Annotated in this window: 44 protein-coding genes, 1 tRNA gene and 6 pseudogenes; 39 read left to right on the forward strand and 12 right to left on the reverse strand. The window is 66.8% G+C overall.

What is annotated here, in order from left to right; genetic code table 11:
- The 7 genes and pseudogenes from C1N81_RS44850 to C1N81_RS44880 all read left to right on the forward strand — a co-directional run.
- A pseudogene (locus tag C1N81_RS44850) lies at positions 1-325 on the forward strand (hypothetical protein); the annotation flags it as partial.
- A 1096-nt stretch (positions 326-1421) separates the two neighbouring features.
- A complete protein-coding gene (locus C1N81_RS44855) occupies positions 1422-1619 on the forward strand; it encodes a hypothetical protein (RefSeq protein ID WP_394426182.1) in 198 nt (65 codons plus the stop codon).
- A gap of 34 nt (positions 1620-1653) precedes the next feature.
- Positions 1654-1935 carry a hypothetical protein gene (locus C1N81_RS44860; protein ID WP_394426183.1) on the forward strand — a complete coding sequence of 94 codons (282 nt, stop codon included), beginning with the start codon at positions 1654-1656 and terminating at the stop codon, positions 1933-1935.
- A 660-nt stretch (positions 1936-2595) separates the two neighbouring features.
- Positions 2596-2847 (forward strand): hypothetical protein, encoded by a 252-nt coding sequence (locus C1N81_RS44865; protein WP_394426185.1) that lies wholly within the window; start codon positions 2596-2598, stop codon positions 2845-2847.
- 827 nt (positions 2848-3674) lie between these two features.
- Positions 3675-4588, forward strand: a pseudogene (locus C1N81_RS44870) (IS5 family transposase); the annotation flags it as partial.
- A 135-nt stretch (positions 4589-4723) separates the two neighbouring features.
- On the forward strand, positions 4724-4957 hold the full coding sequence (locus C1N81_RS44875; protein WP_394438702.1) for a hypothetical protein: 234 nt from the start codon (positions 4724-4726) through the stop codon (positions 4955-4957).
- Positions 4957-5539: pseudogene (locus C1N81_RS44880) on the forward strand (hypothetical protein); the annotation flags it as partial. The gene C1N81_RS44875 and the pseudogene C1N81_RS44880, both read left to right, overlap by 1 nt.
- 663 nt (positions 5540-6202) lie before the next feature.
- Here C1N81_RS44880 and C1N81_RS44885 read toward each other — a convergent pair.
- From C1N81_RS44885 to C1N81_RS44895, 3 genes and pseudogenes are all read right to left on the reverse strand, one after another.
- The gene (locus C1N81_RS44885) at positions 6203-6607 is read right to left on the reverse strand and encodes a hypothetical protein (RefSeq protein WP_394437740.1); all 405 of its coding nucleotides are present in this window, start codon (positions 6605-6607) and stop codon (positions 6203-6205) included.
- Between the two features lie 188 nt (positions 6608-6795).
- On the reverse strand, positions 6796-6948 hold the full coding sequence (locus C1N81_RS44890) for a nucleic acid/nucleotide deaminase domain-containing protein (protein ID WP_394426242.1): 153 nt from the start codon (positions 6946-6948) through the stop codon (positions 6796-6798).
- Positions 6949-7538: 590 nt separating this feature from the next.
- Positions 7539-8488: pseudogene (locus tag C1N81_RS44895) on the reverse strand (IS3 family transposase); the annotation flags it as partial.
- Positions 8489-8711: 223 nt separating this feature from the next.
- Between C1N81_RS44895 and C1N81_RS44900 the strand changes: the two are divergent.
- The 7 genes from C1N81_RS44900 (at position 8712) to C1N81_RS44930 (ending at position 12987) form a co-directional block, all read left to right on the forward strand.
- Complete coding sequence (locus tag C1N81_RS44900; RefSeq protein ID WP_394426187.1) at positions 8712-9212, forward strand: hypothetical protein; 501 nt, start codon at positions 8712-8714, stop codon at positions 9210-9212.
- Positions 9213-9316: 104 nt separating this feature from the next.
- The gene (locus C1N81_RS44905; RefSeq protein ID WP_394426188.1) at positions 9317-9787 is read left to right on the forward strand and encodes a hypothetical protein; all 471 of its coding nucleotides are present in this window, start codon (positions 9317-9319) and stop codon (positions 9785-9787) included.
- A gap of 46 nt (positions 9788-9833) precedes the next feature.
- Complete coding sequence (locus C1N81_RS44910; protein WP_394426190.1) at positions 9834-10175, forward strand: hypothetical protein; 342 nt, start codon at positions 9834-9836, stop codon at positions 10173-10175.
- A 542-nt stretch (positions 10176-10717) separates the two neighbouring features.
- On the forward strand, positions 10718-10933 hold the full coding sequence (locus tag C1N81_RS44915) for a hypothetical protein (RefSeq protein WP_394426192.1): 216 nt from the start codon (positions 10718-10720) through the stop codon (positions 10931-10933).
- Positions 10934-11099: 166 nt separating this feature from the next.
- Positions 11100-11807 (forward strand): hypothetical protein, encoded by a 708-nt coding sequence (locus C1N81_RS44920; protein WP_394426193.1) that lies wholly within the window; start codon positions 11100-11102, stop codon positions 11805-11807.
- A 95-nt stretch (positions 11808-11902) separates the two neighbouring features.
- Positions 11903-12484 (forward strand): hypothetical protein, encoded by a 582-nt coding sequence (locus C1N81_RS44925; protein ID WP_394426195.1) that lies wholly within the window; start codon positions 11903-11905, stop codon positions 12482-12484.
- Positions 12481-12987, forward strand: coding sequence for a hypothetical protein (locus C1N81_RS44930; RefSeq protein WP_394426197.1), 507 nt, complete (start codon positions 12481-12483; stop codon positions 12985-12987). Before C1N81_RS44925 ends, C1N81_RS44930 begins: the two co-directional genes overlap by 4 nt.
- A gap of 190 nt (positions 12988-13177) precedes the next feature.
- On the opposite strand, the gene C1N81_RS44935 is transcribed toward C1N81_RS44930, so the two are convergent.
- Positions 13178-14109, reverse strand: a protein-coding gene (locus C1N81_RS44935; protein WP_394426200.1) for an IS5 family transposase whose coding sequence is annotated in 2 segments (ribosomal slippage) — positions 13178-13759 and positions 13762-14109 — 930 coding nt in all. Because the reading frame shifts where the segments join, the coding sequence is not laid out codon by codon here.
- 136 nt (positions 14110-14245) lie between these two features.
- Here C1N81_RS44935 and C1N81_RS44940 point away from each other — a divergent pair.
- On the forward strand, positions 14246-15406 hold the full coding sequence (locus tag C1N81_RS44940; RefSeq protein ID WP_394426203.1) for an IS4 family transposase: 1161 nt from the start codon (positions 14246-14248) through the stop codon (positions 15404-15406).
- 224 nt (positions 15407-15630) lie between these two features.
- On the opposite strand, the gene C1N81_RS44945 is transcribed toward C1N81_RS44940, so the two are convergent.
- The gene (locus tag C1N81_RS44945) at positions 15631-16914 is read right to left on the reverse strand and encodes a tetratricopeptide repeat protein (RefSeq protein WP_394438653.1); all 1284 of its coding nucleotides are present in this window, start codon (positions 16912-16914) and stop codon (positions 15631-15633) included.
- 381 nt (positions 16915-17295) lie between these two features.
- Here C1N81_RS44945 and C1N81_RS44950 point away from each other — a divergent pair.
- Both C1N81_RS44950 and C1N81_RS44955 read left to right on the forward strand, forming a co-directional pair.
- Positions 17296-17369, forward strand: a tRNA-Ala gene (locus tag C1N81_RS44950).
- A 483-nt stretch (positions 17370-17852) separates the two neighbouring features.
- A complete protein-coding gene (locus C1N81_RS44955) occupies positions 17853-18269 on the forward strand; it encodes a hypothetical protein (RefSeq protein ID WP_394426205.1) in 417 nt (138 codons plus the stop codon).
- 855 nt (positions 18270-19124) lie between these two features.
- Here the strand turns inward: C1N81_RS44955 and C1N81_RS44960 are convergent.
- The gene (locus C1N81_RS44960; protein WP_394438655.1) at positions 19125-21533 is read right to left on the reverse strand and encodes a PA14 domain-containing protein; all 2409 of its coding nucleotides are present in this window, start codon (positions 21531-21533) and stop codon (positions 19125-19127) included.
- A gap of 326 nt (positions 21534-21859) precedes the next feature.
- On the opposite strand from C1N81_RS44960, the gene C1N81_RS44965 reads away from it, so the two are divergent.
- From C1N81_RS44965 to C1N81_RS44975, 3 genes are all read left to right on the forward strand, one after another.
- Complete coding sequence (locus tag C1N81_RS44965; RefSeq protein ID WP_394426245.1) at positions 21860-21949, forward strand: helix-turn-helix domain-containing protein; 90 nt, start codon at positions 21860-21862, stop codon at positions 21947-21949.
- A gap of 39 nt (positions 21950-21988) precedes the next feature.
- Positions 21989-22797 (forward strand): IS5 family transposase gene (locus C1N81_RS44970; protein ID WP_394438657.1). Its coding sequence is split into 2 segments (ribosomal slippage): positions 21989-22343 and positions 22343-22797, totalling 810 coding nucleotides; the frame shifts between segments, so codons are not numbered across the junction.
- An 87-nt stretch (positions 22798-22884) separates the two neighbouring features.
- Positions 22885-23481 carry a hypothetical protein gene (locus C1N81_RS44975; RefSeq protein WP_394438658.1) on the forward strand — a complete coding sequence of 199 codons (597 nt, stop codon included), beginning with the start codon at positions 22885-22887 and terminating at the stop codon, positions 23479-23481.
- Between the two features lie 88 nt (positions 23482-23569).
- Here C1N81_RS44975 and C1N81_RS44980 read toward each other — a convergent pair whose 3' ends face one another.
- Both C1N81_RS44980 and C1N81_RS44985 read right to left on the reverse strand, forming a co-directional pair.
- The gene (locus C1N81_RS44980; protein ID WP_394437755.1) at positions 23570-24340 is read right to left on the reverse strand and encodes a transposase; all 771 of its coding nucleotides are present in this window, start codon (positions 24338-24340) and stop codon (positions 23570-23572) included.
- 34 nt (positions 24341-24374) lie between these two features.
- A complete protein-coding gene (locus tag C1N81_RS44985) occupies positions 24375-24788 on the reverse strand; it encodes a hypothetical protein (protein WP_394438659.1) in 414 nt (137 codons plus the stop codon).
- Positions 24789-25121: 333 nt separating this feature from the next.
- Between C1N81_RS44985 and C1N81_RS44990 the strand changes: the two genes are divergently transcribed.
- Positions 25122-25994, forward strand: coding sequence for an IS5 family transposase (locus C1N81_RS44990; RefSeq protein ID WP_394438661.1), 873 nt, complete (start codon positions 25122-25124; stop codon positions 25992-25994).
- Positions 25995-26119: 125 nt separating this feature from the next.
- Here C1N81_RS44990 and C1N81_RS44995 read toward each other — a convergent pair.
- A pseudogene (locus C1N81_RS44995) lies at positions 26120-26532 on the reverse strand (transposase); the annotation flags it as partial.
- 940 nt (positions 26533-27472) lie between these two features.
- Here C1N81_RS44995 and C1N81_RS45000 point away from each other — a divergent pair.
- From C1N81_RS45000 to C1N81_RS45055, 12 genes are all read left to right on the forward strand, one after another.
- The gene (locus C1N81_RS45000; RefSeq protein WP_394438662.1) at positions 27473-27661 is read left to right on the forward strand and encodes a hypothetical protein; all 189 of its coding nucleotides are present in this window, start codon (positions 27473-27475) and stop codon (positions 27659-27661) included.
- Between the two features lie 19 nt (positions 27662-27680).
- Positions 27681-27878: a hypothetical protein gene (locus C1N81_RS45005; protein ID WP_394438664.1), complete on the forward strand. Its 198-nt coding sequence runs from the start codon at positions 27681-27683 to the stop codon at positions 27876-27878.
- Between the two features lie 299 nt (positions 27879-28177).
- Positions 28178-29923, forward strand: a complete 1746-nt coding sequence (locus C1N81_RS45010) for an alpha/beta fold hydrolase (RefSeq protein ID WP_394438665.1) — start codon at positions 28178-28180, stop codon at positions 29921-29923.
- Positions 29920-30504, forward strand: a complete 585-nt coding sequence (locus C1N81_RS45015; RefSeq protein ID WP_394438666.1) for a hypothetical protein — start codon at positions 29920-29922, stop codon at positions 30502-30504. The genes C1N81_RS45010 and C1N81_RS45015 overlap by 4 nt, the downstream gene beginning before the upstream one ends.
- 116 nt (positions 30505-30620) lie before the next feature.
- Positions 30621-31382, forward strand: a complete 762-nt coding sequence (locus C1N81_RS45020) for a class I SAM-dependent DNA methyltransferase (protein ID WP_394438668.1) — start codon at positions 30621-30623, stop codon at positions 31380-31382.
- Between the two features lie 38 nt (positions 31383-31420).
- Positions 31421-31600: a hypothetical protein gene (locus C1N81_RS45025; protein ID WP_394438670.1), complete on the forward strand. Its 180-nt coding sequence runs from the start codon at positions 31421-31423 to the stop codon at positions 31598-31600.
- Positions 31597-33321: an ABC transporter ATP-binding protein gene (locus C1N81_RS45030; RefSeq protein ID WP_394438672.1), complete on the forward strand. Its 1725-nt coding sequence runs from the start codon at positions 31597-31599 to the stop codon at positions 33319-33321. The genes C1N81_RS45025 and C1N81_RS45030 overlap by 4 nt, the downstream gene beginning before the upstream one ends.
- Positions 33318-34775 carry a phytoene desaturase family protein gene (locus tag C1N81_RS45035; RefSeq protein ID WP_394438674.1) on the forward strand — a complete coding sequence of 486 codons (1458 nt, stop codon included), beginning with the start codon at positions 33318-33320 and terminating at the stop codon, positions 34773-34775. Before C1N81_RS45030 ends, C1N81_RS45035 begins: the two co-directional genes overlap by 4 nt.
- Positions 34775-35212, forward strand: coding sequence for a hypothetical protein (locus tag C1N81_RS45040; RefSeq protein WP_394438676.1), 438 nt, complete (start codon positions 34775-34777; stop codon positions 35210-35212). The genes C1N81_RS45035 and C1N81_RS45040 overlap by 1 nt, the downstream gene beginning before the upstream one ends.
- A gap of 126 nt (positions 35213-35338) precedes the next feature.
- Entirely contained in the window at positions 35339-36163 is an 825-nt protein-coding gene (locus C1N81_RS45045; protein WP_394438698.1) for a M23 family metallopeptidase, read from the forward strand.
- A 264-nt stretch (positions 36164-36427) separates the two neighbouring features.
- Entirely contained in the window at positions 36428-36958 is a 531-nt protein-coding gene (locus C1N81_RS45050) for a DUF721 domain-containing protein (RefSeq protein ID WP_394438678.1), read from the forward strand.
- A gap of 202 nt (positions 36959-37160) precedes the next feature.
- Positions 37161-37370: a hypothetical protein gene (locus C1N81_RS45055; protein ID WP_394438680.1), complete on the forward strand. Its 210-nt coding sequence runs from the start codon at positions 37161-37163 to the stop codon at positions 37368-37370.
- Between the two features lie 659 nt (positions 37371-38029).
- On the opposite strand, the gene C1N81_RS45060 is transcribed toward C1N81_RS45055, so the two are convergent.
- The 3 genes from C1N81_RS45060 to C1N81_RS45070 all read right to left on the reverse strand — a co-directional run bounded on the left by C1N81_RS45060 (position 38030) and on the right by C1N81_RS45070 (position 40983).
- The gene (locus C1N81_RS45060) at positions 38030-38347 is read right to left on the reverse strand and encodes a hypothetical protein (RefSeq protein WP_394438682.1); all 318 of its coding nucleotides are present in this window, start codon (positions 38345-38347) and stop codon (positions 38030-38032) included.
- 443 nt (positions 38348-38790) lie between these two features.
- Positions 38791-40317, reverse strand: coding sequence for a trypsin-like serine protease (locus C1N81_RS45065; protein ID WP_394438685.1), 1527 nt, complete (start codon positions 40315-40317; stop codon positions 38791-38793).
- 111 nt (positions 40318-40428) lie between these two features.
- Positions 40429-40983 (reverse strand): hypothetical protein, encoded by a 555-nt coding sequence (locus C1N81_RS45070; RefSeq protein WP_394438687.1) that lies wholly within the window; start codon positions 40981-40983, stop codon positions 40429-40431.
- Between the two features lie 339 nt (positions 40984-41322).
- On the opposite strand from C1N81_RS45070, the gene C1N81_RS45075 reads away from it, so the two are divergent.
- The 6 genes and pseudogenes from C1N81_RS45075 to C1N81_RS45100 all read left to right on the forward strand — a co-directional run bounded on the left by C1N81_RS45075 (position 41323) and on the right by C1N81_RS45100 (position 50684).
- Complete coding sequence (locus C1N81_RS45075) at positions 41323-44769, forward strand: ALF repeat-containing protein (protein WP_394438690.1); 3447 nt, start codon at positions 41323-41325, stop codon at positions 44767-44769.
- A 1339-nt stretch (positions 44770-46108) separates the two neighbouring features.
- Positions 46109-47371, forward strand: a complete 1263-nt coding sequence (locus tag C1N81_RS45080) for an AAA family ATPase (protein WP_394438692.1) — start codon at positions 46109-46111, stop codon at positions 47369-47371.
- A gap of 34 nt (positions 47372-47405) precedes the next feature.
- Positions 47406-47606: pseudogene (locus tag C1N81_RS45085) on the forward strand (hypothetical protein); the annotation flags it as partial.
- A gap of 363 nt (positions 47607-47969) precedes the next feature.
- Positions 47970-49265 carry a Mu transposase C-terminal domain-containing protein gene (locus C1N81_RS45090; RefSeq protein WP_394438700.1) on the forward strand — a complete coding sequence of 432 codons (1296 nt, stop codon included), beginning with the start codon at positions 47970-47972 and terminating at the stop codon, positions 49263-49265.
- The gene (locus C1N81_RS45095; RefSeq protein WP_394438694.1) at positions 49262-50032 is read left to right on the forward strand and encodes an AAA family ATPase; all 771 of its coding nucleotides are present in this window, start codon (positions 49262-49264) and stop codon (positions 50030-50032) included. Before C1N81_RS45090 ends, C1N81_RS45095 begins: the two co-directional genes overlap by 4 nt.
- Before the next feature lie 169 nt (positions 50033-50201).
- Entirely contained in the window at positions 50202-50684 is a 483-nt protein-coding gene (locus C1N81_RS45100; protein WP_394438696.1) for a hypothetical protein, read from the forward strand.
- The last annotated feature ends 187 nt before the right edge of the window (positions 50685-50871 follow it).

The following is a 50871-nucleotide window of genomic DNA, read 5'->3' on the forward strand; positions in this document are numbered from 1 at the left end:
CGACCCCACCAACCGCATCGACCCGAACGGGCTGTCTTTCTTCGACGCTGTCGGCAAGGGATTCGACATCTACGACATAGGCAGCATGGCGAAGGACATTGACGAGGGTAATTACAAGGACGCCCTGGCCACGGGAGTGGGTATGGCCGCTGGCGCCGCCGCCGAGGCTGGGTGCGGCGCAGTAGCCGCCGCGGTGAGCGCACCGACTGCGGGAGTGGGTGGACTCGCGGTTGGTGCCACCTGCTTCGGGGCCGGGTACGCAGCAGGTGAGCTTGGCGAAAAGCAGCGACTAGCGTCCTCAACTAAAGAGGGGGTCGCGCACTGAGAGAGGAGACCGGAAAGATGGATGAGCTCGTCTTTTTGGCTAAGGGAGCAGGGGAAGGAACCCCTAGCTTCTGGATCATCGCGATCATCCTGATCGTAATCGTCGGGGTGGCTTTTTTGTGGAGTAAGGCCCGCAAGAGGTAACGGTCATGTACGCGCGGCGACTCTCTCCATGTGCATCAGAGAAAAACGAGTGAGCGGACAATCGTCACGTTAGTGCCACCGGTACGTGGGCGTCCTACTCTTGAAATGCGTAGGGCGCCCACGCGTATTTACTGGCCCGGGGCCTCGGCCGAAGCAAGGCAGTATCAGCCTACCGTCGTCCAGGGCAGCGTCATCGGCTTGGTCGACGCGAGCGGCAAGCGCACCGCGACCTACAGCTACGGCCCCTATGGCGAAGTCCGCACCACCACCGGCACCAACCAGCCCTACCGCTACACACCGGCACCTACCTCGACCCGCCGGGCCTGTACAAGATGGGAGCCCGCTACTACGACCCCTAACTCGGCCGCTTCACCCAGCCCGACCCCTCCGGCAAAGAAAGCAACCTCTACGCCTATGCCGCCGGCGACCCCGCCAATCGCAGCGACCAGAGCGTTCTTCTTTCTTTCGATATAGGCATAGAGGGGTGTTACTGACTTTGCATCGGGGGCGGAGTAAGTATCAACGAGGACGAAAGTCTGCACCCGTACGTGCAGTTCGGTGCAGGTACTCCCGGCGCCGGCGCCGGCGCCGATGCCAGCTTGGCGTCTGGTTCCGCCGACAGCGGTTGGACTGGTGAGGTTGCTTGTGGCGATGGCCCAGCAGAACTTTCCGTAGCCACCGACCGATCTGAGGGGGTCGGAACGGGAGGGAGCTCGGGCAAATGCTTCGCATCGGCGAAGTACACGTGGTGAAATTTAGACGGAGGGTGCGATGACGTCACTACTGCTGCTTGCAAACGACCGCCCAGACGGACCGTCATGGTCGCCTTTCCTGGCAATTGGAATGGTTGTCCTGTTTGGTCTCGGCGCCCTTTTTCTCTACTTGAGAAGTCGCCGGCGCAAGTAGATTCCGCTTGATAGAGGCGGAAATGCAAAAGCAGAGGAGTCGGCTGTATGCATATTCTGGTTGGGATCATCGTCGCGATGATGGGTGCTGCCATTGCGGTTTTCGGTCCACGATTCGGCCGGGAAGTCGGTTCACGGTCAGGGCGCCGATTTGAGGCATCGAACTCGATTGCATTTCGAGTTGTGGGTGTAGCGATGCTGATTTTGGGAATCGTGTATGCGGCTGGGGTGGCCAAGCTCGGCTAGGTAGGACATCTGTTTTGGGCGCCTTGTCTGCAGAATGGACGAGGCGCCCAAAAAGGAGGTCGGTGGCGCGTTCGATGCCGAGGCAATCCTGGGGGTTGGTGAAAACGCCGCGAAGGGCGACTGGGGCGGTGCCGCCGCGACTGCCGCGGGCGCTGTCGCAGGTGCTATCACCGATGCCACCTGTGTGTCGGCAGCTGCAGCGGTGAGCCTGCCGACGGCTGGCGTGGGCGGAGCGTTGGTCGGTGCCGGTTGCGGGTTTGCGGGCGAATTTGTCGGAAGCCAGGTGGAGGACGCGGATTCCGAATCCTGGTCGTAATCGAACCACCTAATTGTGGCGTGCTCCCGTCAGGCGGGAGCACGCCACAAGGTCAATCTGAAGGAGGGAATTCGCATGTTGTTCGCTGCTGATGGCCGCGGGAGTTGGATCCCGGGCGGGACCGCCGGATCCGTGGTCGCGATCCTCATATTTGTCGGAATCGTGGCAATGTTCGGCTTCGGAATCTGGAACAAAAGAAGGAAGGGGTGAGTCGTGATCGCAGGTATTATCGTGATCGCATTCGGCCTGGCTGTAGCGGCACTGAGTCGTCTCACGTCCTGTACCTATGCCCACTCGAAGGGCGGGCGTACGGCCCTCTGGATTGCTTGTGTAGTGGGCTTCACGCGCCTTTAACGTGGCCTCTTCCAAACTCTGCCGGAGCGCCTTATGTGTGCGGTGGGCTGACAGCACAAAAAATCCCCTGAGAGACGGGTTTTCGACTAAATGAATCGGAATCATTCCTGTCGTAACCGACGGGTTTTATGGGCGGATAAGTGTGGGCGGCGATGATCAGCCACGTCCAACGGTCGGCGGATGCGGAGTCGCGTAGGCGGCCGGGTCCAACAGAACCCTGCTGTCCGCGAGGCGCGAAGAGGAGTGAGCACGTTTCCCGCCCTTTCCAGTACTCCGCCGCGGTCGAACCGCGGCGGAGTACCGGCCTTGGGCTGCATCGTGGCGCTCCTGACGCCGTTCGTCATCGTCCTGGTCATCGCCGGGGTACTGGTGGTCCTGAGCCGCGGTCAGGACAGCGCCAACGCACGCCACAAGGACGAGGCGTTACGGGAGACGGCCGAACTGGCGGACTCTTACGAGAGGGACGTCCTGAGCCCGGCAGCACGAGGGCACCCTCTTCGCCCACACGTCCTCGGGCCGGTCGCTGACGACCGTCGTCAAATTCGCCGCGACCTATGAGAGCACGACCTCTTCGGCACCAAGAACACCTTCGCCCACCGCTGCTACTCGTTTCGCTTCGAGAAGATGCTCAGAGCGGTGTCCATAGGAAGGTTCTCCCTCTCCAGGAGTGCAACCGGATGTGGCAGCCGCCAGAGCAGGCGTTCACCGTCAGGCCCGAGGCTTCGGCTCCTTTAGGGTGGTCGTCTGGTCCGACGAGCGCGACCGATGGACCATGACTGAGCGTGTCGCTCTACTTGATGGTGGTACGTAGGTATTTCCTGGTCCCGGCGTGTCGAGAGGGCCTTAGACGTCGTTTCTTTTGCTGTTCTCGGGTCGAGTCGTGCAGGGATACTGCTGTGGTGCTGTTGACGTGAATCGCTGAAGAGGCAGACGAGCCTCTGGCACTGGAGCCGACTGACCGGCGCGCGGAGTGGGAGACCAACACCTGGTCGCTGGGTGCGGATGAACAGGACAGGAGTTCGTTGTCCGTCGGTGAGGTGGTGGTTGCCTTCGAGCGGACTGCTGCTGCCGTCCGAGAACGCATTCGCGATCTGGGATTGTCCGGCGTGGCGACGTTCTACGTGTGGTCATGACGAACAGGCCAGCAGCCGCACCGCCATGCACCGCACCCTGCTGAAGATCAGACGACTACTCGAAGCGCAGAGCGTTGCCATCTCGCAGACCGCCACCCCGCCGACCGTCCTGGCAGGCCTTCAAGCCAGAGTCACTGCCCGAAGCAACGACTGCAGCTGCAAGATCAAGACTGCAGGTTATTGATCGCAGCCCCTTGGGCGCTGTTCTCGGATCTCATGACCTGGCGGGGCTGTTGTGGTCAGGCTGGAGGCATGGGTCGTGGGGATTTAACGAACGCGGAGGGGGAACGGCTGGAGTCGCCTCCGGGCGGGATGCGTGGAGGCCGGTGGAGTGATCACCGTCGGTGATCAACGGGGTGCTCTACCGGGTGCGAACCGGTGTGCAGTGGCGGGACCTTCCGAGCGGTTCGGGCCCTGGGAGACCGTCTATAAGCGGCATCGCCGCTGGTCAGCGGATGGCACCTGGAAGATGCTGCTGTCGAAGATCCAGGCTGCCGAGGATGCAGCGGGCCGGGTCGACTGGGACGTGTCGGTGGACTCCACCGCGGTGCGGCCCATCAGCATGCCGCCGGGCCCGCCACGCGCCGCCGCCCGCGCTCCCGTAAAGAGGGGCCGCGCAGGGACGAACCAGGTCGATCCGGCGCTGCGGAGACTGGCCGTCCGGCTGGAGGAGGTGGTCGCCTCGGCGAGTGCCTGGGACGCTCCCCCGCGGCGGACTGACCACCAAAATCCATCTGTCCGCGGACGGACACTGCCAGCTCCTCGCGCTCCTGCTGACTCCGGGCCACTACGGTGACGGCCCCCAACTCAAGCCCGTGCTGCGGCAGATAGCCGTACCCCGTCTTGGCGTCGGACGACCACGCTCCCGGCCTGATCATGTCCTGGCCGATAAGGCTTACACGGCTCGCAGCAACCGCCGCTACCTGCGACGACGCGGGATCGCCCACACCATCCCGAACGGCGTGACCAGCGCAGACACCGTCTCAACCGGGGCTCCCGGGGCGGCCGGCCGGCTTCGACGGCGAGCACTACAAGAAGCGCAGCAACACCGTCGAGCGTGCCATCAACCGCCTGAAAGGCTTCCGCGCTGTCGCCACCCGCTACGAGAAGCGGCCTACATCTACCTCGGCACCGTCACCCTCGCAGCACTCATGGTCTGGCTCCGCACGACGCTCGGGCCGGTGCGCCGTGTGCGAACTGGACCGCGTCATCGCTCACCCGCCCACCACCGCAGTGGTGACGGACGACCAGCCGGTCCTCGAAGCCGTGCCGCGCGGTTCTGCGGCGACTGCGGTGCCCACATGATGGTGATCGGCCCGGTCCTCGAGGACGGGCTGTGCAAGCACTGCCGCGAGCGGACACAGTCCCGCGCCGTGATACCGGCCCCCGCCCCGGCATCGGCCGCCGACACGTCGCCCCCGACCTGCTCGGGCGGCAGCGCCCAGGACCCGTGCGGGCGCCTGGCCCTGCCCGAGCGCTACGTGTGCGCCCGCCACCGAGCCCAGGGACTTCTCGCCGAAAAGGCGGTCGCCTGATGCCCGCACGCAACCTGGAGCTCGGAAGTTCGGGGCCCGCGGCATCAAGGGCCATCAGGCCGTCGCCCGCCAGCTCGATGCTCTGGCCGGTTTCACGCCACACCCATCAGCCAGCGCCGCGGGCTGCTAACCCGCCTGCACTACCTCACCCGCTCCGAGCGGGCCGCACCGCCGCCCGGGCCGCCAGCCTCACCGCGACCGACCGACCGACCGACCGCACCGTCCAGGCCTGGCTGGATGGACGCCGTACTGCGTCGAAGGCGAACCTGGCACGGATCGAGGAGGCCTACCATCAGGTGCGACGGCAGAACGCGGCCCGGCCACCTGGCCGCCCGCCTCATACGCTGCGGCCGCGGCACCCGCGGGGAGATACACCCACTCAATCAGTCCCAGGTCCTCCGTCCCCCAGCAGCGCGTCATCGAACACCGCACCCTCAACGTCCGGCACCGGGACGGCCTCGTGCAGGCCTGGGCCGACGATGACGACCAGGTCCTGGATGCCGCCTGGATCGACCACGTCGTCGACCTTGGCTCTCGCAGTGGGGCCAGTACGAGCACGTCACCAACATCGGTTTCGCCGCGTGCCGAGTCCCGCGCTGTTCAGGGGCCTGCGCCCGTAAGGCAGGCGACCTCGCCCTCATACGAAAGGCGGTGTTGTCCGGGATGGTCTCGGCGGCGATGGCCAGGTTCTCGGCCTTGGCTCCGGCCAGGCGACGGGCGGCGCCGACACCGTGGCGTTCGGCCCAACGCTCGATGAGCTCCTGGCGCTCGGCGGCCGCCGGGTCCGATAGCGCTGGGGCGTCCGCCGGGGAACGGCGACCGTCGGCGGGCGCCGGCAGGGGCTCGGGCAATTACCCTCCCCGGATCGACCTTGGGTGGGTAGGCGGGCTTGCGTATGCGGCGGTGCGAGGTGGGATGCGTGACCCCGCAGGTGTACATCTGCTTGCGTTGCTGACTGGGTCGTCCGTGGTGGCCTGGCGCTGCCCATCGGTGAAGTCCGCGTGCAGCCTTGACCAAAGCTGCCTGGAGCGGGATGCAGATCTTGCGGGGCTGTTGCCGACTGTTCGTGCGGTCGGCGGTCCAGGCGGTGAGCCCGGCGGCGGCCGAGCCGACAACAGGTCCTGCGAATGTGGCGATTCCCCTGGTTCACGTGATCTCCCCAGTAGCAGTCGAAGGATGAGCGGATCACGCAGGTTGACGCATAGTCGACAGATCCCGACCGCGCCCTCCCGGACGGGGGAGGTTCTACATGTTCTTCTCACCGCGCTCTACGCGAATTGTGTATGGATCAATATCGTCACTTGCGTCCGTAGCGATAAATCCGGCAGAATTCAAGATTGCCAGGATTGCTCGATTCATTTCTGCAGCAATTACCTGACGATGGCGGATCTCGCGCATCCGTAGGTGCATGTCCCCTCTTTTTATGCTCTCCATGAAATCTCCCCCCGGGGGTGGGGCGGGCCTCCACGTGACGAAGACTCCACCCCCATCACCCATCTGGTCCACCATGACCTGTGCGCCGGGGATGGCATCTTTATTCGGGATTCGCGTCGCCGTGAGGCCGGCAAGCCTAAGCTCGCGGATTGCGACGTCGGCAATACTATTCCACTCAGTGATACTCTGTTCGTCAGCCTTGAGCTCTTCACACATGAGCTACGCCTTTCACTGCATGAGTTTCTCAGTAGCATGAGGGGGGGAGTACCTCCCTAACTCCACCCCTTCATGAGAAATCTATCCTTCCATAAATGGTCTGCTCATATCTTCCAGCGTAAGCCGCATCTCTATGTTCAGCTCTTTATGCGATCCGTAACCAACTGGCCAGTGAACGGGTGTTCTCGTCACGAGCTTACTCTCCAGTTCAGAGGCGCAAGCGGGCATGGTTGTCGCTCTGTGTATAGCTCCTCAATCTGTTTGGCTGAGAAGACTTTCTTTTCGAGTTTGTCGATGATTCCGATCTCAGAGTGAACGCCGGAATCTCGCTGACAGCGTATACGAAGTCACCGTGAACGGGGTCGTTCCAACCCGGAACCCTGGCTACGGCAACGTTTTTTTGGCGGTGTAGCCAGGTCTGGATCCTATCCGGACTTTGAGGGCCATGTGCGATATATCATTGCTGTTGTATGCGATCATGCCGATGCGTGAGTACTCTGGAACGGGGGTCCCTATGATCCCTCGAGCCGAGAAGCTCGACAACCTCGACTTTTTGCAGTCTTTAAAGAATCGCTTGACCAGCTTGCGAGCAATTCCTGCAATTGCCGACTCAGGCAGTCGGGCAGCTCGCAGGGTCTTGAAAGCAACGGCGAGGCCGACACCAACCTTGAGGGATGCATCCGCAGCCTTGACGGCATCGGCCAGCGCCTTGAGCGCTGATGTGGCAATGAATCATCCTGCGATCCACGCGCACCCAGTCCAACTTCCGCCCTTGACTCCGGGTGTGATCTTTTTGCGCAGTCGATGAAGTCACCCAGTAGAATATCGACTGGGTCAATACTCTCGTTGAACTCCTCCATCGAGATAGTATCGGTGACTTTTTTTAGGCTGCGGGTCAGTCTTTTGGTTATCGAGGAAGATCAAATCGTCCCCCTGCTGAGCTGCAGGCTTTAGCAAAAGCCCTGCTGGTGTACTGGGCTCCGTGGTCGGTGTGCATGATCGATCCGGCGAGACTGCCGCGGGTGCGGACGGCGGCGGCCAGGGCGTCGGTCACGAGGTCCGTGCGCATGTGGTCGGCGATCGCCCAGCCGGCCAGACGGCGCGAGGCGAGGTCGATGGCGGTGGCCAGGTAGCAGAACTTCCCGCTGTCGAGGGGCAGGTAGGTGATGTCACCGACGTACTTCGTGTTCGGCGTGATGGCGGTGAAGTCGCGGCGGATCAGGTCTGGGGCCTTGGCTGCGGCCGGATCGGGGACGGTGGTGCGGTGCCGGCGGCGCAACCTGACCCCTTCGATCCCGGACTCTCGCATGATGCGGGCGACCCGCTTGTGGTTGACCGCCTCACCGCTGGTCTCGCGGAGCTCGGCGGTGATCCGCGGGACTCCGTAGGCGCCGTCCGATTCCCGGTGCACCGCCCGTAGCCGGGCCGCCAGTCGGGCATCGGCCGCCTGCCGGGCGGCCCGGTCTGCGGCTGTCCGGCGCCAGTAGTAGAAGCTCGAGCGGCTGCCGCCGAGGACGCGGCAGAGCCGCTTCACGCCGTAGCGGCGCTGCAGGTCGGCGACGCACTGGAAGCGGTTCACCAGCGCGTCTTTCCGGCGAAATATTTGGCCGCCTTCCGCAGGATCTCGCGTTCCTCCTCCAGCTCGCGGATCTTCTTCCGCAGAGCCGCGTTCTCCGCCTCCAGCGGCTCCGGCGGCTGGGCCGTCTCCGCCGTCCGGCGTCCTCGCGGACGGCTTGCTCCGGCAGCCCTCACCCAGTTCCGCAGGGTCTCCGGATTGATGCCCAGATCGGCGGCGACCGACCTGATCGTCGCCTCCGGCCGCGACTCGTAGAGCGCGACCGCGTCCGCCTTGAACTCCGGCGGGTAGTTCTTCATGACCACGAGATGTCCGTTCTCAGATCCTCAGGATCCAGTGTCTCGTGTGTCCAGCATCAAGGGTCAAGGCCCGCCTCCTGCTGGAGCAAGTTCGGCCCGCCGCTGACCCAGGGCAAAAGCGCCACGACCCGTGAGAGATGGCAGCAGGTGCACGACCTCCTCGACCAGGGCGTCGGCCTGCTCGCGTGCGCCCGCCGGTTGGGCGTGTCGCTCAACACCGTCAAGCGCTGTGCCCGCCACAGCGAGCCGGACCGCATGGTCCGCGCCCCCGTATACCGGGCCTGTCTGGTCGACCCCTACCGCGATCATCTGCGCAGACGTCGCACCGAGGACCCGGCCGTCCCCGTCACTCACCTGCTGGCGGAGATCCGGGAACAGGGTTACACCGGCAGCGTCCAATCTCCTGGTCCGCTACATCAACCAAGGGCGCGTCGAGGCCGACCATGCCGCCCTGCCGCCCCGCAAGGTTACCGGCCTGCTCACCTGCCACCTCGCCCACCTCTCCGGTGGCCAGCGCGCTCTGCGTGACCAGCTCACCGGCGCCTGCCCGGAGATGACCGTGCTGGCAGACCAGATCCGCACCTCCGCCGAGCTACTGGTTCCTGACGAGGACAACGCCGGGAAGCTGACGGCCTGTATCAACTGCACTCGCGCTGCTGACCTGCCCTTTCTGCACTCCTTCGCCAACGGCCAGATCTTCGCTTGTATGAGCCGAGAGCCGCACCCGTAAGTGATTGACAGGGTTCAGACAGTGATGACACGGTGCTCCCGCGTCTCACAGAGGCGCTCCATCCAACAACTCCCCGCTGACCACGGGGAACAAAGGGGGAACACATGCCTGTCACCGTCCCGATCAAGGCAGCACTGATTGCTACTGCGGCCATGTCAGTCCTGCTCGTTCCAGCAGTCGGCCCGGCGTCCGCCGCGTCGCAGGGGCCTGCGGATGGGGCCGTCGCGGCGGTAGCCACCAGCTTTGACGCCAAGTGCAGAAGCCACAGCCGTACCTACGTCCTGAAGAAGTACTATCGAGGCCCCAAGGTGATCACGCTCCGCTGCGGCACGAGCACATGGGGCTGGAAGCACATCAAGGCTCGGCACGGCTGGAACAGCACGATGGACCGCAAGATAAACGCGGCCATATGGTCCGGCGACGCCAACGGCCGCGGCGGCTACTCCACGTACCTCAACCAGTGCCCGCGCGTGGAGAAGTTCCGCACCATCATCGGCACCCCGGCCGGGACCAACGACCTTCTGACCGCCTACAAGGTCAACCAGACGGTCGCCGCCAGCGCGCCTCGCTGCTAGAAACAGGTGAGGGGACGCGGGACGAGATAGGAAGGGTGTTTCGACCATGGCAGAACAAACACCAGCCGAAAAAGCACTGAGCAGTTCATACGTGACTGCTGACGGGGTGCGGTTCGATGTCGAACAGCTGTCGGTCGAGCAGCATGCGGACCGTAGCGCGACACTGGCCTACCAGCTCGGCGTGAAACGCCATGGCCACCCGGATGAACACTGGGTTCTCGCTCTGCCCTGGGACGACAAGTCCTGGGCCGATGTGCTCACCTCGCCCGCGCCCCCTCCCGACCGACTGCACCAGCTCGTGCATCTGGTCCATGCTCACCTCGAAGAGTGGTGGGATACGAAGGGGCACAACCGGAAGTCGGCAAAGCTGGGCCGCCAAGTCGCCTGACCGGAAACGCGACGGGTATGCCGAACTCGAGCCATGGTAAGCCGCTTGGCCGGGAGGCCACGCGGTGCCTGGCTGTCACACGCCATGGCGGGAAGTCATTGGGAACGTCGCCCTGTTCTGCCGGTACTGCAGGTTCTCCCCGCAGACTTACTACACCTGATACCGCCGCTATCAGCCCGAAGGCGTCGAGGGCCTGCGCACCCGCTTGAGGGCGTGGAAGACACCTTCCGCACACCCTTCGCGTTCTTGTGGACGTACTGCCTTCCCTGCACACGGAAAGAGAGATCGGCCCGGGCGGCGGGCTCTGGGAATATCTCCATGCCTTCTTTTCCGCCGTGATGAGGCTACCGTCCGGCGCGGAAACACGAGAGAACGGGCTGAATGCCCCTTACCCGCCCCTGTGGCGGCTTTCGCCACAGGCGGAGAACGCATGGAGAGGGCACCGTGCGGCAGACCTCGCCCGGCAACAGCCGGCGTACGAAACGAGCCCCTACCTCTGCATCGGGGCGGCGGTCGTCCACGCCGGCGCAGGCATGCGGAGAATGCTTCTCTTCCCCCTGAGCGGCGACGATGTGAAGAGCAACTCCTCGCGGCAAGAGCTTCCCTCCGCCGACAAACCGGTGCTCGGAGCCGGGGAGGACAAGCGCCGGCCGCTTCCGCGCACGTCCGCCGGTCCGGGCGCCGCGCCGACCCGCCCGGACGCCCCCGTCACGGCGGAGGGAACGGGAGACCACCGGCGCGGCAGGCAGCAGCCGTGACGGCAGGAACGTGCTGCCGCGGCAACGGCCGTCCGGACCGGCGTACGACGGCACCGGATCGTCCGCAGATGGTGGCCCTGTACCGGCATTGCCTGAGAAACTGGGCTATTGGTGACTGCCGATGGTGTATGCCGCGGAGGTGGTCTACGGGGGACGGAGGATCCAGGTGAGCAACTGGCACCAGCCCAAGGAAGCATGGCCCCGCCATTCCAAATCCTGGTGGCGCGAAACCCTGGAGTTCGCTCGCTCCTCTGGCTGGCATCTGAAGCCTTACGACGGCCATGCCTGGGGCCGGATCGTGTGCGACCCCGCCCTCGAGGAGCCGTGCGCCTTCCTCGTTCTCAGCACGGGCAACGGCGGCGAGGATGCAGCGCGCGATGCGCGCAAGAAGATCGAGCGGTGCCCCCACCTCGCGGCCGAGGCCGACGGACAGATAGTCGCCCGGGCTGTCGTCCTGCTCACGCAGGCGGACCGACTGATGGACGCCGCCGATGCCTGCCTGACGTCCGCGGACCGGCAGATGGAAGCTGCTGAGCTGCTGGAATGTGCGGATACCGCGGCGGCTGAGGCCGAAGAGCTCCTCGGCCGCGCCATCCACGCCCAGGAACAGTCCGACGCTCTGCTCATCACGGCCTATGAGGTGCTGCCGTCCGGGAGCGACCTGGGCTGCCCGCCCTCGGTCGGCGAGGTCGAGATGCTGGTGATTGAAGCCGGACACCGGTCCGACGAAGCAGGACACATGGTCGACGGCCTGCCCCGCCAGGAACCGGCCGCCGCTCTGCAGGACCGTATCGAGCAGGGCAAAGAGCGCAGAAGACTTCTTCTGCGGCGCATCCGGCAGCGCGGGAATGCGTCCGGATCCACTTGCGTTTAGCGTGTTGGATAAGTCCAACAACCGGGTATGGTGGAGTCAGGAGAAGGGGGTACTCCGTGACAACGTGCATTTCTCTCGTCATCCGAAACATCAACTTGGACGATGACGAGACCATCGAGCAGTTGGCACTCAGCCTCGGCGACCTGGGCTGGCAGGAGGCCGGCGGACTCACCACCGCAACCGTCTACTCCACCGGCTCCGATCCGGTGGCCGACGCCGTTGCAGCCGCCAACCACATCCGCCGTGTCCTGCCACACACGATCGTCGAACGCGTCGACGAACAGTTCGTCACACTCGCCGACATCGCAGCCCGCGCCGGCCTGACCCACGAAGCAGTCAGGCTCTGGGCAACCGGCAAACGCCGCACCGGCCGTGAGCCCTTTCCCGCAGCACGGACCCAGGTGGGCCAGGGCCGCTCCACATCCAAGATCTGGGCATGGCCAGAAGTCCTGATCTGGCTCAAGGAGCAGTACTGCCTCGACCTCGAGCCAGGCGTCACCTACCTCGACGCACGGCACGTTGCCCGCCTCAACGCCGCATTGCACGAGCCCAAGCAACAGCAGTGGCAGCGTACGAGCACCGCCGGGGTGACCCGTACGCTCGCCTCGCTCGAAGAAGTCCTGCAGGAGAACGCGCCCACCGCACGCCGGTTCGCCACCCGGGACACCTGCCCATGACCACCACGCCCGCACAACAAGAGGACCGGCTGCAAACGATCTCGTCACAAGAGGATCTGCGAGACCTGCACAGCCGGCTGCACCTGGACGACGTGCGTGTCCAGCGGCTGCGGGCCGAAGCGGTCCAGGACCCGCCCCTGGACGTGTCGACCATCGTCATCAGCGTCGGCCCCGGCGAAGTGCTCCTGGAACCGCCGCGCTTCGCCGTCCGCTTCACGCAAACGGTCATCCTGCGGGACGCAGAGGAACAGCCTCTGGCGGAGGTCGAGATTGTCGTGGTGGTCGATTTCACCATGGACGACGGCCCCTCTCCCACACGGGAGGCCATCGACCTCTATGCCGAGTACAACGCCTACTTCATCGCCCACCCCTACCTGCGCGAAACGCTGCAGAACGTCACCTTGAAACTGGGGATCGAGCCTGTGGTTCTCGGCGTCCTCAGCCGCGGAGAGGCCCGGCCCAGCGAAGTGACCATGGTCAAGCGGGTCACGTCCCACATCTGAGGCAATCCGGCACTCCAACGCTGCCGCCGGACCCCGTCCCGGCTCCACTCGGCGCCGGCATACCGGACTGCTTCCGGCCGGTCTGCGGCCGCCGTGGCGCGCTCCCGCCACCGCCTCACGCCCGCACAGGCCGGCCGCAGCCGTCCGGCGGCAGCCGGTGCTCCTGCAGTACTAGGCGCTGTTTCTCGGATCATGTGCGGAGCCAGATGATGAGTGCTGCGAGGGTGACGGTGCCGAGGTAGATGTAAGCCCGCTTCTCGTAGCGGGTGGCGACGGCGCGGAAGCCTTTCAGGCGGTTGATGGCACGCTCGACGGTGTTGCGTTTCTTGTAGTGATCGCTGTCGAAGCCGGTGGGTCGGCCGCCGCGGGAGCCGCGGTTGAGCCGGTGTCTGCGCTGGTCACGTCGCTCGGGGATGGTATGGGCGATCCCGCGTCGTCGCAGGTAGCGGCGGTTGTTGCGGGACGTGTAGGCCTTGTCGGCCAGGACGTGGTCGGGCCGGGAGCAGGGTCGTCCGACGCCGATGCGGGGCACCGCTATCTGCCGCAGCACGGGCTCGAGTTGGGGGCCGTCACCGTAGTGGCCCGGAGTCAGCAGGAGCGCGAGGGGCCGACAGGGTCCGTCGGCGGCGAGATGGATTTTGGTGGTCAGTCCGCCGCGGGAGCGTCCCAGGCACTCGCCGAGGCAACCACCTCCTCCAGCCGGACGGCCAGTCTCCGCAAAACCGGATCGGCCTGTTTCGTCCCCGTGCGGGCCCCCTTTTGAGGGGGCGCGGGCGGCGGCACTTTGCGGGCGCCAGCGGCGTGCTGGTGAGCCCGCACCGCGGTGGAGTCCACCGACACGTCCCAGTCGACCCGACCTGCCGCATCCTCGGCTGCCTGGATCTTCGACAGCAGCATCTTCCAGGTGCCGTCCGCTGACCAGCGGCGATGGCGCTTGTAGACGGTCTCCCAGGGCCCAAAGCGCTCGGGCAGGTCGCGCCACTGCACGCCCGTCCGCACCCGGTACAGCACCCCGTTGATCACCCGCCGGTGGTCACTCCACCGTCCTCCACGCGTCCCGCCCCGCGGCAGAAACGACTCCAGCCGATCCCACTCCGCATTCGTTAAATCCCCACGACCCATGACTCCAGCCTGACCACAACATCCCTGTCATGTCAGGAGATCCGAGAAACAGCGCCTAGGCCCAATGCCGTTGTTTTAGCTGCTCGGCGTAGGCTTCTGTGTACTGCTCCCGGGGGTGGTGCCGGTGTCTGCGAGTGTGTCTGACTTATCGGGTCTGGGGCTGTTGACCTTGGTGTATCCGCCGGGTCTGGTGGATCGGGTGTTGGCGGCCTGCGGGCGGGTGGAGCAACGCAGACGCCTGCTGCCGGCCCGGCTGGTGGTGTACTTCGTCCTGGGCCTGGCGCTGTTCTCGCCCGCTCCCTATCTGGACGTCATGCGGCACCTGGTCGAGGGCCTGCGGGGCCCGGGGCTGCTGGGTGACTGGCGGATTCCGGCGAAGTCCTCGCTGTTGAGGGCCCGTCAGCGGCTGGGGAGCGAGCCGCTGCGGGTGCTGTTCACCGCGACGGCGAAACCGCTGGGCACCAAGGACACGCCCGGAGTGTTCTGGCGGGGCCTGCGGCTGCTGGCGGTGGACGGCACCTGCTGGGACGTCGCCGACACGGTGGCCAACGAGGCCGCCTTCGGCCGCCCGGGCCACGCCCGCGGTGCGGACAAGAGCTCCTTCCCGCAGGTGTGGATGGCCTGCCTGGTGGAGACCGGCACGCACCTGGTAGTGGACGCGGAGCTGGCCGGCTGCCGCACCGGGGAGGTCACCCTGGTCCGCCGCCTGCCCCGCTCCTGCGGACCCGGCCAGCTTGTCCTGGCCGACCGCGAGTTCCTCGGCGTGCCGTTGTGGCGGGCCTTCACCGCCAGCGGCGCCGACCTGTTGTGGCGGGTGCCCGCCAATCGCGTCCTGCCCGCCGACCGGGTGCTGCGGGACGGCTCCTGGATCTCCCGCATCCACGCCAGCACCGACCCCGCAAAGCAAGACCCGGTCACCGTGAGAGTCCTGGCCTACCAACTCGACCACGCCGGCCCGGCGGCGGACGACTACCGGCTGGTGACCAGCCTGCTCGATGCCCGCCGCTTCCCGGCCCGGCAACTGGCCGCGCTCTACCAGGAGCGCTGGGAGGTCGAGTCGGTCCTCGGCGAACTCAAGACCCGCCAGCGCGGCGCCCACACCGTGCTCAGCAGCAAGACCCCGGACGGGGTGCTGCAGCAGATCTGGGCCCACCTGCTGGTCCACCGGGCCCTGCGCGAGCTGATGTTTCGAACCGCCACCTCCGGCGGCTCGGATCCAGACCGGCTCTCCTTCACCGAGACCCTGCGCTCGGCCCGGCGCAGCGTGACCGTCACGCCGGGCCGTTTTTCCCCCTGACCTCCTGGCCCAGGCACTGGTCCTGCTCGAACACGACCTGCTGGAGCGGCTCCTGCCGACCAGACGCCTGCGCAGCCAGCCCCGCGTCGTCAAACGCAAGATATCCAACTACCGGCTCAAACGGGCCGAACACCGCACCTGTCCCCAGCCCACCCGCGCCGCCGTCCGGGCCGTCCGCATCCAACGACCCCCACCCACGAGGACGTAAGGCAACGGCATTGGGCCTAGTCGGCCTCCCCCAGGCAGCGCAAGGCCTGGCGGAAGTCGTCGAGGGCGGACCCGAACTCACAGACGGCGGTGTGGAAGGTCGATCGGTCGATCAGGATCCTGGCCAGTGTCCGCGGCCCCTCGGCCGGGTCGTGCTGAGACAGCCGACGAGCCAGGCTCACTGTGTCGTCGAACAGGGAGCGCACGCGTTCCGCGAACAGATGGGTGCGGTGTTCCCAGTAAACGGCGGAGCGGACGGTGAGGAGCCGATGCAGCCGGACCAGTTCGGTCAGATGCTGAGCCGGATCCTCGGTGACTCGCGCAGCAAGCGTGTCCACCTCTTCACGGAGGGCATGAAGGCTGTCGAAGTAGCGCCGCTGGGCATCGGGCGACCACTGCAAGGGCTCCGCCCCTGAAGGCGGCCGCGGTCTATCGGAGGAAGCCCGATCGCTTTCGGCGCCGGAGAAGGTCAGCAGCACCGCCCAGAACGACGCCGCATAACCACTCCAAGACTTCCGCTCACCGGTATCCGCCAGCTCCGTCAGCAGCGCGAGTGCCTCTTGCCGTACGAGGACCGCCTGCTCGCCCTGGCCATGGGTGTCGAGCATCTGCGCGTACCCGATGAGTGAGTAGAGGTGGCAGGCCGTCGGGCCGCGGTCGTTCGCGGCTTCGGCCGCTTCCATGCTGACGAGTGTCTCGAATGCGGCGAGGGCTTCGCCGGACCGGCCGGCGTCATGCAGAGCGCCGATCCACTCCAGCAGTGACCAGGCGAGAGCCCCACTGCGGGACCCGTCGGGCAGGACCGCCGCGACCAGCTCGGTCATGGCATCGGCAGCCTCGGCGTACCGGCCTTCCTCGGAAAGTCCGGCAGCCCACTCGCGCAGCCCTCTGACCATCGGTCCTTTGGACAGTTCGGCCTGCGCTCGGCCGATGGCGAGCATCTCGGCGCGCATGGCGAGCCCTTCGGCGCGCCGGCCCAGGCTGTACAGCTCCCTTTGACACATGTCGAGAGCCCCGTACAGAACGTCCGCGCGGGCGGGTTCGGCCGGATCGATCGACCGCGCCACGGTCACCGCCTCCTCACGCAGTGCGAGACAGGCAGGATGCTTCTTTCCGGAGCCAGTGTCGTAACTCAGATGTTGCAGTGCCCGGGCCAGGAGCGGCAAGTACGAGGCGGGGCTGACCTGAGCGAGCACCCGGTAGGCGTCGACCTCCTCGCGCGGCGTGCGGCGGCCCGACGCGAGCAGTACATTCCGCGCCCGCACGATGTCGTCCTGAGCGACTTTCCCCAAGTGACTCATGACGGAGATTCTGGGCGTCCCGGAGAGGGCCGAACAAGGCTCACCACCTGTGCCGTTACTCCTACGAAAACGCCCCCCGGCCTGTCATGATGGACGTGACATCACTTTCCCGGGGCCCACTGGCAGCCGCGGCTGTTGAGGCTCGTCGGCCAGACCATGACCACGCCGCCCCGCTGCCTGAACGAGCAGCGGAGAACACCCGGTTCCGCCCTGCCGTGCGGGGGGAGCGCCCATACAGTGAGGCCATGGACATGAGCTGGATCGGCCGCGTAGAAGCTCGCCGCCTTGCACGAACCGTGACGTCGTCGCGCTGAGTGCGCAGGCATCCTGGGTAAATACAGAGCGCTGGATCCAGGGTTCTCATACGATCGCGATCGGGATGGGGCTCGTAGCGCAGCGGTTGTCGCGCCTTCACCGCATGTGGGAGGACGCCGGTTCGAATCCGGCCGGCCCCACGGCTACACCATGCGGCAGGACCTCGGTCAGGCCGGACCGGCACAGCGGTCCTACACCCGCGACTCCGACGGAACGCTCCTGATCTCCGACTCCGCGACCGAGACGATCCACGGCCAGTGGCTCAATCACTCGGGCGGAGCGGGCCAGGGCGAGACGCAGGACTACACCTACGACGGGATCGGGCGGCGGCTCACCCACGTGGCCGACACAGCGGAGGGCACCTGCACCCGGCGTGGCTACGGCTTCGACAACAGGACCAACCGCACCTCGCTCACCACGACCGTGGGCACACCGGGCTCCGACTGCCCGACCACGGGCGGCACGACCAGGACGTCGGCCTACGACTCGGCGGACCGCATCGTCGACAGCGGCTACGTCTACGACACGTTCGGCCGCACCACGGCACTGCCGGGAGGCACCGCCGTCACCTACTACGCCAACGACCTCGTGCGCCGGCAGACGGCGGGCAACAGCCGCCAGACGTGGACGCTCGACCCGGCCAACCGATTCCGCGGCTGGACGACCGAGTCGAGTACGCCGCAGGGAACCCGGTCACCAATGTCGACCTCGACGGACGCAAGGTCTACCGCTACAGCAAGCGTACGGTCTACCGCTCCTGGGGCAAGGTGGTCCTCAAGAAGTGGACGAACAAGCACAACCTGCGCCGCACCGACAGCACCACCTACAAGCTCAACAGACTGTGGACGGGAAGGGTCGCGGACTACGGCTTCGTTCCGGCGGGAATCGCGGGCATCGTAGCGATGATCTTCCCGCACCCCGCGGTCATCGCCGTGTGCGCCATCATCGCGGGAGCCTCCATCGCCATCCAGACGACGTTCGGCTGGACCCACTTCCTGTACTTCTACGGCTACGCCTATCCCTGGAGGGGAAGTTGCTAGGAGAAAAGATCTCGCTCGCGGTAGCCGGTGCGGTAGCTGCGTTGCTGGCCGTGGGCGGCATACTCGCAGTCCTCTTCTGGGGAGCACGTGAAGGAGCGGGCATCCTGCTCGTCGCGCTGATCTGGGTAGCCGTGGTCTGGCGTGCGCGCCAACGCGTCAAGACGGCCAGAACCGCCAACTGACCGGCCGACACAACGCCGGTAGCGTGCCGGCCGCCCGGCATCACCGTACTTGAGAGTGCCGTCCGCATCACCTGTAGCCGCGAGGGCTTCCTTCGTGGCTACAGTGCTGCGCGGACGCCACCCGGCACGGCAGTGAGCTTCGCGGCAGACAAGGCGTTCACCGCAGGCTGCACTTACCTGACTGGTGGAGCGGGAGCCGTGCCGTGCGCCGTCGGAGGCATGGCGGTCGGTGAGGCAACGGACGCCGCCTATGAAGACGCCACCACTTGACACACCCACCCAACAGTGAGGGAGTCCCCATGTACCCGACCGCCGATTCAACCGTGCTGGCCTACAAAGGGCTCAGTGGTGTACCCCTGTGGCTCCTGGTCGGCATCGCCGTAATTGCTCTCGTCGCGTTCGCGGTACGAAGTCGCCGAGGAAGGTAACCCCGGGAACTTCAAGGTGGACCGTCGCACCTGGGACGGTCCACCTCGTTGCCCTGTGACGGTCGCCCCGATCCGCGGACGCACCAGCGGTACCGCCATGCCCGGGACTGACACGAAAATGACCCGCAGATGCGTTGCTGATCAGCCTGAGGCGATGGGGGCGGGCACCCACTCGTCGCCCAGCACGGGGACACGGGGAGGGGGCAGAAGAAGCCTTCGGCCCGCTCCCCATGTCCCACGTCCGGTCAGAGCCAGGAGTCCCAGATGCCGTACGCCGTCGATCGGGTCTCGGCCTCGACGCCCAAGGCGTCGAACCGTACGACGCGGTAGTAGTACAGGCCGAGCCGGTCCTCGTGCACCGTGGTGTCCGTGTAGTACGCGGCGTCACCCATCGTGCCCTCCGCCAGAGCCACGTATGCGGATGTGACGGAGTCCCAACGCTCCACGCGGTAACTCGCGAACCGGGAACAGTCCCCGAGTCCGGAGCTCTCGGAGCAGCCGACGTACAGCTGCGGGTACTGGCCCTCACCGACCTCGGACTCCGTCCAGCCCGGCGGGCGGGTGTCAGGCAGGGTGACCGAGACGTCGGCGGGGTGGAGGACGTCGAGTGCCCGGTCGTCGTGCATGAGCCGGCCGTCCGTGGCTGCCACCTTGTAGACGTGGGTGGCACCGTCGGCAACCGTGGGGCAGAGGATCTCGGTCCTGGCCAGGGAGCTGCCGGACCAGCAGTTCTCCTTCCAGACCGTCTCACCACTGTCCGCGTCGGTGACGCCCTGCCATACGTGGTAGCCGGTGACGTCCGCATCGGCGGGTGGCGTCCAGGTCAGCCGGACGCCGAGCGGGACACGCTCCGCGGTCAGGTCCTGAACCGGGGCGGGACGCTGCGTGTCCGGGGTGGTCTCGGTGACGGGCGGGCCGACCTGCGACACATGTCCGTACCGGTCGGTCGTCACGACTCGGTACTCGTACGTCGTCTCCGACTTGCCCTGGACGTCCCAGCAACTGCCGTTGACCTGCTTGCGGGCGGACAAAGGAGCGTCGTCGTCCGCCCAGGTCCAGTACGCGTCCGGGGCATCCAGCGGCTGGTCCACCGAGGTGAACGGCTTGCACCGGTCAACGATGTCGGTCTCGCCGGTCGCGGTGTCGGTTCGAATGATCTTGTACGTGGGAAGGGGCTGCTCGTCGACGGTCCACGGGTCGACGCTGCTCCACTCGACCATCACGCCCTCGTCGAACCTGTCGGCAGTGGTCTTGAACGCGGGGATCGCCTCCGGCCGGTCTGCCATCTCCAGAGTGACCTCCACCGGCGCGGCAGGGTTGCCCTTGGCGTCCAGTGAGCGCACCGCGTACCGGTATGTGTCGGCGACGGCGGCCGACTGGGTCGGCACCACGTCGGTGCGGGTGGTGGTGGCCTCCTCGGGAAGAGCGTCGGTGTAGCCGCCGGTCGCCGGGTCGTACTGGAGGACCTGATAAGAGGCGGCCCCGGTGACGGGTGACCACACCAGGTGCGGAACGCCCGACCTGTATTCGGCGCGGAGCCCTGTGACCGGGGCTGGCGGGGTCAGGTCGGGAGTGGTGAACGTCGTGGCGGCCGAGTACGCCGACCAGTTCCCGGCGGCGTCCCGGGCCCGCCCCCGGTAGGTGACCTTGCTGCCGTCGGCCCGGTAACCGGTGTCGCAGATCGCACCCTTGGTGCCGGAGTAGACGGTGCTCCAGAGCTTCGTGGCGGCGTCGAGCCGCTGCATCTCGTACCGGACGATGTCGGCGGCGTTCTGCGCGGTGGTGACCAGCTGCGGTGCCGCGTAGGGCTGGTCGGCCGGACAGGCGTCCTGTTCGACGAAGGGCGCGGCGGGCGGCGTCCTGTCGACGGTGGTGACGAGCTTGTCAGGGCTGCCGCCGGAGACATTGCCCGCCTTGTCGACGGCACGCACCTCGTAGTAGTAGGTCGCCCCGGTCTTGGGCAGCGCGCTGTCGGTGTACGACGTCGCGGTGGTCGTTGCGAGCTGCTTGCCGTACGGCGCGCCCTTAAGCCGGCGGTAGACCCGGTAATTCGCCAGGTCCATCTCCTTGCTCCTGGTCCAGGTGAGCTTGGCGGCGCCGGTGACGGAGTTGTACGAGACGGCCGTGCCCGTCGGGATGAGGGGCTTGACCTTGTCGTAGGCGGCGGAGGTACGTGGCGCATAGGCGAACCTGACATTCGCGGAACCCGTCCAGTTGACGAAGTCGAAGCGGATCGTGTGCTTGCCTGCGGGGATCGTCACGTTGACCGTCTTCTTGACGGTGGCGGAGACGTTCTTCCATACGTCGATCTTGCGGACACCGTCGACATAGACGCGCATTCCGTCCAGGGCGGATGCCGTGAACGTGAAGGGGCCACCGGAGCCGAAGTCGCGCGTCACCGACCAGCGCACCCCGAAGTTGTTGGACGGCACGCCGGAGACGGGTGCTCCGCTGCCCCAGTTCTGGTCGATCGTGGAATCGCAGTCCGTCTTCTTCGGCGTGCCCGAGAACGTCGTGTTCGCGAAGAACTGCCGTGTGAAGACAGGGGAAGTGCAGTTCACCGCCGCAGAAGCAGGTACCGCGGTGGCGTAGAGCACTCCGCCTGCCGTGGCCAGAGCCAAGGCGGTGGCGGTCGTGCGTCTGGCTGGGTTCATCAAGTCAGTCAGTCCTGTTCGGCGGCCGAGGTGATTCAGACATCGCCGAACAAGACAAACAAGAGGGCCGGTTGGTTGTACGAGCAGCCGCAACAGCTCAGCCGCTGGGGCACACGGTTTTCGCGGCGATTCCCGTGCCCCACCCGTGCCCGGCGGAGAGTGGCGGTTATGTGCGGTGACCTGAGAGGGCGTTACTGACTTCGGCTCGTTAGGGTGCAGTTGCGGGAAGTGCCTGATGTGTCCGGTGTGTTGGCTGTATTCCGTGGTGTGTGAGGTATGCGGAGGGGGGCGGGTTGACCGCCGTGGGGCGTGGACGCCGGGAGACCGTGCGGGTGCAGGCCGCCAGGTTGTTGGCGCAAGGCAACACGCCGATGGAGGTCGCGCGGCAGCTCCGGGTGAGCCGGAAGTCGGCTTAGACGTCGTTTCTTATGGCGTGATCGTTCGTTGATCCGTGCATGACTGATCTCGCTGAGCGCCTGGTGCCGGACGAGTTGTGGGCATTGTTCCGGAGGGTGGTGCCACCGACTGAGGTGATACGCCCGCAGGGCGGTGGCCGACGCCGGGCCGGTGACCGTGAGGCCCTGGCGGCGATCATCTTTGTGGCGACGTCGGGCTGCACCTGGCGGCAGTTGCCGCCGGTGTTCGGCCCGGCCTGGCCCACGGTCTACCGCCGGTTCGCCCAGTGGAGCCGGGACCGGGTCTGGGCGAGGCTCTACCGCGTGATCCTTGACGAGCTCGGTGCGCGGGGTGAGCTGGACTGGTCGCGGTGCGCGATCGACTCGGTCAGTCTGCGGGCGGCAAAAGGGGGCCTTTGACGGGACCGAATCCGACCGACCGCGGCAAACTCGGATCGAAGATCCACCTGATCTGCGACCGGAACGGACTGCCGCTGTCCCTGGGTATCTCCGGCGCGAACATGCACGACAGCCAGGGTCTGGAGCCGCTCGTGCGCGGCATCCCGCCCATCCGGTCCCGCCGTGGTCCCCGGCGCCGAAGGCCGGCGAAGCTGCACGCCGATAAGGGCTACGACTACGACCCCCTGCGCCGATGGCTCCGCGAACGCGGCATCCGCCACCGCATCGCCCGCAGGGGCGTCGAGTCCTCGCAGAGGCTGGGCCGGCATCGGTGGGTGGTCGAGCGAACCGTGTCCTGGCTGGCCGGCTGTCGAAAACTCCACCGCCGCTACGAACGCAAGGCCGAACACTTCCTCGCGTTCGTCGGCATAGCCGCAGTCCTCATCGGCTACCGCCGGTTGATCAGGTGAGCCGGTCGGTCGGGAGCAACAGTCGGCCAGCACCGGTGATGTCAGTAGCAGCTCGTAGGGTGCGCTGGGATTCGACGAGGAGGTTCGATGGGCTTTTCCGGTCATCTGGTCTTTGCGCGCAGCGAGCGCCCACTGCTGAAGGCACCCATGTTCAACAGCACCGGTCCAGAGCTGAGGGACGACGTGCACGAGTGGCAGCCGCGACCGGGCGGTTGGCAGACCCTGCAGTTGGAACAAGGCATCTGGGAGGACGAGTACCTGTCCACTTTGGTCGAATGGACCGGAGCGCCGGCCTGCGTCGCCGATGTCTCCGACAGCAGCGTCGCCCTCGTGACCGGCCTGGACGCCGACGGGCACCGCTGGCAGGCGTGGCTCAACCTGGACAACGCCGCCGCTCTCCTCGTCGAGGAACCGGAGGACGTGGACGACGTGAGTCTGTGGTTGGCCACCCCGGAGTTCGAAGAAGCCATCGGACACAAGCGTGCAGAACTCGATGCGGAGGTGCCGACCGACGCCGAAGGCGCTCTCGTGTGGGCTTCAGCGGCTGGTGCCCAGGCCGCGGCGCAGCGGTCTCGGATCGAGGAACTGCTACGCACACAGGAGACCTTCGTGGAGGAGCTGTTCGACGCGCTGCTGGACGAGCTGGGCTTCCCTGAAGCCGTCCACCCCGCACCTCAGCCATAAGAAACGACGTCTTGGTCCCTCTTAAGGGCTGTCCCGTGAATGATCTCTGACGCCTCGGGCGTGGTGGGCCGCCGTGCGGCGCGCTGGCCTATCCGGCGAGGGCGAGGTTGTGCAGGCGGGCGATGCCGAGTATGGCGTGGTGGACGCCGTCTCCTTTGAGGCGGCAGTCGCGGAGGATCTTCCAGGTCTTCATGCGGGCGAAGACGTGCTCGACGCGTGCCCGGACCTGCTTGTGGGACTTGTTGTGTTCCCCCTTCCAGGCTGGAAGTTCGGTCTTGCCGCGTTCTCTGCGGTGAGGGATGACGAGCCCGGTGCCGGGATATCCGCCGTCGGCGATCGTGGTGGTCTCGCCGACGGCGGCTTTGGCGCCGGATTCCTCCCACGCCTTGCAGTCGTTGCGGTTTCCGGCGAGTGGCCGGCCGACCACGACGACCATGCGGGTGTCGGCGTCGATGACGACCTGGTGGTTGGTGGAGTACCGGTAGTTCTTCGACCGCTCGGCGATCGTGTGGTCGCGGGTGGGCACCAGGGTGCCGTCCACGATGAGCACGGTGCCCTTGGCGAACCGCTTGCGGGGCTGGAGGGTGAGCCTCGGTCCGAGGTGGGCGATGATGCGGTCGGCTGCCGACTTTGACACCCCGAACAGCGGCGCGAGCTGCCGCATCGTGAGGTCGGTTCGCCAGTACGCCGCGACCAGCAGGAGCCGGTCCTCCAGCGGAAGGCTCCATGGCCGGCCCTTGCGGACCGCGTCCGCACCCGCGCAACGCAGACCCGTCACCAGCTTCCTGAAGACACGCGGGCTCAGCCCGGTGAACGGGGCTATCCAGGAAGGCTCCGACGCCTTGATCACACCAGCCACGCCGTGATCGTCGCACCTGGAGAGGCACGATCATTCAGATGCGGGAGCTCAGCCGCAGTGCAAGCAGGCGGCGTAGACGAGCAGAGGACCCTCGAAGAGTCCCGAGCTTTCTCACCTCGCCGGTCTCAAGCTCTGGCCGACCCGCGAGAGCAAGGACGGCGGCGTAAGGCCTTTCGCCCTCGTCAAGCTTCGCTGCAACGCCATCGAGCACAGATCGGAGAACTATGCGGTTTGCCTCCGGGTGTTCGGCCAGGAGGTGAAGGAGTCGGTTGTCGTTCCAGTCACTGTCGCGCGCCTTGCTCAGCTCCAGGAGAGCCGCGGGCGGGGTGTGAGGATTGGTGGCCAGAGCCTGCCAGACGAAGGGGTACGGACACTGGACGAGGCGGTGTAGGACAGAGCCGTCCTTCTCGGCACGCGCCAGTGCGAGGTAGTCGGCAGGCGTGGGCACGAGGGTGGCCTCTCAAGATGGTCGGAGCCGTCATCTTGCCATTGCGGCTGGCCATGAACAGGCAACGAGACCGCCCAACCCCGGCTCGCCACGCCCAACAGTTGCGGGACAGCCTTTAGTAGCTGTGCAAGAGCCCCGGGCGGGCGGCCAAGCCCGTGGGCTACCTGACGCGCCTTCTCAACTTGATCAACGTTTCTTCCTGAAGCATCTGATCCACGACAGCCTGGGTCACTCTCATGGTCATGCCGAACTGAGTGGGCGTTCTGTGAGTCGTCGGTGTGGTTGTCCTGATTGAGGGCTTGCGGATGAGTGACGGTGCGGTGTGCTGGAGGAGTGGCTGACCGGCAGCCGTACCCGAGTGACCTGTCGGATGAGGCGTGGGAGCTGATCCGGCCGGTCCTCACGGCCTGGAAGGGCCGGCATCCGTCGGTCAGCGGCCATCAGGGCCGGTATGCGATGCGGGAGGTCGTCAACGCCATCCTGTACCAGGCCCGGGTGGGTTGTCAGTGGCGCTATCTGCCGCACGACTTCCCGCCCTACACCGCGGTCTACTACTACTTCGGGCTGTGGCGGGACGACGGTACCGACCAGGCGGTCCATGACCTGTTGCGCTGGCAGGTCCGCGAGAGCCGCGGCCGAAACGCGGACCCGACCGCGATCGTGATGGACACCCAGACCGTGCACGCCTCGCTCAACGCACCCAAAGAGAGCACGGGGCTGGATCCGGGCAAGAGAAGCCGGGGCCGCAAGCGGGGCATCGCCACCGACATGCTCGGCCTGCTCATCGCCGTGATCGTGGTCGCCGCGAGCGTGCACGACAACGCCATCGGCATCAGCCTGCTCAACGAGGCCGCGGCCGACAACCCGTCGCTGTCCAAGAGTTGGGTCGACGCCGGGTTCAAGAACGCCGTCGTCGCCCACGGTGCCGCCCTGGGCATCGACGTCGAGGTGGTCCACCGGGATCCGGCCACCACGGGCTTCACCCCGTCACCGAAACGGTGGATCGTCGAGCAGACCCTGGGCACGCTGATGCTGCACCGCCGCCTGGCCCGCGACTACGAGGCCCGGCCCGCCAGTTCGGCGTCCTGGATCCGCTGGTCGATGACCGGCGTGATGACCCGCCGGCTCACCGCCTCCACCGCGTTGACCTGGCGTGACCCGCCACCCGGCCCGCCCCGCGAGGTCAGCTCGAACGAGCAGGGGTAAAGCATGCACCAGTTCCTGGAACAGCTTGAGATCCGCGAGGCCGCGGCCCGCGACCTGGTCGACAAGCTCCGCGCCCAGATCGCCGAGCTCACCGCCCAACTCCAGGCCACCGAAGCGGCCCTGCAGATCTTCTTGCCGGCGTCGATGCCCTGGCCGGAGCGGGGGACGCTGGTGGACGTCTTGATGCTCTGCGCGTCGATCAGGCAGGCCGACGGCTTCGCCGCGCGGCCCTCCTGCTGTCGCACCAACTCGCCCAGCAGGCCGGTGAGCTGGGCAAACACCCCGTCCTTCTGCCACCTGGCGAAGTACCCGTACACCGGCTCCCGGGTGGGAAGTCGTGCGGCAGATAGCGCCACTGCACCCCGGTGCGGTCCACATACAAGATCGCGTCCATGATCTCGCGCAGCTCGTGCTGCGGTAGACGACCGAACTCCAGGGCCCTGCTGCGGCGCTCGGCCCGCCAGGCCGACAGGACCGGCTCGATCAACTCCCAGCGGGCGTCGGACAGGTCACTCGGATAGGCGCGTCGTGGCTGCATGGTGATGGCGTACCGCACGAAGTCGCGTGTGCCCAGGCGCGCAGCATCGGCCACCGAAGCATGGCACCGGAAAGGGGTGTCCTGGAATGAGACAGGCTTCAGCGGACGACATAGGCAATACGGACTCTCCGTGAAGCTCTTCAACCTCGTCAGCCCCTCATCCCGTCAACGGCCTCACCTAGCGCGAGAACGAAACATGACGAAACGGGCTCCGTCTATGAAAACGACCTCTTAGGAACGAGTCCAGATCTACGCCACCGTCATCAACGCCATGGCCCTGGAATACGAGGCCCTCAACGAAACGAGCCCAGACTCGGCGCGTGCTGCCTCTGCCCTCCCGGCGGCCGCTCCTCCAGGCAAGAGGCCACGGAGCGAAGGAGCGGGAGTAGCACTTTTCCGCCAGCGCTGGCACGACTTCACGCCAACGTCTCTTGGGGTCGGCGGGTCTCTCCCCTCACCTCGCATAAGTCGTATCCCGCCAGTCGACGGACTGACGAGTTGGCGGCCCTCACCGAGGAATCCCCAGGCCACATCACCTTCCAAGGCTCACCCAAGAAAACCATTCAGGCCACCCCCACTCGCCACAAGCGTATTCGGACTCAGGCACTCCGGAGTTCCCGACACGCCATGTGAGATGCGCCACACCGCGATCCCTTGATCCAGCTAGGTAAAGGATTTCTATAGTGGCTCTCGCAACGGGGAACGATCACTGGTCGCCACTTTGACCGAAGTGGCGCAATGACACGGGGGTAGGTGCGGCGCCTCTCGCACTCGCGAGAGGTCGCACGGGATTACACACGGGGATTGCGACTAGTGCACATACGTGCACTGCCGTCTCGTCCACGGGATTCCGACCCTCCGAAGATTTCGATGATTGCGTCACAGTAGATCCGCTTCTCGTTGCGGAAAACAGATCGCAAATCGAGTCAGAAGGAGTGTCATGGCTGAGATTGCAGCCTTCATGAACGAGCAGGAGATACCCGCCCTCGAGGACGGTATGGCCAAGACCGACGGCGTGCCGATCATGGCCACCCCCCTCGCCATTGGGGCAGGTGCCAAGATCGCGGCCGCGGCGGTGGCCTTCACCATTCCCGTCGGCGCGTATGTGACCGGCCGCGTCGTCAACTGAGCTGAGGCAGGGGATCTAGATGAACCAGATCATCGAGAGTGCGAGCAAGGCCGCATCCCCGACCCTGTCCGAGATCGCGGACGACCAGGTCGCACGGATGATGCCGGTGGCTTTCACTCCGGCTGCAGTGGCGCTGTGCCCCTACGCGGCAGGCGGGCTGGCCGCAGGTGCTGCGGCGGTCGGCGCCTACGAGGCGGGACGCGCGGCGGCCGGCTGAGTCCCCCGCAGTGCCCACGTACTGAACGTGGGCCGGTGACGGCACCCCTGACGTAACACCCAGCGGGTGCTCCGAAGCTGTCGGGCCGCGCTCCAATCGCGGCCCGACAGCTTTCCCATTTTAGCCAGACCGGCGGATGACCTGGGAGGAATATCCCTTTGAGGCGCCTGAAGAAGATCACTTCAAAAGCACTTACCCCCGTCCCGATTTCACGCGAAAGGGCGCTAGGAATATCGGAGAGATTGGCCGCACTTACCACGCTGTCTTCTTCGTTGGAATACCTTCACCAGCGTAGACATATGGACCGCGGCGGCCTGAACGACTGGGAGGTGATGAGGAGGACCCCGGAGGCCAGCAATGTGACCCTTCGTAAGGTCGCAAATATCGCGAGCAAGAAGAACGTGTCTCTGGCATTGCATGCGTCCCGGGCTGCGGTCAGTGTTGCGATGCTCTTGCCAGGGCAAGCCAGATGGCGCGGTGCCAGCAGTCTCTTCCTCAGTGGCACAAGCTACCTCCTGCAGGCCCGGCACCGTTACGGAACGGACGGATCGGACCAGGTGGCAAACCTCGTCCAAAGCGTAACCGGGGTAGCCCGGTTGGTAAAGAAAACGGAAACTCAAGACGCATTGCTGTGGTATGTCGGAATGCAAGCGAGCATGTCCTACGCGGTGTCCGGCTGGGTCAAGCTCGTGGGCGACAAGTGGCGGGGGGGCTCAGCCCTTCCGGGGGTGATGCGGACACGGACGTACGGCTCAGAACCGATCTACCGCCTGACCCAGCGCTACCCGAAAACGTCCAAGGCCGTGCAGCACAGCGTCCTGGCGATGGAGTGCCTCTTCCCGCTCGTCCATATCGCCGGCGGTCGGCTTACCCGCCCGTTCCTGGCCGCTGCCGGAGGCTTCCATGTGGCCAACGGCTTCGTCATGGGCCTCGGCCGGTTCATGACCGCGTTTCCGTCGATGCATCCCATGGTGGCCTACACCACGGCGCCCAAGTCCCATCCCGCGGTCGCCGGGCGCGATGACCGTGCGGCCAAGGCGGCGGGTCTGCTGCTGGCCGGCGCGATCGCTGCTGGCGCCCTGGTCACGGCTCAGCGCCGAGCCGTGGTCCTCGAAGGGTGGCCGACATCCCGCAAGGTCGTGACCCGGCACGGCAATGAGTTGATGTACGAGACCGGAGGGCCTGACTCGGATGCGCCGACCCTGGTGTTCTGCGCGGGGCTCGCCTCCACGTCGGAGCACTTTGCCTGGATCAGCGAACGCTTCGCTCACGGGTCGGATCACTCTGTTGTGGCCTACGCGCGGGCAGGGTATGCGGGGAGCCGCCGTCATTGCACAGCGCCCTATGAACTGGTCGAGTCTGTCGACGACTTGGAGGATCTCATCCGTGCGGTTGTGCCGGAGAACCGCCAAGTGGTGCTGGTCGGGCACTCCCTCGGTGGCGAGCTGATCCGACGGGTCGCCGACCGTATACCCGAGCGGCTAGCCGGTGTCATCTATCTCGATCCTTCACACCCCGCCGAGCTGCAGCGTTCGGAACGGCAGCGTGCCGGAGCGAAGGACCTGCGGGACACGCTGACGCATGTGGCGCGGTACACGCGGCTGGGTACCGGGGTCTTGATGAGCCGTCCCGGCTGGGTCGAAAAGCTCCCCATGGCCTACCGCGAGAAGGTGTTCGCGCAGTACACCGACGCCCGCCTGTGGAAGGCGGGCAGGCGGGAGTGGCTGGCTGTGGAGAAGGAGTTCACCGACTTCACGGGCACCATTGCCACCTCCTCCGTACCGGCATTGGTCATCGCCGCACAGCAGACCGTCGATCAGGACCCGGAACAACTCCTGATGTACAACGAGCTGGCTCGAGCCCACCAGGGTCCCGGCGAGCAAGCCGACGTCAAGGTAATCGAGGGGTCCGACCATGACTCCATGCTCACCGACGCCAGCTACGCCCACCAGGCAGCCAGACTCATGAGCGATTTCCTGGACGCACAGCGCCGACGCGACCGGGCTGGTGCCGACTCCACTTTCAAGGGGGGTGCTGAACGATGAAGTCCGCCGCACTGGTCAAGGACGTGTTCACCGGCCCTGGCGCACGGGCCCGATGGGTCGGCGCGGGGATGCTGGTGACAACCTTTGCCGCGCAGCACCCTCATCTCGTGTTCGACCGCGCGCGCTCCAAGGACATCTTCTCCATGGTGCCCAACTGGAGATTCTTCGCCCCGAACCCGGCCGTCCACGACTTCCACTACACCTACCGGACGCTGGACCTGGACGGGGAGACCAGCCAGTGGCGCGAGATCGAGATGATCGCACCCAGGAAACTGCATCAAGCGTTCTGGTTCGCCTCCCGCAGGCCGGAGAAGGCGGTCTTCGACATCTGCACCGCGATACTGCAGGAAGCCCAGAAGGGTGGGGTCCGGCGGGCACAGAACCTGTCCGCGTACCAACTGCTGGTCGAGTTCATCCGCCGTACCATCCGCGAGGAACAGGCCGATGAGACCGTGAAGGGGTTTCAGTTCGCTGTCGTCCGTGCCGCAGGCCACGACCGCGACGAACAGCCGGAAACACTCTTCGTCTCGCCTTATACGCCGATGAAGACACCGCCTGCGCACTACGTGGCCACCGCTTAGCCACAACACCCGCAGACCGCAACGCCGCATGGTGCCGCTCTGCCTCCCGCGGAGCGGCCCCTGACGGTGCCCCTGCGCGGCCATTCCCCCACCACTCGCAAGGAACGGATGCTCCCATGGACGGCACCATCGACGACATCGGCTACGGCAGGCAGTTCGCCACGTGGTACGACCGCCTTTTCCCCAAGGACGACAGCGCCCTTGCCGTGGCGCAGACCCTCACCCGTCTCCACCCCGATCCCTCACGGGACGCTCTCGAGTTCGGCGTGGGCACCGGCCGCATCGCCATCCCGCTGTCCCAGAAGATCGGGCACGTCGTCGGCCTCGACTCCTCACCGGAGATGCTGGCGCTGCTGGCCGACGACCCCACGGCTGTCCACGTCACCGGCGCGCACGCGGACATCCGTACGTATACAAGCGACCGAACCTATGCGCTCGTGTACGCGGTGTGCGGGACGCTGTCCATGCTCCTGACCCGGGAAGATCAGCAGGCGGCCGTCCGGACGGCGGCCGAACTCCTGGAGCCGGGGGGACGCCTGGTGGTAGAGACCGGCAACCGGCCAGGTATCGAGGCCCTCCACGAGGGCCTTGCCCGCACCACGATCTTCACCCCGTACCCGGAGCCCGGCACCGGGCTGCAGACCCACTCGACCCTTACGCCTGGGTCCGATCTCTGGCAGTGCGCCCACGTCTGGCACGAGGCGGACGGCACGACTCGGGTGGGCCACGAGGTCGCCCGGCTGACCACGCCGGACGAGGTCGACTCCTACGCCATCGCGGCCGGGCTCGTGCCCGAAGCCCGGTACTCCGACTGGAACCTGTCGCCCTACACGACCCAGTACCCGATGCTCGTCACCACCTACGTGAAGGGCAGGTGAACCCGGCCGTCTCCACACCACGACAAGAAAAGGGATCCATGATGACCACCAAAGGCGTGCTGTCGTTCCTCATCGCCTTCATGATCGCCGTGCCGGTCATGCTGACCGTCTTCCGCGACAATGGCGAATTCACACGGGACAGTTTGACCAAGAGCCTCATCTTCGCCGGCAGCATCGCGACGATCGCTGCCATCGCCTTCGGCAGGAGCAGGCAGTGAACACGTCCGCCCTCATACGCCGTCATCGGCTGCTGCTCGGCACGGGCATCCTCCTGGGTCTGCTCGGCACCGCGGCGACGCTCCTGCAACCCCTGCTCATCGGTGATCTGATCGAGGCGGTGGCCGCGAGCGAGTCCACACTGTGGCCGATTCTGCTCCTCTCAGGGCTCTTCGTCGCCGACGCGGCGCTCGCAGCCGTGCACTTCTTCCTCATCGGGCGGGCCGGCGAGAACATCGTCTTCGACATGCGGGCCACCCTCACCGGGCGTCTCCTGCACTCCCGTATCCGCGCGTTCAGCCGACTCGAGCACGGAGACGTGTTCACCCGGACCGTCTCCGACACCTCCCTGGCCCGTGTCGCCCTGTCCTCCTCCGTGTCCCAGATCATCACCTCCGGATTCACGGTCGTCGGATGTGTCGGCGTCATGGCCTGGCTCGACTGGAGAATGCTGCTGGCCACGGCCGGCTGCCTCGGAGCGGCTTCGGTGATCGGCCTCGCGCTGGCCCGTGCCGTCCGCAAGGCCGCCATCGTCAACCGCCAGGACACCAGCGACTACGGCTCGGCGCTCCTGCGAGTCCTGGGAGCCCTGACCACGGTGAAGGCCTCACGAGCCGAGCAGCGCGAAGCCCAGCACATCGAGGAGAGGGCCGACGCCGCGCGGGCCAGCGGCATCCACGTCACACGCCTGTCGGCAATGCTGATGCCCGCCATGAACGTCGGCACCCAGGTGTCCCTCGCCGTGGTCATCACCTGGGGCATGGCCCGTACGGCCACGGGAGCCCTGCCCATCGAGGACCTCACCGCGTTCATCATGTACCTCTTCTATCTGGTGTCCCCGCTCGTGCTGCTGTTTATGTCGCTCGGGGAATTCCAGCAGGGCCGAGCCGCGATCGACCGGGTCAAGGAACTGGCCGACATCGAGACCGAATCTGACGAAGGCGCCTCGACCTCACCCATCGCCCCGGCCGCAACCTCAGCAATCGAGTTTCACAACGTCACCTTCTCCTACGGTGACAGCGCTGTGCCCGCCCTGACCGAGGTGTCGTTCGCCCTGCCGTCCACCGGCGTGACCGCAATCGTGGGCCCCTCCGGGGCGGGCAAGACCACCCTGTTCCAAATCATCGAGCGGTTCCAGGTGCCCGACACGGGCACGGTCCGGCTGGCCGGCATCGACATCGCCGGCATGCCCCTCGACGAACTGCGCTCCCGTATCGGCCTCGTCGAACAGGAGGCTCCTCTGATGCGGGGCACCGTCCGGGAGAACCTCACCTACGCTCACCCTAAAGCAAGTGCCGCCGAAATCTCCGAAGCGATTGCCGCGGCGCACCTCACCGATGTCATCGACGCGCTGCCGGAGGGCCTGGACACCCCGCTCGGCGAAGGCGGCACGGGCCTGTCGGGAGGACAGCGTCAGCGCCTGGCAATCGCCCGCGCCCTGCTGACCCGCCCGAAGGTGCTGCTCCTGGACGAGGCGACCGCCCACCTCGACTCCGACTCCGAAACGGCACTACGCGAGGCCATCGCGGTCATCAGTAAACGCTGCCACGTCCTGACCATCGCCCACCGGCTCTCCACCACCATCGGCGCGGAACGCATTCTTGTGATCGAGGAAGGAAGGGTGCGCGCCACCGGATCCCACACTCAGCTGATGAACAGCGATGCCACCTACCAACGTCTCGCCAGCCAGCAGCTGACCCCGGTCGCAGGGGGAACTCGATGACCGATGCCGCGATCGTGGGCACCGGCCCCAACGGGCTCGCCGCCGCTGTCACACTCGCCCGGGCCGGGCTCAAGGTGACGCTGTACGAAAAGGCCAGCACGCCAGGCGGCGGACTTCGCTCGACACCCCTCTTCGACAGCGACGTCGTGCACGACATCTGCTCGGCGGTCCACCCGATGGCGGCGGCCTCCGCCTTCTTCCGCGCATTCGACCTCCCGGCACGCGGTGTCCGCCTGCTCCAGCCGGACATCCCCTACGCCCACCCTCTGCCCGGCGGCCACGCGGTGGCGGCGTGGCGCAGCATCACGCGCACCGCCGAGCAGCTCGGACCCGACGCACAACGGTGGACGCGCCTGCTGGGCCCACTTGCCGAACGGTCCACCGCCGTGGTCGACCTGTTCCTCTCCGACCAGCGCTCCCTGCCCGGCGACCTCACCACGCCGATGCTCCTGGCCCCCCGCATCCTGGCGAACGCCACGAAGCACAGCCCGTTCACGACTACGGAAGCCCGAGCGCTGCTGACCGGGGTGGCTGCCCACGCGGTTGGCAGGCTGCCCTCGCTCGCCTCGGCGGCGGTGGCCCTGCTCCTGGCCCACACCGCCCACTCCAGCGGCTGGCCGCTGCCAGAAGGGGGCAGTGTCCGCATCGCCGACGCGCTCGTCGCCGACATCACCGCCCACGGCGGCACCGTGCACACCGGACACCACGTCAAAGACTTGGCAGAGCTCAGGAAGGTGCCACTCGTCCTGCTGGACGTCAGCCCCACCGAGTTCCTCTCCCTCGCCGGCACCCGCCTTCCCGCCGGCTACCAACGAGCACTGCGTCGCTACCGCTACGGCCCGGGCGCGGCCAAGGCCGACTTCCTCGTCAGCGCGCCCGTCCCGTGGACCAACCCCCTCCTGCGACAGGCAGGCACGATCCACCTCGGAGGCACGCAGGCCGACATCATCCGGCAGGAGAACGCCACGGTCGGCGGCCGACCGGTCTCCGACCCGTTCATGCTCGTCGTCGACCCGGCCGTCACCGACCCCTCACGAGCCCGCGGCGGCAAGCGTCCCGTGTGGGCATACGCCCACGTCCCCAACGGGGACACCCGCGACCCGGTCGACATCATCCGGGCACATATCGAGGAACACGCCCCCGGATTCACCGACACGATCATCGACTCTCGTGGCCTGTCGGCAGCCCAGTACGCGGCGTACAACCCGAACTACGTCGGCGGGGACATCTCCGCCGGAGCACTGTCCCTGCGCCAGACCCTGGCCCGTCCGACCCTGCGCCGAAACCCGTACACCACGCCGCTGCCGGGCGTGTATCTGTGTTCGGCCTCCACGCCGCCCGGACCGTCCGTCCACGGAATGTGCGGCCACCTCGCGGCTCTCTCCGCGCTCCGTCGTCGCTACGGCATAACGACAACACCCAACCTGTCGCCACAACAACAGGAGTTCATCTGATGTACACACGCACCTGGGCAGCCGCAACACTCACCGCCGGCCTGTCCTGGACCATGACCGCCCCGGCACTCGCGAGTGACAGCACGTCGGCCCGCTCCGTCGAGTGGTCCACGCAGCTCGAAACGGCCTCCGCCGAGGGGCAGCGATGGACCGAACCTACCAGCAACGGCATCACGCGGACCCTGGTCCTGAACGGCACGCTCAGCAGCACCGGCGACACCTGCTACGCACTGTGGACCCAGTTCGTGCACGACCTCGCGCCGGGGCCGGTTCGTAAGCAGGCCGAAAACTGCGGGCCCGGGCACGTCCCCGTCGAGATACGCCAGGCGTATCAGCCCACCACCACCGGGTACGTCATGATCTGTAAGGGAACGACCAATACCGAGAAATGCGCACCACGAGAGAACATCACCTGGTGGCCCATCAGCCAGAGCTGACCCTGGGCCGAGCACGATCGACGCCTCGTCCGGTCCACAGATCGCACAAGGCGCTCGGCACACGCAGCCGCCACCAACCGACCTAGCACTACCGCAAGTTCGACCAACCGAGGTGCCCTCTTGTTGATGTCCCTGTGGAAACGCCATGGCCTGTTCCTCACTGCCGGTGTGCTGTGCATCCTGGTGAACAGACAGGGCCTGGGACCACTGTGGTTTACGGGCGTCATTTTCTTGGCGCTTGGCGGGGCGATGCGCTGGAGCCTGTGGCGCAGACAGCGTCCGCCGCAGGGACAAGAACCAGTTGCGGTCGAGGTGCCCGTCGCCGGACGCTGGAAAGCCCTCAACGGGCCAAGCACGAAGGTTCCCAGCCACACACACTTCCATGCACAGAGCTACGCCATCGACCTCACACACCATCCGCTCGGCAGCCCGGCCCCGAAGCCCAGCTGGCTGTGGCCCTTTGGCCGACGCCCCCACCACTACCCCGCATTCGGCGCTCCCGTCCTGGCCCCGGGTGACGGCGTCATCGTGGCTGCCTCCGACCGTCAGCGCGATCACCTCTCCCGTACCTCGTTGCCGGGCTTCGGCTACCTCTTCCTGGAAGGGTTCATCCGCAGTCTGGGATGGCCCCGGCACCTGTGGGGCAACCACATCGTGCTCAAGTTGGACCACGGCACGTACGCAGGTTTCGCGCACCTCAAGCGCGGCTCCCTCCGTATGGCCGTGGGCGATCGGGTCAGCGCCGGCCAGCAACTGGCACAGGTCGGCAACTCGGGCAACTCCTCCGAACCCCACTTGCACTTCCAACTCATGAACGGCCCTGACTCCGAGATCGCCCAAGGCATGCCCTTCACCTGGCACTACCGCCGCGACGATGGCACGGAACACGTCGGGGTGCCCGAGGACGCCACCCTTTTCAACCCTCAGGAGTCCCAGGCCCAGCGCCGGTGAATGCATGCGGGCAACCCTGAACAACAACGGGGCGAGGCGAGCCGCAGCGGGCATGAAGGCCGTTGCGGCAACCCACGAGCAGCACGCCTCCTGACGCCGACGCATAGACATCTTTCCCTACGCCAGGTGTCACCTCCCGCCCCAGCGCGCGCAAGACACCCTGCGAAGTCGCCCGTTGCCACGCCGCCCCCGCGAACCGCAGCTTCTCCGGCTTCTGCCCCAGGCGTACCAGCGTCCAGGCTGCCTCGGCCGGGGGGTGAGCGCATGACCGAGTTGAGCGGCGTCGACCTTGCGCGCCATGCCTTGGTCGCGGCCAGGGAGGCGGCGAAGAAGAACGGCGCCACCCAGACGAAAAAGCCGAAGCGGCGCACCACCACCGTCGTACGCCGTGACGGTCGTGAGCCGCTCGAGCTCGGTGCGGCAATCGGCATGATGATGACCGAGCGCGGCATGGTCGCCCCGGCAGCCGGCGGCTCCGTCCTCGCCGACTTCGACACCATCCTCGCCGCAGCCGTGCCCGAACTCGCCGGCCGCGTGAAGGCGACGGCATTCGACTCGGAGAGCGGCCGTCTGGACGTCGCCCCCGACGCCCCGGCCGTCGGCACGAAGCTGCGCTGGAGCGCGCCGAAGCTGATCGCGGCGGCCAACGAGCGGGTCCCGAGCGCCAATGTCCGCGCCCTGCACGTCCTGGCGCCCGCCTCCGTGAAGGCTGATCCCACCACGGCGGCCGCCGCCCCGCCCCCGCAGCTCGCCCGCCCCGAAGCGCTGGTGGAGCGCCGGACCCCGCCCGGCTGAAAGAGCTCGGCGCACGGGGGAAGCACAGCGGCGCTCCCGCAGACCTGTACGTCACCGTGCACGTCGAAAACTGACCTGCACGCGGGATCCGGCCAGGCCCGACAGCTTTATGCCAATCGTCAACAACCCGCCTCCACTATCAACACGGTGCGGCTACACAGGAAAGTTGAGGGCGATCTTTTCGGTGGGGAGGGGATGGGCGTTGCTGACCATCAACGTGGCACTGCTGCTGGCGATCATCGTGTTCTTCCGACTACGTCGACGTACAGAGGCCCGCAGCCGCAACGACGAGAAGATGACCGTCATCCTCGTCCTGGCGCTGGGCATCCTGATCGCTCCCACGCCGTTGGGCGAGAGCATCGCCGACTTCCTCGGACAGCTCGCCACCGGCGTGACCCAGGCCAGCCGATGAGCCGGACTGCACCGAATCCCGGGCGTTTTCCGTCACGAGCGTGGGGAGCGGACAACTGATGGCGACACGACGGCGCAGGCGCATGAAGAAGCAGACACGCCGAAAGCTGCAGGGGACGGCCGCGGCGGTGGCCATGTTCGCCGTGTGGTGGATGGCCGTGCACTGGGCGGCGGTGTGGCCCGTCCGCCCAGCCTCAGCGCACTTGCCGTCCTCATCGCTCGGCGGGTGAAGGATGTGCCATACGGATCACGCGTCGCGCGCGTCAAGCAGCCGCCGCGTGCATGCAGCCAAACCCGGCCGCCTCTTCCCGGTGGCTTGCTCGTTGACCAACGCGCGGCAGGGCCGCCGACGCTGGGAGAAGCTTCGCGGTCAGGCCGCGGCCAGCCGGCTGGCGGCGTGGCCCGACCGGCGGGCTGATCCAGTTGCTGCTGGCGGCGCCGCTGCAAAACGAGGGAGGCGAGGCGCTGAAGCTGGTCACCCAGCGTGTCGAACAGCACTGTGACGAGCAAACCTTGCCTCCGTCGCCGTCATGACTGGCGGCGATGTCGCACGCTCAGGGGGCGGCCTCCGTGAGACCGCCCCCTGACCATGTTCCGGCCCACTACACTCCAGCCGCCCGGCCACGCCACTCAGACAGCGAAGTGCCGCGGGAGGCGTTGTTAGTCCGCTTCCTCCGGGGGCTCGCCGCGGCCGATGGTCATCGACCACTTCACCTTGGTGGGCGCGGTGACGGACACCGTGCCCGCCTTCTGCACTCCCGCGAGAGCAAGCTGCACGGTCCGGTAGGAGGACTGCGCGAACATCTTTTTTTGCGCGGCTGTGAGGACGGCGTGCGCGTCGGTCCGCTCGTTGCGCGGGTGGTCGCTGGTGGGAGTGGGGGAGTCGCTGCCGCACCCGGCCAGGGCCAGGGCCAGGCCGGTCCCCGCGAGGGTGAGGGCCAGGCGGCGTGCGCGGTGGCGCACGGGTACATCCTTCACGTGTTCGTGTCTTTCTGGAAGTCGGTGGCCTGGCATGGGCGAACGCCGGGGCATAGTGCCGGGCGACCGGGTACTGAGGAGGGCGCCCCGAGCCTGCGGGCCGACACGGGAAAGCGGGAACGAAGCAGACGGCGGTCCGCAGCGGAGGCTGTCTGAACCAAGACCGCCGGGTGCGCGGGTGTCGTGCCAGGGGATTGGGCCAGTGGAGACGGACGCGACCGGGCTGCGGGGCGGCGGCAGGGGGCGCGAGCTCATCGCGCGTACTGGGCTGGCAGGCATGCGGCGTGGTGTCCATCCAGAACACGGCCGTCTCCGTGGCCTTACGCCGTACATGCCTCAGCCCGGCACGACCGGTAAGACGACTGCGGCGCCGGCGACGCAGCCGCCACCCGGGGCGGCCCGCCCGCAAGCACGAGCGGACCGCACCGGGTGGGGGAGCGGGGTCAGCCGATGGCGGGCCACATGCTGGTGCGCGCCGACAGCTTGCCCTTGCCGTCGCCGGGGTAGAGGTAGAGGCCGCCGGTGGAGTTGATGGCGGCGATGTCGGCCTTGCCGTCGCCGTTGTAGTCGCCGCCCATCATGACGGGGAAGCTGGCCCAGGAGGGGTCGGGCCACATCTGGCCGAAGTAGTCGAACTTGCCCTGGGTGTTGCCGGTGTAGAGGCCGAGCGCGCCGTCCTGGCCGATGGCGGCGATGTCGTTGAGCTGGTCGCTGGTGAAGTCGTCGGAGGTGATGAGCTTCTTGTTCCAGGTGTCGTCGTGCCAGACCTCGGTGCGGGTGCCGTCCAGCGCGCCGGTAGTACCGGTGGGGTAGGCGTACAGGCGTCCGGAGGGGGCGACGGTGACCAGGCCGTCGCGGGTCCAGTCCTTGGCGCGGTAGGTGGCGATGTTGGGGAAGGAGCCCCAGGAGTCGTCCTTCCACATGGCGATCCCGGCCGCCAGCGGACCCGCGGCGGTGCCGGGGTAGAGGGAGAGGACGCCCTCGGTGTTCATGGCGGCGATGTCGGCGTTGCCGTCGCCGTTGAAGTCACCGCCGAAGATACGGCTCTTGCGGGACCAGCTGCCGTCGTGCTTCCACAGCTCCCGCCCGTAGATGAGGGTGCCGCTCGCGGTGGTGTAGAAGGCGTGCAGGTTGCCGTCCTCGGTGATGGCGGCCACGTCGGGACGCCCATCGTTGTTGAAGTCGGCGGTGGTCACCACGGTGGTGACATCGGCGTGCATCGTCGCCAGCCCGTTCTTGGCCACCCAGCCCGCCAGGTCATCCACCCGGGCACCGATCGCGTCGGTACGCGTCTCCGCCGGGTCAGCGCCGAAGCAGCCGCTCTGCCAGGACCGCGAGTTGATGCCGACCAGCTCGAAGGAGTCGCCCGTGGCGGCGAGCTGCGGGCCGCCGGTGTCACCGGCACACAATGTGGCCCCGTCCGTGCCCGTCAGCGGCAGGTCGCTGCTGCTGGTGGCGCCGACGGTGAAGGCACCGGTGTGCAGTTTCAGCGGTGACCACTCGCTCCTGGTGCGCCCGTAGCCGGCCGCGGTCACCGTGGTGCCGGCGGCCGGGGCCTGCGCGGCAATGTCGACCGGGGTGATGGTGGTGACCGGCTTGTCCAGGCGGGCCAGCGTCACATCACGGTCGGTGCGCGGCACCAGCTGCGTCACCGTGCGGACCTGGCCGGCGGTGGTGGTCAGGTCGGTGCGGCCGATGGTGGCCTTGGTGGTCTTGGCCGGGGCGCCGGCGGCGGGGTGGCCGTCGGCGGCGAAGCAGGTGGCGGAGGTGAGCAGCCACTGCGCGTCGACCAGGACGCCGGAGCAGGTGCGCTCGCTGTTGCCGATGTCGATGCGGGCGGTGAATGCGGCCGCCTGTTCAGCGGCTTCGGCGCCGGTAATGGCCTGGGCGGGCAGGGCGGTGAACACACCGGCGGCAAGCGAGGCAGTAAGCAGGCCGGTCAACGCCGTGCGGCGGGGGGTGGTGGACACAGGAAAACAGAATCCGATCAAGTGAAACGACGACAAGCGGCCGTCCGGCCGGAAGTAGGCCGAGGGGGCGTGCCTTCTCGTGGGGGAGGCGAGACAGCAGGGCGTTGCAGGTCAGCTGCCGATGCGCAGTTCGACCAGGATGGACCGCACGCCGGTGTCGCCGGTCTCGCCCATCGGGGTGTAGTCGTGGGCCGGAGCCTTGACGACGCTCTCCTGGCCGTCGGCGTCCAGCGTCGCGGTAACCGCATGGTCCACGGTGGTGATGCCGAAGGAATCCGGCAGTTCCAGTGTGAGCAGACCCTTGGCGCCGTGCACGGCGAAGCAGAAGTGCCCGAGCCGGGAGCGGACCTGCATGTCCCAGGTCTCGGCGCAGTCGGTGAGAGTGATGTGCCCGTCACCGCGCTTGAGCGTGATGCCGCGCTCTGAGGCGATCTTTGCTGCGCCGGGGTAGTCCCAGGTTTCGGCGAGAGTGGGCATGTCCGAGGCCGCGGTGACGGCCGGGGCGGCTTGAGGGTCGGCCTGTGCCGTATTGAGCGTGAGCAGACCGCCGCAGGCAGCCAGGGTGCTGGCAGCGGCCGTAAAGAGTGCCTTTCGGGCACGGGTTATTGCCACATCTTCCTTCCGTTCAAGGGGAGTTGGCATGAATGATGCCCACAGGATTTCCACAAGTAAAGCACATGTATGCTGCATCTCTCCTCAACAACTCCCAGCTGGGGAGCTGTTGTGGGATCGAATGAAGCTGCCGCGACATCCTTGGGTTTTACTTCAGCAAGTAACTCTCAATCTTCGCCATGGGTACCAAACAGACATTTCGGTTGTGGGGTATGGCGTGTCGTGCGGTGTTCACCGGCAGTTGGTACCGGCCGTCGCGCTTTCGTTGTGCGGGCCGAGAGAAGGGGAACCAGGGTGAAGAGACGACCAGGGCGCCGGCCGTTCGGGCCGCCGGGGCGAACTGACGCTAGGGAAAGCAGTGCGGCGAGGGCCTGGCAGGCACGAAGCGGTGCTGTGCTGCTTCCAGCCGCGCTCATTGCCGGAATGCTGGGGACTGCTGCACCTGCGGTGGCGGATGACGAAGATTTCGCTACGGACCGTGGTGACACCGTTGCGCTCTGGATGACCGGCGGCGCTGGTGTCAAGGAGGCCGCTGAGCAAGCACTGGTGGGGTCCGACGAGGATGTCAAGAGCTTCCTTGACGATGCCCCAGCGATCCAGATCGTTGACGATGAGGTCGACGTCAGCCGGATCTTCAATGCGGGTGGCCCTGCTGTACGCGAAGCTGCGAAAGCGGCGCTGGCGGGTACGCCTGAGCAGTTGCACACCTTCCTGAAGGACGGCTGGAAGGCGCCACTGCAGCAGGACCAAGAGGTTGAGGTCTCCCGGATCATCAACTACGGCGGCACCAGCGTGAAGGAGGCCGGGAAGAAGGCCCTCGCGGGCGGACCGGCCGACTGGGAGAAGTTTCTCGACCAGGGCCAGTTCGACGCCCGGGACATCGACAACGAGGTCGAGGTTTCCAAGATCATTAATGCGGGCGGCCCGAACGTGAAGGCGGCCGGCAAACTCGCGCTCAGCGGTAGCCCGGATGACATCCTGGAATTCTTGGAGATAGGCCAGTTCACGGCGCGCGACCGCGACCATGAATACGCCACCATCGAGGAACTGACCGACCAGGCAGAGAAGGCTGGCCAGCAGGCCAAGGAGGAGACCGAGGCCGCCGAGGAGCAGTCCAAGAAGGCCATCGCCGCTGCTGAGCAGGCTGAGCAGGCCGCCGAGAAAGCGGCTGCGGAGACCGAGGCCGCCAAGAACGATTCCAAAAAGGCCGCCTACAAGGCCAAGCAGGCCGCCGACGCGGCCCGGCAGGCCGCCAGCGCCGCCCAGAGCGCGATCAGCGCCGCCAACGCCGCCAACCACTCCGCCCGCATCGCCGCGCTCGCCGCAGCACAAACCGCGAGCGCCGCCGCGCAGGCGGCCAGCGCGGCCAACGACGCCTACAACGCGGCCATCGCCGCGGGCAAAAACAAGGACCAGGCCGCCGCCGCCGCGGACAAGGCCAAAGCCGCCCGCAAGGCAGCCGACCTGGCCCACCGCTCGGCGATCGCCGCCGACCAGGCCGGCAAGGCATCCAAGGCAGCGCAGGCCGCGGTCAAGGCTTCGCGCAGTGCCGGCGCCAACGCCAACGCCGCCGCCGATGCGGCCGACCGGGCCAACGCCGCCGCCGATGCCGCCGGTGTCCACTCCGGTGAAGCCGCCGCCGCCGCGGCTGAGACCCGCCGCCACGCCGCCGAGGCCAACCGCGCCGCAGACCGCGCCGAGGCCCTGGCCGAGAAGTCAGCGACCGCCGCCTGGCAAGCCCGCGATTACGCCAACTCGGCCGCAGACCACGCCGACAAGGCCGCCGACGCCGCCGACGAGGCGGCCCAGCACGCCGGCGAAGCAGCCGACGCAGCGGCTCAGGCCAAGAAGCACGCAACCGCGGCCAAGGAAGCGGCCGACACCGCCACCAACGCTGCCCACACCGCACACCAGGTCTTCGATCTCGCCCGCGAGACCGAGACAGAGGAACTGACCACCCTCACCAACGCAGCCATCGAAGTCGCCAAGACCCGAACAGCCACCACACAGCAGTACATCTCCGAGTCGGCCGGCATGGCCCTCCAGGCCCACAACCTTGACACCACCCACGCCACCCTCGGGGCACAGGCCAACAAGCCCGACACCGACCAAGCGGCGCTCGCGACCAAGGGCCGCCAACTCGCGCTGGACACGCTGAAGAGCCGAGGGCCCTGGCTGCGCCAAGCGGCCACGGAAGCCCTGTCGGGCTCGGACGCGGACATCATGCAGTTCCTCCGCGCCGGCTGGGACACCGCCGTGCAAAACGAAACCCGCGACGCTGTCTCCGAGCTGAGCACCACGAGCCCGTACGAGAGCGTGCGCACGGCCGCAACCGAGGCGCTGAAGGCCGACGCCAGAACGATCGACGACTTCTACACCACCGGCCAGTACGAGGCCGGAGCCGTCGACATGGAGGTGGAAGTCTCCAAAATGATCAACAGTGGTGGCACCAGCGTGCAAGAAGCGGGCAAGGCTGCGCTCGCTGATGGCAGCGGCAAGGCCCTGGCCGCCTTCCTCGCCCACGGCCACGACGTCGCACGCAGCACCGATGAAGAGGTGCAGGCCTCCGGGCTCGTCAACGACGGTGGGCCGGAGGTCAGAGCCGCCGCCAAAATCGCACTAGAGGGCCCGGTCAACGACCTGCACGACTTCATCACCGTCGGCCAGTACATGGCCGACCGAAAGGATCAGCTCGCTGCCACCCACGTCGCCCAGGTCACCAGCCTAGTCGCCCGAGCCGATGCCACCGCTGCAACGGCACGTAAGAACAGTTCCCTCGCAGCTAAAGCCGCTTACGAAGCCGCTGGAGCAGCTGACCAGGCGCAGGACGCCAAAGCCGACGCTGAGCGCTTCGCTGGCCAGGCCAAGGACTACGCAACCGACGCCGACAAGTCGGCCGATCAAGCACAAGTCAGTGCCGACAAGGCCGCGAAGTCCGCTAGCACGGCCCGCAATGCAGCCAACGCTGCCGACCGCGACGCTGCAGCAGCCACCGAGTCCGCAGCACAGGCCCAGTGGTCTGCCAAATACGCCTACACGTCAGCGGCACAGGCCAACGACTCTGCCGCAGACGCTCGCGAGTCGGCCACGGCGGCGGGCAAGAGTGCCAAGGAAGCGGACGCCGAAGCCGCGGCAGCATGGAAGAGGACCTACGACCTGCGCAAACAAGAAGAGGCCGAGGCACGTCGGATCGACGAACAAGTCCGAAAGAAGCTTGCTGAGGAGGCCAAACGTCCTCGTTGTGTTCCACGGCTCAATGCTGCGGGCGTCGACTGGGAACTCGTTCGCTGTGTCAGGAACGGTGGAGTCCTCACCGCCCCCGAGATGAATCCGACCCTGACGGCGTTTGCCTGGGCGGTCACCCCCATCGGTACCATCGTCGACTGCTATGCCAAGCCGACCCTTGGCAAGTGCACGCAGGCCGTAGGCGAAAGCGCCGTGTTCTTCATTCCTGGGGTAGGAGAAGTCAAGGGGGCAGCGGCACTCAAGGATGTCGAGAAGATAGCTGACGCTTCCAGAGTCGGTCGCCTGGCTGCCGCCTCCGAGATAGCGATGGATGCCACAAAGGACCCGTCAAAGTTTTTCATCAAGGACATCCATCTGGCTGAGGGCGCCACAAGGAAGGCCAAGTTTGCCACGGCGAACAAAGAGCAGGCGCAAGAGTGGGTAGCGGAGGCCATGAAGTCACCAGAGGCGGTTTTCCGGCCCAACGCGATGCCAGACACCTTCAAGATGGAAGTCAACACGCATACAGTAGTCGGAACAAGAGGACAGACCGGAATCCGCATCATCGTCTCGAATGACGGTCGCGTCATCAACGCCTTCCCTTACAATCCGTGACGTAAGGCCGCACAGTGAAAATCACTTACACTAATTTGGAAGTCGGTGTTCCCGCCGGTCCGACACTGGCGGAGTGCCTTATTGCGATCGAGGGTGATCTGCAAGTGCTCGACGGGGATCGCCAGATCCTCGCCGAACCTGCCTTCCCTCTTGGGGAATTGGCGCACCATCTGAGCCAGTGGCGTAACTCGACCACACGCGAAACATTTGTTCTTGACACTATGTCGACTGATCCCGGTTGGCTCCTGATTGAGGAAAGAGAAGAGGGATGGTCGGTTGGTTCCATCCTTGAGCCTGATGTATGGTCGGCTCCCGTTGACTGGGTCACACTGGATGGAATCTTGCGGAAACTCGTGAACCAACTTCGATCTGACCTTAGTTCGCGGGGTGTGAACCCTGACTGCATTCCCGAACCAGTAGATCCAGCCACATAAAGCATGCCGGGAGTGTGACTGCACGGAGGCTATCCCCGCGCAGTCACCAGCAGCGGCTGAGGCTCGATGTCGATATTGAGCAGGGCGGCTTGAGCCGCGGTTGCGCGGCCGACAGACGGCTGCGGGGCGGGCAACCTCTTGCGAGAGACGTCCTACGGCTGCTCCCCACGCCCGTGGGGATGGGTTCCACGGGCAGCTGCTCGAGGCGCGCGGCGAGCACCTGCTTGCCGCGCCCGCGGTGGTCCCTACAGCGGCCTGCTCCCCGTGCTCGCGGGTCGTCACGAAGCGTCCCCCGGCTCCTTCAGGCCTGCTGCTCCCCGCATCCGCAGGAACTGATCGAGATCAACACCGCTCTCCCAGAAACGGACGTAGCCGCCACAGCTCATCTTCACCAGCGCATGCCGAGCTAGTCCAACGCCACGCGTCGCTGCTCGTTGAGCCGGTCGGCTCGTCGGCGTACGTTCGCCGTCTACATCCCCAGGTCGACCAGCACGGTGCCCTCCGGCGTGGTCTCGCGTGAGGTAGCGGCGGGCCCGGCTCGTTCCAGTGGCAGCTCCTCGACGTGCTTGCGGGTGTGAATGGTCGGTGTTGTGGCGGTGGGTTGGTTGGCAGTGGGTTTTGATGTGTTGTATGGCTTGTTGAGCAGTGTGTTCGTCGGTGTGGACTGCTCGTTTCTGGCTGTCATCGGGTGACCAACCGGCTGTCATAGCCTGAGGGTTCGGGCTAGCACGCCGGGCCTTCGGCTGTCGTGGGGTTGAGTATTCCTGTGTCACCCCCAAGGCCCCCGGTGTGCACTGAGGGGTATGTCTGGCGAGGTTTCACCGCCCGCTCGGCTGCTGCGGCCTCGTGCTGGCCAGAGTGGCCCGGGGGAGGCTGTGCCGTCGGGGTCGCGGTCGAAGGACCGGATGCTAATCCGGCAGGTCGTGGTACGCCGTCTCCTCACGTTGGACCACGCCGGGAGTCTGACGTCGGTGCATATAGGGATTGCTGCCGAGGCGGCCGGGGTAACGGCCCGTACCGCGTGGCGCTGGCTGGCAGAGGCCCGCGAGGGCCGTCTCGAGCCGGTTCACCGACGTGGGAGTTTCACTCTTGATGACGCGTTGTGGACCCGGCTGGAAGCACTGGGCGGAAACGTAACCCGCCTGTACCGGGAGTTGGAACAGGCCGGTGACCCGTCGCCTGCGGCCGGGAGGCTTCCGTCGTTGGCGACTGTGCAGCGGGCGGTCAGGGATCACCTGCGCGCAGGCCGGGTGCTCGCGAGTACCGCTCCGCGCCGCGGACACGTCGATCCGGACCGCTACGACCGTGCGCTGGCCGAGCTCGCCCTGCCAGGCACCGTCGACGAAACCGGCGAACCCACAGCACTGCCTGCCGCGTCCGACGCCAGCGAAGAACCCCATAAAACGCCGCTCAACTCGCCGTTCACCGACGGAGTACGCCTGTATGTACCGGGCGCGCATCTGGTCATGACTCATCAGCTCAGCGAGGTCGCCGAAGCACTTGCTCATACGGTCGCCGCACGAGGCGTGCTGTGTCTCTACGGAGATCCCGGTTACGGCAAGACGGTCGCGCTCTACCAGGCGCTGCGTCTGCTCCCGCGCCGTGTGCCGGTTCACTTCGCCCAGGTGGCAGTCAAGCCCGGTCTCCCGCAACTGCGCGCCGCGCTGCTCACCGCTTTCGCCCGGCCCGTGAAGGCACTGGCTAGCAGGACAGATGCAGTCGACCGTGCACTGATCGACGATTTCAAAAACCCCGTAGTTCTGGTGATCGACGATGCCCAGCGCATTGGGGGCCCCGAGCTGGACTACCTGCGCTTGCTCCTCGACGCGCCGGCCACGCAGGCATCGCTGGTGCTGTGTGGGGCTGGGGCCGAGCGCACCATGAAACGGGCTCCAGCGCTGGCCTCCCGGGTGCTGACCTGGCAGCAGGTGCCCCGCCTGGACGGGGAACAGGTCCCCACGGTGCTGCGCCTGTTCCATCCGCTATGGGATGCCGCGTCGGACGTTGACCTGCTCCATGCCAACACCACGCGCGCGAAAGGGAACTTCCGTACCTGGGCGAAGATCACCTCCCACGCCTATGCGGCCCTGACCCGTTCTCCGGGGACGGTGGTGGACCGTGCCTTGCTGACGCGCGCTTGTTCCCGCCTCGGTCCCGTCAGCCCCTGACCGATTCCGCCCCGCGGGCCGAAGGACACCCCTCATGACCGCGATAACCCCTGACGACGACACCCCGACGCTGTCGCCACCCCGATCCGAGCCCGTGCTGGACCCCGTGTCGCTGACGGCGCTGCGGGCCCCGGCGGTGCGCCGCCTGCTCGCCCTGCGTGCCGCACGCCAGCTCACCCGGATCCATGTCCGCACCACCGCCCAGTGCCTGAACGTCTCGGAGCGCACCGTGTGGCGCTGGCTGGCGGATGCGACCGTCGCCCCTGCCTCGGCTGCTCGTCCGGGGGTGCGGCGGGCTGACCGGTTCGAGATCACCGAGGAGATCCGGATCCTGCTCGCGTACTGGCATGGCAACGCGTCCGCGGTCTACCGGGAACTCCTCGCCCGCGCCCGCACCGCCACCGGTACCGGGCCACCCGACGACACCGGGCTGCCCGACGACACCGGGCTGCCCGACGACACCGGGCTGGACGAGGCCGGGCTGCCTGAGGAGTCCGGCACCTCGACGGCCACGAGCACCAGCGACCACGCTGCGCTCCTGCCGGGCGGCGCCCCGCCCACACGCGTGCTTCTGCCGGGCGGCGCCCCGCCCGCGGCCGTGCCGTTACTGGAGACGGTGCCGTCCCTGCCGACGTTTCTGCGGGCGGTGCGCCGGGATGTGACGGCGGGGGAGCGGGCCGCCTACCGCCACGGCCTTCAGGCTGCCCGTAGCCGGGACGTGTTCGCCAAGCGCCGGCGGATGTGGCGTAACCGCGTATGGGAGGCCGATCATGTCCAGGCCCCGTTGTATGTCGACGCCGACGGTGACCTCGTTCCCCCGTACGTCACGTGGTTCATCGACTGCGCGACCAAGGCCATCACCGGTCTCGCCGTCACCCCCGACACGCCAACCCGTGCCTCGGTGCTGGCCGCGCTGCGCTCCGCCGTCCTGCGCACCGACTGCTACGGTCCGTTCGGCGGCCTGCCCGAGCAGGTGCGCTTCGACCGCGGCCGCGACTTCCTCTCCCGCACCGTCACCGCCGCGCTGACCGCGCTGAACGCGGACATCACCGTCCTGCCGCCCTACAGCCCGCACCTGAAGGGCAGCATCGAGAACCTCAACCACTGCGTCACCCGCATGCTGTTCGCGGCTCTGCCCGGCTACACGCCCAAGAAGCCGCAACGACGCCCCGACCGCCGCCCGGAGACGGCCCCGCCTTTGTCCTTCGAGGCGTTCACCGGGCACCTACTGGCCTGGGCGAACTGGTGGAACACCGAGCACCGCCCGGCCGAACTGCACGGCGCGACCCCGCTGCAGGCCTGGCAGGCTGATCCGACCCCGCTCCACGACGTCCCCGCCACCGACGTGTGGTCCCTCACGCTTGAGGATGACGGCCGCACCCGCACCATCACCAGCCACGGCGTCCGCTTCCGCAGCCGCGACTACATCGCCGACTGGATGACCGGACAAGCCGGCCGCAAGGTCACGGTGCGCTTCATGCCCCACCACACCCACGAGATCGAACTCTGCACACCCCACGGCCACCACCTGGGCACCGCCTACCTCGCCGACCAGGCCAGCGACGAGCAGCTCGCCGCGCTGCGCCGCACCCGCACCCAGCGCGCCCGGCGCCTGCGCGAGGAGGCGAAAGCCGCCGAACAGCTGCGCCACACCCGCTTCGCCCCCTCTACCGAACCGGGCCAAGTGCCGCGCCGCCTGGATGCCACGACCAGCACCGAAGCCGCCCGCGAACTCGACGCACACCAGCACCAGCACATCGACCTGGCCGACCTGGCGCTGCCCGACCTCATCCCGCCCGCGCCGCCACCAGATGACTGGGCCATCCCCGCGGCCCTCAAGGCCCGCACCCGCCCCGCCGCACCGCCCACCCACAGCGAGGAAGACACCTCATGACCGGCAGCCATCTGCCACCCCCGCCCACCGACCAGTACACCGCCCTGCCCGACGCCCGCCTGGTGAGCACCCACGCCGTACTCACCGCCCGGGAGAACCTCACCGACACCATCGACGCCCGCGCGATGATGTGCGTCCACGGCGGCGCCGGCTTTGGCAAGACCATGGCCGTCACCAGCTGCCTGCGCGCCCTCGAACCCGACGAGGACATCCGCCGCATCACCTTCCACGCCCGCGCCACCACCCGCGCCGTGCGCCACGAACTCCACACCGTGCTCGAACTGCCCGGCCCGCCCCCGCGCTACGCCAGCGAGTTCGACCACCTCCTCAAGACCGCACTCGCCACCCACCCGCGCACCCTCGTCCTGGACGAAGCCCAATGGCTCCAGAGCGACCAGCTGGAATACGTCCGATACCTCTGGGACGACCCCTACACCCAGCTCGCCGTCATCTTCGTCGGCGGCGAAGGCTGCCACCAGGCGCTGACCCACGAACCGATGCTCTCCTCCCGGATCTTCATCTGGCAGCGCTTCACCCGCCTCACCCAAGACGAGGTCCTCCAGACGATCCCGCTCTACCACCCCATCTGGGCCGACGCCGACCCCGACGACCTCGCCTACGCCGACAGCCGCGCCGCGCACGGCAACTTCCGCAACTGGGCTCGCCTGACCGCCCTCACCCACACCGCCCTGAAGCGCACCGGCCGCTCCCGCGTCGACCAAGAAGTCCTGCGCTGGGTCTTCAGCAAGCTCAACTCCGCCCACTGACCCACCCTTGTCACCAGCGCATCCCCGAGGCGTCGAGGTGCGCCCTCCGCGATGAGTGCCCTCGGCGAGGCGGCTTCAGCGCATAAGCTAGCTTGCCTGCAAGTTCGACACACGCGGCTGTCGAAACCCTCATGTGTGACACACGGATGGGCCCGGGAGGATAGGTCTCGTGGAGAGCAACGATGAGTACGAAGACCTGATACCGGATGAGAGCCCTTTCAGTGCAGAAGAGTCGGCAGATTTCCAGGAGGTGGTCCAGGATCTGCTGGGGCTGACCATGTCTGTGAAGATCGAAGCGGAAGCGTCGATGCCCGGGGCAGCGGAGCAGTTGGCTGACCGCATCCGGCAGCGTCTCGGACACCCGGATGCCAGGATCCAGACCGAGAACGATGGCCTGGACGCGGTCCTGGGGCGCATAGGCGACCTGAAAGACGACGATCTCGAAGACGCTGTGAATACCGCTATGACCGCCCTGGGTGGTGCCTGGGGCGATGTGTGCATCACGGAGACGGCCATGGGCCCTGTGCACTACGTCGTCCGAGAGGGCCAGCAGTCCTCGGGGGAGGCCGGCACCGCACGAGTTCATCTGTGGGCGGGAAGTGGATGGGCGCTTGTGAGGTACATCGAGGAGCACACTGACGCTCTCCCGTAGAGGCATCTTTTTGTGGGGCCGCGCGGAGCGTGGCCCCACAAGGCCGGATCGCGGAGCGATCCGAGCCGTCAGCGATGCGGAGCATTGCTGACGCGACGTCACGGAGTGACGTCAACTCGGTTGCGAAGCAACCGATTTGGGCCTGGCGCGGAGCGCCGGGTTTCCGCCGCGTAGCGGCGGCGCGTCG

Source organism: Streptomyces sp. SGAir0957, from assembly GCF_043523415.1.

Excerpts from the sequence above, each read along its gene's own strand:
- C1N81_RS44855 (WP_394426182.1), top strand. The coding sequence starts at position 1,422 with ATGCATATTCTGGTTGGGATCATCGTCGCGATGATGGGTGCTGCCATT.
- C1N81_RS44860 (WP_394426183.1), top strand. The coding sequence starts at position 1,654 with ATGGACGAGGCGCCCAAAAAGGAGGTCGGTGGCGCGTTCGATGCCGAG.
- C1N81_RS44875 (WP_394438702.1), top strand. The coding sequence starts at position 4,724 with ATGATGGTGATCGGCCCGGTCCTCGAGGACGGGCTGTGCAAGCACTGC.
- C1N81_RS44885 (WP_394437740.1), bottom strand. The coding sequence starts at position 6,607 with ATGTGTGAAGAGCTCAAGGCTGACGAACAGAGTATCACTGAGTGGAAT.
- C1N81_RS44905 (WP_394426188.1), top strand. The coding sequence starts at position 9,317 with ATGCCTGTCACCGTCCCGATCAAGGCAGCACTGATTGCTACTGCGGCC.
- C1N81_RS44910 (WP_394426190.1), top strand. The coding sequence starts at position 9,834 with ATGGCAGAACAAACACCAGCCGAAAAAGCACTGAGCAGTTCATACGTG.
- C1N81_RS44915 (WP_394426192.1), top strand. The coding sequence starts at position 10,718 with ATGCTTCTCTTCCCCCTGAGCGGCGACGATGTGAAGAGCAACTCCTCG.
- C1N81_RS44930 (WP_394426197.1), top strand. The coding sequence starts at position 12,481 with ATGACCACCACGCCCGCACAACAAGAGGACCGGCTGCAAACGATCTCG.
- C1N81_RS44945 (WP_394438653.1), bottom strand. The coding sequence starts at position 16,914 with ATGAGTCACTTGGGGAAAGTCGCTCAGGACGACATCGTGCGGGCGCGG.
- C1N81_RS44960 (WP_394438655.1), bottom strand. The coding sequence starts at position 21,533 with ATGAACCCAGCCAGACGCACGACCGCCACCGCCTTGGCTCTGGCCACG.
- C1N81_RS44975 (WP_394438658.1), top strand. The coding sequence starts at position 22,885 with ATGGGCTTTTCCGGTCATCTGGTCTTTGCGCGCAGCGAGCGCCCACTG.
- C1N81_RS45000 (WP_394438662.1), top strand. The coding sequence starts at position 27,473 with ATGGCTGAGATTGCAGCCTTCATGAACGAGCAGGAGATACCCGCCCTC.
- C1N81_RS45005 (WP_394438664.1), top strand. The coding sequence starts at position 27,681 with ATGAACCAGATCATCGAGAGTGCGAGCAAGGCCGCATCCCCGACCCTG.
- C1N81_RS45010 (WP_394438665.1), top strand. The coding sequence starts at position 28,178 with ATGGACCGCGGCGGCCTGAACGACTGGGAGGTGATGAGGAGGACCCCG.
- C1N81_RS45015 (WP_394438666.1), top strand. The coding sequence starts at position 29,920 with ATGAAGTCCGCCGCACTGGTCAAGGACGTGTTCACCGGCCCTGGCGCA.
- C1N81_RS45020 (WP_394438668.1), top strand. The coding sequence starts at position 30,621 with ATGGACGGCACCATCGACGACATCGGCTACGGCAGGCAGTTCGCCACG.
- C1N81_RS45025 (WP_394438670.1), top strand. The coding sequence starts at position 31,421 with ATGATGACCACCAAAGGCGTGCTGTCGTTCCTCATCGCCTTCATGATC.
- C1N81_RS45035 (WP_394438674.1), top strand. The coding sequence starts at position 33,318 with ATGACCGATGCCGCGATCGTGGGCACCGGCCCCAACGGGCTCGCCGCC.
- C1N81_RS45040 (WP_394438676.1), top strand. The coding sequence starts at position 34,775 with ATGTACACACGCACCTGGGCAGCCGCAACACTCACCGCCGGCCTGTCC.
- C1N81_RS45045 (WP_394438698.1), top strand. The coding sequence starts at position 35,339 with ATGTCCCTGTGGAAACGCCATGGCCTGTTCCTCACTGCCGGTGTGCTG.
- C1N81_RS45050 (WP_394438678.1), top strand. The coding sequence starts at position 36,428 with ATGACCGAGTTGAGCGGCGTCGACCTTGCGCGCCATGCCTTGGTCGCG.
- C1N81_RS45080 (WP_394438692.1), top strand. The coding sequence starts at position 46,109 with ATGCTAATCCGGCAGGTCGTGGTACGCCGTCTCCTCACGTTGGACCAC.
- C1N81_RS45095 (WP_394438694.1), top strand. The coding sequence starts at position 49,262 with ATGACCGGCAGCCATCTGCCACCCCCGCCCACCGACCAGTACACCGCC.